The organism is Aeromonas sp. CU5 (assembly GCF_002586745.1).
Lineage (GTDB): Bacteria > Pseudomonadota > Gammaproteobacteria > Enterobacterales > Aeromonadaceae > Aeromonas > Aeromonas sobria.
Genome location: NZ_CP023817.1, coordinates 747,950 through 804,324, shown reverse-complemented (window position 1 = coordinate 804,324; position 56,375 = coordinate 747,950). Strand labels below are relative to the sequence as shown.

Genomic DNA, 56,375 nt, shown 5'->3' with positions numbered 1-56,375 from the left:
AGCCATTCGCCACTTCGCAGGCAATGATCAGCGCGCCCACCTGTTGCCGCTCGGCATTCAGGAGTTGCCTGAGCTGCGCGCCTTTGACACCGTCTTCTCCATGGGGGTGCTCTATCACCGTAAATCCCCCATCGAGCACATCGAACAGCTGCGCAACCAACTGAAAGACGATGGTGAACTGGTACTGGAGACGCTGGTGGTTGATGGTGACGTCAATGAAGTATTGGTGCCTACAGATCGCTACGGCAAAATGCGCAATGTCTGGTTTATTCCCTCAAGTAACGCCCTCAAGCTGTGGGTTGAACGTTGCGGTTTCACCGATGTGCGGATAGTAGACGAGAATATGACCAGCACCGACGAACAACGTCGTACCGACTGGATGATTAATGAATCCCTGAGTGATTACCTGGACCCAGACAATCCGGCACTCACGGTAGAAGGACACCCGGCGCCCAAACGTGCCGTCCTGATTGCCCGCAAGGCCAAAGACTAGCCGCTGGCGATTCAGAAAGTTACACTGACCCAATTCCAGGAAGCACAGTTAAATGAATGACATGAAAAGCAAATTAAAAGGAATGACCCTGCTCTCCCTGCTTAGTCTCGGCGGGTGTGTCAATATGGAAAAAACGCCTCAGGTTCCTGTACTGACCCTGGCCGAGCTCCGTAGCGAACTCGACCAGAGCGAGCAGCGCCTGCAAACCTCCATGGAACAGCAACAAAAGCACTATGTGCAGCAACAGCACCTGCTGGTTCAGCTCAATACTGATGTCACCAATATGAAAGAGTCAGTCAAAAAACTCGATACCAAGCTCACCGCGATTCCTGCTGAGCCGCCCAAACCCATGGCCCTCCCAGCTGAGCAATGCCCGGCCCCCACTCAGGGCCACACCATAGATGGCAAACTGATGGTCGGTGAAGCGGAGTGGATCTGGGTTGACGCCGCCAACGACGCCTTCCAGGCGCGCGTGGACACCGGTGCCACCACCTCCTCCATCAGCGCCCAGGAGATCACCATTTTCGAGCGCAACGGCAAGAACTGGGTGCGCTTCTTCCTGAGTCATCAGGATGTTGATGACAAGATCCAGATCGAAGCCCCGCTGGTGCGCCATGTGCGGGTACGTCAGGCCTCTGCTGATGATCTCGACCGCCGTCCGGTGGTGCGTCTGGCGGTACGGATCGGTGACATGACCGAGAAAGCCGAATTTACCCTGAAAGACCGTAGCGACATGACCTTCCCTGTGCTGCTGGGTCGTGAATTTTTGAAAGACATCGCTGTGGTTGATGTGGCCCGCGAATATATCCAACCCAAACCCAAGCTCAAGGATGTGAAATAATCCATGGTTTCCCGTAAGCCGTTCTATTTGCTGGTAGCCCTGCTGTACATTGTCGGCCTGGGGATGACGATCTACCACCATATCGCGTTGGATGTGCCACTCACCCCCGGTGAAAAGCGCCAGATCTGGTCCATCGAAGCCAAGCTGGAGTTCGAGGCGACCGGTGATCCGGTGATCGCCTCCCTGGCCATTCCGGGCACCCAGCCCGGTTTCACCCTGATGAACGAGAACGCCGCCAGCCCGGGCTACGGCCTCTCCTTTGTCGAGAAAGATGGTGATGCCCGCGCCGAGTGGTCTATTCGCACCGCTTCCGGTCGCCAAGAGCTCTACTACCGCGTCGACATGATGGCGGATGCCCATGCCAAACCGGCTGCCAATCCGCAGCCGCCCGCCATCGAAAAACAGATCGAGAGTGAGCCCTACGCCACTGCGATGAAACAGATCGTGGAGCGGGCGCAAGAGCGCTCAGCGGATGGCTACACCCTGACTCGCGAGATCATCAAGGAGATCGAGAAGCAGGAGCAAAATGCCGAGCTGCTCAAAAAGAACAAGAGCCGTGCCAACCTGATCGCCGAGCTGCTCAACAATGCCGATGTACCGACCCGGGTGGTGCATGCACTGAACCTGGAAGATGGCCGCCGTCGTCAGGAGCTGGTGGATTACCTGCAGGTGTTCAACAGCCCGACCGACTACAAACTGTTCAACCCGCAAACCGGTGAACAGGGCCGTCCTGCCAACCTGCTACTGTGGGAATACAACTCAGGCGCGCTGCTGGATGTCACCGGTGGTCACAACTCCCGTGTCAGCTTCTCGATGATCGAGCAAGAGCAACCGGTCAACGTGGCCCTGGCCCAGAAGTTCGAAAAATCCGAGATGATGAACTTCTCCATTCATAGCCTGCCGCTGGAAGAACAGACCCTGTTCAAGGGCTTGCTGCTGATCCCGATCGGCGTGCTGATGGTGGTGTTCCTGCGGGTACTGGTGGGGATCAAAACCTCCGGCACCTTCATGCCGGTGCTGATCGCGGTCGCCTTTATCCAGACTTCGCTGGTCACCGGTCTCATCGGTTTCCTGCTGATTGTCGGCACCGGTCTCATCATCCGCTCCTACCTGTCGCGGCTTAACCTGCTGCTGGTTGCCCGAATATCGGCCATCATCATCATGGTGATTTCGATGATCGGTATCTTCTCGGCATTCGCCTTCAAGCTGGGGCTGACCGATGGCATGAAGATCACCTTCTTCCCGATGATCATCCTCTCCTGGACTATCGAGCGTATGTCGATCCTGTGGGAAGAAGAGGGTCCGAAAGAGGTGGTGCGCCAAGGCGGCGGTTCACTGCTGGTCGCCGTTATTGCCTATCTGGCCATGGATAACGAGCTGATCCGTCACCTTACCTTCAACTTCCTCGGTCTGCAGCTGGTGCTGATGGCAACCGTGCTGTTGATGGGTAACTACACCGGCTACAAGCTGAGCGAACTGAAGCGCTTCAAGCCGCTGGTGGACGAGATGAAGTCAGGCGCCACCCCGGGTAAGGACAAGTAACAGATGTGGTTCTGGGAAAAATACACCACCCCGTGGAGCCTGTCCCAATCAGGCATCCTCGGTATGAACAAGCGTAACCACTCCTACATCAGCCGCTACAATCCGCGCAGCCTCTACCCGCTGGTGGATGACAAGCTGCAGACCAAGCGCATCGCGCTGGATGCCGGTGTTACCGTACCTGAGCTGATCGGCACTATCCGTGCCCAGCACGATGTGGTGCGGATCACCAAGCTGGTCAAGGATTGGCCAGGGTTTTGTATCAAACCGGCCCGCGGCTCTGGTGGCAAGGGGATCCTGGTGATCTTGCGTCAGGAAGATGGTCTCTTCTACAAGCCCAATGGCAGTGCCTCCAACGGTCAGGATCTGGAGCGTCATGTCTCCAACATTCTGGCAGGGCTCTATTCGCTCGGCGGCAAGCCCGACGTGGCGCTGGTCGAAGGCCTCATCAACTTTGATGATGTGTTCGATGGCTACTCCTTCGAAGGGGTGCCCGATGCCCGGGTGATCATCTTCAAGGGCTTTCCGGTGATGGCGATGATGCGCCTCTCCACCGCCGCCTCGGACGGCAAGGCGAACCTGCACCAAGGCGCCGTGGGGGTAGGCCTGTGCCTGCGTACCGGTCGTGCCCTGCGGGCAGTGCAGTTTGGCAATCCACTGCGCCACCACCCGGATACCGGCCTTGACCTCTATGATCTCAAGGTGCCCCACTGGGATACCCTGCTGACCTTGGCAGCATCCTGCTACGAAATGTCGGGTCTGGGCTATATCGGCACCGACATGGTGCTGGACAAGTTCCGTGGCCCCATGCTGCTGGAGCTCAACGCCCGTCCCGGTCTTGCCATCCAGATCGCCAACGGCCGCGGCCTGGTGCCCAATCTCAAGACCATCGAGAAGCTGGGCCAAGTGAAGATGAACGTGGAGCAGCGGGTCAATTTCGCCAAGGATCACTTCGGGATCTTTGACGAGTAGCCACAAGCAGATAGCAAAACGCGCCAACTGGCGCGTTTTTTTATGCCTAACCTAGCTACCCCACTCTGATTGAGCCGCCATCACTTGGTTCTGCTGATCACAAACATAAAAAAACCGGCGCCTTGGCGCCGGTTCTTCAAACAGAGTGCGACCCCATTACAGGGAATCGGCATTCTCGGACAGGTACTTGGCCACACCATCCGGTGAAGCTGTCATGCCTTTTTTGCCTTTTTCCCACTGAGCCGGGCACACTTCGCCGTGCTCTTCGTGGAATTGCAGGGCATCGACCATGCGAAGCATCTCGTCGATGTTGCGGCCCAGTGGCAGATCGTTGACCACCTGATGACGAACAACACCGTTCTTGTCGATCAGGAAGGAGCCACGGAACGCCACACCGGCTTCCGGGTGCTCAACGTCATAGGCTTTGCAGATTTCGTGTTTCACGTCGGCGATCAGCGGGTACTTGACCTGACCAATACCACCATCTTCCACTTTGGTATTGCGCCATGCGTTGTGGGAGAACTGGGAATCGATGGAAACACCGATCACTTCCACGCCACGCTTCTGGAACTCTTCATAGCGGTGATCGAAGGCAATCAGCTCGGACGGGCAGACGAAGGTGAAATCGAGCGGATAGAAGAAGACAACGGCAGCTTTGCCTTTGATGTGGGATGACAGGTTGAATGAATCAACGATCTCGCCATTGCCCAGAACAGCTGCGGCGGTAAAATCGGGTGCGGGACGGCCTACCAATACCATATTCAATTCCTCTTTATGTGAAGTGAACAATCCGGTGAGGATTGGGCTACCTAGAGCCAAGTCCATCTAATTCAAGCGACAAACTATAGACCCGATGGTAGATTAGTAAATCAAATTAAATAGATAGCATTAATCGGGTTTTTCTATGCAACGTTGGCCCAGCCTCAAACAGCTGCAATATCTGGTTGCTCTCGACGAGCACAAGAACTTCAATCGCGCCGCCAAGGCCTGCCATGTCAGCCAGTCGACCCTGAGTACCGGGATCCAGACGCTGGAGGACATGATGAGCCTGCAACTGGTGGAACGGGACCACAAGAGCTTCATTATGACCCCGGTCGGCATGGAAATCGTCGAGCGAGCTCGCAATTTACTCTCCGATGCGCGGGATCTGATGGAGCTCGGACAACATCAGGGCGGCGTGATGCAGGGAACCGTGCGTCTTGGCTGTATTCCCACTATTGCCCCCTTCCTGCTCAGCAAACTACTGAAAGTGTGCAGCAAGACCTATCCTGAGCTGGAATTGTTGCTGCGTGAAGACACCACCAGCAATCTGCTCAAGCAGCTGGAGCAGGGGCAGCTCGATCTGCTGATCCTCGCCCTGCCCATCGAGATCGGCGGTTTTCACTGCAAGACCGTTGGTCAGGATCCGTTCCATATGGTGATGCCCGCCAGCATGGCGGCCGGTCTGCATACCCCGTTCGACTATAAAGAGCTGCCGAATCAAAGCATCTTTCTGCTGGAGCGGGAACACTGCCTCACCGAGCACGCGGTGAGCGCCTGCCGCCTGCGGGACAAGAGCAAGATCAACCCGTTCGCCGCCACCAGCCTGCACACCCTGGTGCAGATGGTGGAAGCGGGTCTTGGCACCACCTTCCTGCCACAAATGGCCATAGACGCAGGCATTCTCGCCAACTCCGATCTGGTGGCCATCCCGCTGCCGGGGGAGACCCCCTATCGCGAGATCGGGCTGGTATGGCGCCCCAGTACCACCCGGGTGCAGACCTTCTACAAGCTGGCGGAACTGCTCAAACCGTTGATAACCCCTGCCTCATAACGCAGACGCCAGCCCTCGGGCTGGCTTTTTTTGAGCCCCCGCCGCATTTTTCCGCTCCGCTGCTAGGTATGGAGCCAGATCCCTGTTTATGATGGAAAAGTTGTCGCATCACCACCTCCGGCCCTACAACCAGGTGGTAGAACACAGCTGTAGATGTACTTTTCTATTGGTTAAACATGTCTGTGAAGAGAGCCCCGATGTATCGCAAGCTGTCGCTATTCCTGCTGACCCTGCTGCTGGCCGCCTGCTCCAGCACGCCGGAGCCGCCTCCGCCCCCCCGGCAGAGCAGTGCCTTTGATGGCTTCTACCAACAGTGGCGCGGTGTCCCTTACCGGATGGGCGGCGCCAGCCGCGCCGGGCTCGACTGCTCCGCCTTCACCCAGCTCGCCTACAACCAGGTACTCGGCTTCAACCTGCCAAGAACCACCGAGTCCCAGGCCAGCATAGGTAAGCCGGTGGATCGCTACCGCCTGCAGCACGGGGACTTGGTCTTTTTCAAGACCGGCTGGCAGCAATACCATGTGGGGGTCTATACCGGTGCAGGGGAGTTTATCCACGCCTCCACCAGCAAAGGCGTTATCCGCTCCCGCCTCGACAACGTCTACTGGAACAGCCGCTACTGGCAAGCCCGCCGGGTGACCCAGTAACGGGTCACCTAGCTCCTATCCCCCTTCTCACTGGTTCCTCCAGCACAGGTCGTGGCTATAGCCCCCTGCGCTTATAACTCAATTGGCCCCAAAACCTGCAATTCACACCATTTCGTGATAAGGTGGTAGCCAATTTTTAACACCTTCGCAATTTTTTCATACGCCAGTTATCAGAATTGACAGTAAGTGTGGCGATAGAAACAACCGATCACCATCAGGCGTGGCGAAAGTGGCTGTGGTAACGCGCTCCGGGAAGGACCACCCACAGCAGCAATTTCAAAGGTTAAATGGATAAGGAGATCGTGCAATGAAACAGTATCAAAGCTGGCTGGGGCAATACCTGATGAGTCGCCGTGACGGTGACCACGCCATGGCATGCGAGATGGCGAGTTCCATCTGCGAGTTCTGGCAGCAGCAGGGGGATGAAAACGAACTGGACAAGTGGCAGCAGATTTACCAAAACCACCTGGAAAAGACCACTTAACTCCACTTGCCACCTTGCTGCCAGCCATCTGGTGTCGGCAGCAAGGCCACTCGCTGCCATCCGCTGACCCCTCTCCCCCTATTTTCCCGCTACGTTAAACCGCAACCTTCGTTAGCTCGCGCGTTACCGACTTCATGTTGCTCTCTTGCGCACCAACCTCTGCTCATTTCATCTCGGCAGCCATCCCCTGCGCCCAGTCGATAAAGGCCTGGATCTTGGGACACGCCCGGTTGGGCAGGGTCGCCATGTAATAACGCTGCTCGCACTTGACCTCCAGCCCGGGGAAAGGGGCCACCAGCTCGTTGCGCGCCAGCCGCTTGCTCACCAGATTCTTGCGCCCCATGGCAATACCGGCGTGATTCATGGCGGCGATGATGGCGAGATCCGAGCGATCAAAACCCATGCTCAGCTGGCATGACTCGAGGCTGACCCCGGCATGGCGAGCCCAGCAACTCCACTCGTCGGTATCCGAGTCAAATCCCCACGCCTGCCGATCATGGAGCAGACGGCACAAGGACAAGTTGGCGGGACTGCCGATAAGCCCGTGCTGCTCGGCATATTCCGGGCTGCAGACCGGCAGCATGAACTCATCCATCAGCGGGTGGATGGCAAGCCGATCCGGGCTCTTCTCATCGAAATAGAGGGTCAAATCAATGCCATAACCGTGCAGGTTGATGTTCTCGTTGCCGGTGATGATATTGAGCTCGATCTGCGGATGCAGGCGGGAGAAGTCCGCCAGCCTTGGCACCAGCCAGCACTGGGCGATGGAAGGGCGCGAATAGATGGTCAAAGTGCCGGAGAGCTCCTGATTCTTGATCTCCAGGATCTCCTGATTGATGAACTCCAGCGAGGATTTGAGCGCCCAGAACACCCGCTGCCCCTCCGCCGTCAGTACCACCTTGCGGTGAAAACGCTCAAAGAGCTTAAACCCCAACTCCTCTTCCAACGCACTGATCCGGTGGCTCACGGCACTGGGGCTCAGCGACAGCTCATCGGCCGCCATGGCAAACGATCCGTGGCGGGCGGCCGCCTCGAAGGTATGCAACTTGGCCAGCTGGTAGCCGCTCAGCAGCTTGTTGCGCGATATGTAATTATCCCCGTTATACATTCATCCCCCTCTCTGTAATGGCCGCCGATGATACACCCGCAGGCCACCTTCAGGATGAAGCAAAAAGACCCAAAGGATGTCATTTCGATAAAACGTGACCAATATGGCGCTTTTGCATCAACTCATCTCATCTAAGAGGCCAATTTCATCATTTGTCAGCACCGCCTCATTTTCATTCAATAAGCGCATAAATTTTCACTCATTACCCCCTAGAGGCGCAGTATGAATTCTGAAGTGTGGGTCGTCGGTACCTTGCTGACTAGCATCATCCTGATTGTCGTCACAATCGTGAAGGGCAAAGTGCATCCTTTCCTCGCCCTGCTGCTGGCAAGCTTCTATGTCGGCACCATGATGGGGATGAACCCTCTCAAGATGGTCAGCGCCATGGAAGAGGGCATTGGTGGCACCCTGGGCTTTCTCGCTGCCGTCATCGGCCTTGGCACCATACTCGGCAAAATGATGGAAGTATCTGGCGCGGCAGAGCGCATCGGTCTCGCCCTGCAGCAATGCCGCTGGCTTTCGCCCCAGGTCATCATGGTGCTGGTGGGTCTGGTGTGCGGCATCACCCTGTTTGTCGAAGTGGGGGTGGTGCTGCTCATTCCGCTCGCCTTCTCCATCGCCCGCAAAACCAGAACCTCATTGCTGACCCTGGCCATTCCGCTCTGCACCGCCCTGATGGCAGTGCACTGCATCGTGCCGCCTCACCCGGCCGCCCTCTATGTCACCAATCAGCTGGGTGCCGATATCGGTTCCGTCATCGTCTATGGTCTGGCGGTCGGGCTGTTTGCCTCGCTGGTGGGCGGCCCGCTGTTCCTGAAACTGCTGGGCAAACGGGTACCGTTCAAAGAGGTGCCCGCCGCCTTTGCCGACATCAAGGCCCGCGATGAGGCAAGCCTCCCGACCCTGGGAGCCTCGCTCTTCACTGTGCTGCTGCCCATCCTGCTGATGCTGGCCAAGACAGTCGCCGAGCTCAACATGGATCACGCAAGCCACCTCTATGTTGTGCTGGAGTTTATCGGCAACCCCATCACCGCCATGTTTATCGCCGCCTTCACCGCCTACTACGTGCTGGGGATCCGCCAGCAGATGAAGATGGAAGGGCTGCTCAACAAGACCGAGGAGTGCTTCTCCTCCATCGCCAATATCCTGCTCATCATCGGGGCGGGTGGCGCCTTCAACGGGGTACTCAAGGCAAGCGGCCTGGGCGATAGCCTGGCCACCATCCTCTCCCAGCTGGATATGCACCCCATTCTGCTGGCCTGGCTGGTTGCCATCGTGCTGCACGCCGCCGTGGGCTCGGCCACCGTGGCCATGATGGGCGCCACTGCCATCGTCTCCCCCATCATGGTGCACTACCCGAACATCAGCCCGGAGATCATGACCCTGGCCATCGGCTCCGGCGCCATTGGCTGCACCATGGTGACCGACTCCCTGTTCTGGCTGGTCAAGCAGTATTGCGGCGCCACCCTGAACGAAACGCTCAAGTACTACACCACCGCCACCTTTGTCGCCTCCCTGATGGCGCTGGCCGGTACCTTCCTGCTCTCCTGTATCGTGTAACAAGACCGAGAACCCCATGAAAAACATCGACGTACAACAACTCGCGACTCAATTTCCACTGGTGCAATCCCTGATCGCGCTCGAGCCGGTCAGCTGGTTCAACCCCAACGCCACCCCCCTGGCAGTCGGTCTGCCCTATGTCGGGCTCGATAGCCGCAATGTGGCGGATGCCTCAGCCCGGCTCGCCCGCTTTGCCCCCTACATGTGCGAAGCTTTCCCCGAGACCCGCGCCAGCAACGGCATTCTGGAGTCAGAGATCGCCGCCATTCCGGCGATGCAACGTACCCTCAATGAGCGTTACGGGGTCGAAGTGACCGGCAAACTGCTGCTGAAAAAAGATAGCCACCTGCCCATCTCCGGCTCCATCAAGGCCCGTGGCGGTATCTACGAGGTGCTGACCCACGCCGAACAGTTGGCGATCAAGGCCGATCTGCTGCGCGAAGAAGATGACTACCGCAGACTGTTCAGCGACGAGTTTCGCCAGTTCTTCAGCCAGTACAGCATCGCGGTGGGCTCCACCGGCAACCTCGGCATGTCTATCGGCATCATGAGCGCCAAGCTCGGCTTTACCGTCACCGTCCACATGTCGGCCGATGCGCGGGAGTGGAAGAAGCGCAAGCTGCGCGAGCATGGGGTGATCGTGGTCGAATATGCCGAAGATTACGGAGTAGCAGTGGAGCAGGGGCGCAAAGAGGCCGAGCGCGATCCCAACTGCTTCTTTATCGATGACGAGAACTCCCGCACCCTGTTCCTCGGCTACTCGGTGGCGGGCGAGCGGGTGAAAAAGCAGTTCGACGAGATGGGCATCAAGGTGGATGCCGACCACCCGCTGTTCGTCTACCTCCCCTGCGGCGTAGGCGGCGGCCCGGGCGGGGTGGCCTTTGGCCTCAAGCTCGCCTTCGGTGACCACGTTCACTGTCTGTTTGCCGAGCCAACTCACTCCCCCTGCATGCTGCTGGGGGTCCACACCGGATTGCACGATGCTATTGCGGTGCAGGATCTGGGCATCGACAACCTCACCGCCGCCGACGGCCTCGCGGTGGGGCGCGCCTCTGGTTTCGTCGGCCGCGCCATGGAGCGGCTGCTGGCGGGCTTCTACACCTTGAGCGATCAGGAGATGTATGACCTGCTGGGACTGCTGGCGCGCGATGAGCAGATCAAGCTGGAACCCTCGGCGCTGGCCGGTATGGCTGGCCCTTGGCGCGTAGCGGCCGATCCGGCATGGCAAACCTCGCAGGGACTGGACGCGGCAACCATGGCCCGCGCCACCCATCTGGTGTGGGCCACTGGCGGCGGCATGGTGCCCGCCGAAGAGATGGCAAAGTACCTAGCCAGCGCCCGGATCTAGGTAATATACCTGCATTTAGCAACAAACAAACCCGCCATCACGGCGGGTTTTCTGTGTTGGGAACAAGGGTATGGAGCTGATCCGTCGCAATCCGTGGCGACAATTCCCCCAAGTTGGTCATTTTGCGCCAAAATAGCGCTCATTTTTTGACATTTAGCGTCACGTTCACCGACAGATTACCCATCTGGCTCTCTGCTAGGGTCGTGATTTTGTACCATCATGCCTGATGATGTTACCCCCAATGTGAGCCGACATGCTCCCGTCAAGGTAGGCACCATCAAGGGCACATGAGATAAGGAGATCGTGCAATGAAACTGTATCAAAGCTGGCTGGGGCAATACCTGATGAGTCGCCGTGACGGTGACCACGCCATGGCATGCGAGATGGCGAGTTCCATCTGCGAGTTCTGGCAGCAACAGGGGGATGAAAACGAACTGGACAAGTGGCAGCAGATTTACCAAAACCACCTGGAAAAGACCACTTAACTCCACTTGCCACCTTGCTGCCACCCATCCGGTGTGGCAGCAGGGCCATAGCTCCCGTCGCGCCTTCTACCGCACACTCCCACTGCCTTAGCCCTGTTGCCAAGGGCTGTCGTCCAATGACAGAGCACTGAAGTCTTACCTCAGGATTGGCGCTGGTTGTCGAGCCAGTGCTGGATCAGAAACTCTTCATCCAGTGGCGAGAGATCAAAACGCAGGCTGGCCTCTTCAATGGCGGCGATATCGTGCAGGTGGTGTTCACTGAGCCAGCGCACCGCACGACGCAAATCTTCACCATGGGGGAGCAGCAGATGGTCGCTCATGGGATACCTCCGGTAGACAGCAAGGCGGCCAGCGAAGGTGGCCACCTGTTTCAAGTCTAGTCGGTCAATCCCCATCACCCGCGTCTCTTCACCCTCCCCCATCTATCACTGCGATCAGCGACCGAAAGCGCGCTGCCAATCCTGATCAAACTTCGCCAGCGCCGCATCCACCGCAGGCACATTCAGCAACTGCTCCGCCACATCAAGCGGCAATGTGATGGATTGGCAACCGGCCAGCAGGCAGTCGAGAGCCTGACGGGGAGTGCGGAATGACGCCGCCAGCACCTTGCTGTTCGGTGCGTGCAGCTCAAGCAGCTGTTGCAGCTCCTGCACGGTGGCGATGCCATCGCCCCCCTGAGCGTCTAGCCGGTTAACGTAGGGAGCGACATATTCCGCCCCCGCCACCGCCGCCAGCCAGCCTTGCAGCGGGGTATAGACAGCCGTACCCAGGGTCGGCACGCCGTTGGCGGTCAGGCTCTTGATAGCCGCCAGCCCCTCTGCGCATACCGGGATCTTGATCACCAGATCCGGGTCCAGCTCACGCAGGGCAAATGCCTCGCGCACCATCTCGGTTTCGGTTTTGGCCATCACCTGGGCAAACAAGCGCGCCTTGGGCCCCAGTACGTCGCGCAGGGCGGGCAGCAGCTCGCTCAGCGGCAATCCCCCGGCGGCAGTAATGGAAGGATTGGTGGTGACACCGGCCAACGGCAGGATCCGTGACCAGCGACGCACTGCCGCCACATCGGCGGTATCGAGATATAGCTCCATCTCTAACTCCTTAACGGGATGTTTAATATGTCGCCATTCTAGCGATAAAACATCTGCGAAATACTTGATCGAAATCAAATCAACTTTCGAATGAAAGCAAATAGAATGAAAAAACAAAAGGAGGCGGTATGATTTTCGACCTGCAACGATATTCAACTCACGATGGCCCCGGCATTCGCACCCTGGTGTTTCTCAAGGGGTGCTCGCTAGCTTGCCTGTGGTGTCAAAACCCGGAAAGCCGCGCTCTCAAGCCGGACATACTACTCGACCGGCGCCAATGCATCGAGGGATGCCAGCTCTGCAGCCAGACCTGTCCGGCAATCTTGCGTGACAGCGAAGGCATCCAGCTCACCCGTTCAGCCCTCAAGGCCGAAGATATGGAACGGCTGCGCGGCCTCTGCCCCAGCGAAGCGCTGCAGGTGTGCGGCCGGGATGAAACCCTGGACACCCTGATGGACACCATCTTGCGGGATCGCCCCTTCTTCGAACGGAGCGGCGGTGGCGTCACCCTCTCCGGTGGCGAGCCTTTTATGCAGCCCGACTTTGCCGCGTCCCTGCTGGCCCGCTGCAAAGCCGAAGGGCTGCACACCGCGGTCGAGAGCTGCCTCCATGTGCCCTGGCACCAGATTGAGCCAAGCCTCCCCTCACTGGATCTGGTGCTGGCGGATCTCAAACACGTGGACAAGGAACGTTTCTTCAACTGGACCCGCGGCAAGGTGGAGTTGCCCATCGCGAACCTCAAACGCCTCGTCGAATACGGCGTGCCGATGCAGATCCGGGTGCCGCTCATTCCCGGCTTCAATGCCGACCGCGAATCAATCACCGCCATCACCGACACCGCCGCCAGTCTCGGCACGGTGCAGGAGATCCACTTCCTCCCCTACCACACGCTGGGGATGGGCAAATATGCCCTGCTGGATCTGCCCTATCAGGCGCCGGAGACACCACTCGACGACCCCGATTTACTCAGCTTTGCCCACGCATACGCCCAACGTCAGGGGCTGACCCCTGTGACCAGAGGATAAGATCATGACCCAGCTCGACCTCAATACCCTCAGCCCGCGGATCCGCGCCCACAAAGAGAGCCTGATCCACATCGTTCAGCCACCGGTCTGCACCGAGCGTGCCCGCCACTACACCGAAGCCTATCAAGCTCATCTCGCCCGACCGCTGCCGGTGCGCCGCGCTCTGGCGCTGGCACATCACCTCAAGGAACGCTCCATCTGGATCAAGCACGAGGAGCTGATCGTCGGCAACCAGGCCAGTCAGGTGCGTGCGGCGCCGCTGTTTCCCGAATACACGGTGAGCTGGATTGAGAAGGAGATCGACGAGCTGGCAGACCGCCCCGGTGCCGGTTTTGCGGTCAGCGAAACCGACAAGGAGATCATCCACGCCCTCACCCCCTTCTGGCGCGGCCAGACGGTGCAGGATCGCTGCTTCGGCCTCTTTACCGACGAGCAGAAAGCGCTGCTGGAGAGCGGCATCATCAAGGCCGAGGGCAACATGACCTCGGGAGATGCCCACCTCGCGGTCAACTATGAGGAGCTGCTCACGCTGGGGCTCGATGGCTTCAAGGCCAAGGTGGCCGAGCGGCGCAGTCGGCTGGACCTGGCGGATTGGGCCGACCTGCAGCGCGAGCAGTTCCTGCACGCCGTCGCCATCACCCTGGAGGCGGTCAGCGATCATATCGGGCGCTACGCCATCCTGGCTGGCGAAATGGCCCAGCAGGAATCACGACAAGATCGTCAAGCCGAGCTGCAGACCATTTCGCTCAACTGCGCCCACATCGCCCACCAGCCCCCCGAGACCTTCTGGCAGGCGCTGCAACTCTGCTACTTTATCCAGCTCATTCTGCAGATCGAATCCAACGGCCACTCGGTGTCGTTTGGCCGGATGGATCAGTACCTCTACCCCTGGTATCGCCGCGAAGTAGAGCTGTCGGAATCCCTGCCGCGTGAGCGCGCCATCGAACTGCTGCAAGGGTGCTGGCTCAAGTTGCTGGAGGTGAACAAGATCCGCTCCGGCACCCACTCCAAGGCCTCCGCCGGCAGCCCGCTCTATCAGAACGTCACTATTGGCGGCCAGAACTGGCGGGATGGCAGTGCCCATGACGCGGTCAACGGCCTCTCCTACGCGATTCTGGAGTCCTGCGGCCAGCTGCGATCCACCCAGCCCAACCTCTCGGTGCGCTACCACGCAGGAATGAGCGAGGATTTCCTCGACGCCTGCATTCAGGTGATCCGCTGCGGCTTTGGCATGCCCGCCTTCAACAACGACGAGGTGGTGATCCCCGAATTCATCAAGCTCGGAGTGAGCGTGGAGGATGCCCACCACTACGCCGCCATCGGCTGCATCGAGACCGCCGTGCCCGGCAAGTGGGGCTACCGCTGCACCGGCATGAGCTTTATCAACTTCGCCCGCATCCTGCTGGCCTCCCTCGATGGTGGCCGCGATGCCACCACCGGCAAGGTATTCCTGCCCCAGCCCCAGTCGCTGCGGGAAGGGAGCTTTGGCAACTTTGACGAGGTGATGGCACGCTGGGACGAGCAGGTGCGCTACTTCACCCGCAAATCCATCGAGATCGACTGCGTGGTCGACAGCGTGCTGGAGGCTCAAGCCCATGACATCCTCTGCAGCACTTTGGTAGATGACTGCATCGAGCGCGGCAAAACCATCAAGGAGGGGGGCGCCGTCTATGACTGGGTCTCCGGTCTGCAGGTGGGGATCGCCAACCTCGGCAACAGTCTGGCAGCCCTGAAAAAACTGGTGTTCGAGCAGGGCGTGGTGGATCAGCACGAGCTGGCTGCCGCGCTGGAGCAGGACTTTGCCGGGCTGGCGGGCGAGCAGTTGCGCCAGCGCCTCACCAATGCAGCCCCCAAATATGGTAACGATCTGGACGAGGTAGACCTGCTGCTGGTGCAGGCTTACCAGAGCTACATCGACGAGCTCAAGGGGCTGCACAACACCCGCTTCGGCCGCGGCCCCATCGGCGGTACCTACTACGCCGGTACCTCCTCCATCTCCGCCAACGTACCGTTCGGTGCCGCCACCCTGGCCACCCCGGATGGCCGCCATGCCCGCACGCCGCTGGCGGAAGGGGCCAGTCCTTCCTCGGGCTCGGATCGTCTCGGCCCGACGGCGGTGTTCAACTCCATCGGCAAGCTGCCCACGGCAGCTATCCTCGGCGGGGTGCTGCTCAACCAGAAGCTGAGTCCAGCCAGCCTTGAGAACGAGCGGGACAAAGCCAAGCTGATGAGCCTGCTGCGCACCTTCTTCGAGGTGCACAAGGGGTGGCACGTGCAGTACAACATCGTCTCGCGGGAGACCCTGCTGGCGGCCAAGGCCAATCCGGATCAGTACCGGGATCTGGTGGTGCGGGTGGCGGGCTATTCGGCCTTCTTCACCGCCTTATCCCCGGATGCGCAAGATGATATCATCGCCCGTACCGAGCACAGTCTCTGACGGGGCGCACCCCATGGCGCCTGTGACGTCATATGATTGGCAAGCCACCCTCGGGTGGCTTGCCGCTATCTACCACCTTGCATGCGAGCGCACCATGAATCCACGCCACCAACTGATCCTCACTCTGGTCCATCAGGCTCGCAAGATGAGCGTGAGTGAGCTCTCCCAACACACCGGCGTGTCGGAGGTGACGGTGCGTAACGACCTCACCGCGCTGGAGAAACAGGGACTGCTCAGACGGGTACACGGCTCTGCCATGGCGCTGGAGACCGATGACCCGGATGCCCGGATGAACATCAACTACCTGCTCAAGGAGCGCCTCGCCGAGCGGGCCGCCCAGCTGGTGGAAGATGGCGAGACTGTCTTTATCGAAGGGGGCAGCGCCAACGCCATGCTGGCGCGCCATCTGGCCCTGCACAAACGGGTCACCATCATCACCATCAGCAGCTATATCGCCCATCTGCTCAAAGACACCCCGGCTCAGGTGGTGCTGCTTGGCGGGCTGTTCCAGCATCAGAGTGAAAGCGTGGTGGGGCCTCTGACTCGCCTCTGTATCGAGCAGGTGCACTTCTCCAAGGCCTTTATCGGGGTCGACGGTTTTCACCCAGAGGTGGGTTTTACCGGCCGCGACATGATGCGGGCCGACGTGGTCAACAGCGTGCTGGCCAAGGGAATGACCAATGTGGTGATCACCGACAGCAGCAAATTTGGCGCCATCCACCCGAGCCAGCTTGGCGCGCCGGGCCAGATCAAGGTGCTGGTCACCGACGATGCCCTGCCCGCCCCCATGCGGGCTGCCATCGCGGCCAAGGGGATCACTCTGCACTGCGTTGCCGCCTGATCTCCCCTGACCTTACCACCTGACCCCGCCACCGGCCCCTCAACCAGGAACGTCCAAACGGGTCTTTCTCCTTGACACTCACCACCTGCACAAGGGTATGCTCCCCCTCTTGCCGATCGCGCCGAGCTGTGTAAACCCACCCGCTCGCCGCACTGCTGATGACAGGGATTTCAACCATGCAAACCAAGGACAAGTGTCTGGCCGCGCTGGTCATCCTCTGCTGGGGGCTCAACTTCGTCGCCATCAAGTGGGGGCTGGAGGGCATTCCCCCCCTGCTGCTGGGTGCACTGCGCTTTATCGGCGTGGTATTCCCCGCAATCTTGCTGGTGCCCAAACCCGCCATGCCCTGGCGCTGGCTGCTGGCCTATGGCAGCGCCATCAGTCTGGGCCAGTTCGCATTTCTGTTCAGTGCCATGAAGTTCGGCATGCCGGCAGGCATGGCCTCACTGGTGCTGCAATCCCAGGTGGTGTTCACCCTGCTGTTTGCCATGATCTGGCTGGGGGAGCGCTGGCAACCCCACCACTGGGTGGCGTTGCCCTTGGCGGGGTTCGGCCTCTATCTCATCGCCACTCACGGTGAAGGCAACCTGACCTTGCTCGGGTTTCTCCTGACGCTGTGCGCGGCAGCCTGTTGGGGCCTTGGCAACGTCATCAATCGCCAGATTGGTCTGCGCTATCACACCTCCCTGCCCAGCCTGATCGCCTGGGGTGGGCTGGTGCCGATAGTGCCGTTTTTCGCCCTCTCCTGGCTGTTCGAAGGGCCGGAGCTGATAGCCAGCAGCCTGCTCAACTTCAGCTGGCAGGGATTGCTGTGCGTACTTTATCTCTCGTATGTCGCGACCTGGCTGGGTTACGGCCTGTGGGGACGACTGCTGATGCGCTATCCGGTGGCGCAGGTGGCGCCGCTCTCCCTGCTGATCCCCTGTGTCGGCATGGTGGCGGCCGCCCTGCTGCTCGATGAACATCCGACCGCCTTGCAGTGGCTGGGCTCAGCTCTGGTGCTGCTCGGCTTTGTGGTGCATCTGCTAGGTAGCCGACTGCGCTGGTTCAAACCACAGAGTACGACATGATGAGCGCCTGCCAATTTGCGCTATTTCATTGACCTGACAGGATAAAATTTTCATGATGAGCCAGTCCCCATCGGGACTGACATCACCAGAGCGTGATCTGCAGGAAGCAGACTTTCAGGAGAGCAAGGACATGCCATCGACCATCACCGCCGGGGGGCGCAGCCTCCCCCCTATCATTCGCGCCACCGCCATCACCCTGACCCTGTGCTGGAGCCCGTTTGGCTGGAGTGCCACGCTGCCCGCTGACTTGAAGTGGGAGAGCAACAACACGGATCCTCTCTATGCCGATCCGGCCGCCAAGCGCGGCGGCACCTTTCGCACCTTTATGACCAGCTTCCCCCTGACCTTGCGCAAATATGGCCCCGACTCCAACGGCGGCTTTGCCGGTTACGTGAGAGAGAGCAACCTGCCACTGCTGAGCACCCACCCCGTCACCGGCAACCCCATGCCGATGCTGGCCAACGAGTGGGCTTTCGGCGCCGACCACAAGACCCTCTATTTTCGCATCAATCCCAAGGCGCGCTGGTCAGACGGCCAACCGGTCACTGCTGATGACTGGCTCTTTACCCTCAAAATGATGCGCAGCAAAGAGATAAACGACCCCTGGTACAACAACTACTACAGCACCCAGATAGCCGACATCACCAAGTTTGATGATCACACCCTGGCCATCACCAGCGGCACCGAAAAGAGCCGCCAGGATCTGCTCGAATCACTGCCCATCAGCCCGGAGCCGAGCCACGCCATCAAGCTCACCGCCAACTGGGTCAAGGAGTACAACTGGAAGGTGTTGCCAGTCACCGGTCCCTATCAGATCGATCAGGTGAAAAAGGGTAAATCGGTCACCTTCAAGCGGATTGAAAACTGGTGGGGGGATGACGAGCGCTACTTCCAGCATCGCTTCAATCCTGCGCGGATCGAGATCAAGGTGCTCAGGGATCTGAACATCGCCTGGCAGCACTTCCTGCGCGGCGATCTCGACAGCTTCCCGCTGGTGATGCCCAACTGGTGGCACGACAAGACCAAAACCGCGGAGTTCGAGAAGGGTTATATCGGGCGTATCTGGTTCTACAACCAGACCCCGCAATCGCCAATGGGGCTCTATCTCAACACCGCCGATCCGCTGCTGAATAATCTAGATGTGCGGCTCGGGGTCCAGCATGCCCTCAACCTCGACAAGATGCTCACCACCCTGCTGCGGGGGGACTACCAGCGCCTCAACAGCTACGGCTCCGGTCAGGGGGAGTTTACCAACAGCGAACTCAAGGCTCGTCCGTTTGATCCCAAACTGGCACGGCAATACTTTGCCAAGGCCGGTTTCAACAAGGCGGGGCCACAGGGAATTTTGCAAAACGACAAGGGGCAGTCACTGACCCTCGCCATCACCTACACCACCGCAGAGCATGCCCAGCGGCTCACTTTGCTGCGGGAAGAGGCCAAGAAGGCGGGTCTTAATCTCGAGCTCAATCTGATGGATGCCTCGGCCGGTTTCAAATCGATGCTGGAGAAAAAACATCAGAGCGCCTGGATGGCCTGGAGCGGCGGCCGCTATCCCGCCTATTGGGAGTTCTTCCACAAGGTCAACGCCAACAAGCCCCAGACCAACAACATCATGAACATCGATGACGAGGCCATCACAACCTTGGTGGAGCAGTACGACAAGGAGTTTGACTTTGCCAAAAAGGCGGCCCTGTCGCGGCAGATCCAGCAGCGGCTCTATGAGCTGGCCAGCTTCGTGCCCGCCTATCAGGTGCCCTACACCCGGGAAGGGGCCTGGCGCTGGATCAAACTACCCAAGGTACCTGCAACCCCCAAGAGCGAGTTGCTCTACTGGCCTCTCGGGGGCGACAACAGCGGTTACAGCTATGGCGGCCTGCTGTGGATTGATGAAGAGTTAAAATCCGAGACCAAGGCGGCGATCAAGAGCGGCAAGCGCTTCCCGGCCGATCCCATTATTGACACCACCTATCGCCAGCCTTGAGTGCATCAGCCCATCGACAGAAGGCCTTAAAACAAAAGACCCCGCTAGATAGCGGGGTCTTTGTTGGCAACCGGTGTTGCGAATGCAGCGGTGATCAGGCGCGCTTGGCCTGCTTCTCGGCGATGGCGTCAGCCACGTCGCCCGGCTCCAGTACGATGCCTTCCTGATCCGGGGTCGGGAACACGGCAACACACAGCTCGTCCTGCTCCATACCGTCAACCCAGCGCTCCAGCCACACCTTGAGGGTGATGGACTGCGGCTTGCACTCAGCCCACTCCCCTTCGGCCCACGCCTGGGCGTACTCAGGGTGCGGCCATACCGGGATGCAATCTTCATCGTCGGTGGTCAGCATCATGACGCCATGTTCGTCGGTCAAAACAAACAGCTCTTCATGCTCGACCAGCTTGCTGATGAAGTGCTCGTAACGGTAGTCAGCATTCAGTTGCAGCGCGGCATTGCGCTCGGTGTCACTCAGTTCATAGCTCATTGGCCAAGTCTCTCTCTCGATAAAGGGCGTCATGTTCACATCTTGTCGGCAGCTTGTCCAGCTTGCACCCACGCCAGGATGGCGGGATCGCACTACGAATATGCGCGAGTAATGCACTCACTTTGCGCGGCTGCCGCCCATAAGGATAGAGCAATCCCACATGCCAAGGCGCGGCCTGCCACCCGGGCAAGCAAGACACCAGGCTGTCCGGATGAGCCTGGTTCAACGCCCGGACACGAATATCTGGCACAATGCCGATACCGCGTCCACGGCACATGGCGCTCATCCTCATGCCGACATCATCAAACAGCAAACGGGCAGAGGTTGGCTGGCACAGATACTCTCCTTGCTGCCGATGCCGTAGTAGCACCCCCTCGCTGACACACAGCTCCCCACCGATCCAGTCATGGGTGATCAGATCTCCGGGATGCAGCAACGGCGGTTGCTGTGCCAGATATTCGGGACTGGCATAGAGTGACGCAGGCAGTTGCACCAACGACTCATATCGCAGGTCACTTTCGGGATCGGCACCAAACCAGCACCAGATAGCACCCTGGCTGGCACCATTGACGGGAAGCTTATCCTCGGTTTTGAGGGTGATCCGCGCCCCCGGGTAGCGATCCAGAAATGACTCCAGCGCGGCCACAAACCATGGCTCGGCACAGACGGGATGACAGCGCACCTGCAGCTCCCCGCTCACCTCTTCCCGCAGATCCTCTATCACCTGCAATCCTTGCTGCGAGAGTCGCAACATTTGCCGGGCATAGGATTCAAATAACCGACCGGCTTCGGTTAACTGCAGCCGATTGCTTTGACGACGTAATAACGGCTGGCCAACCCGCCGCTCCAGTTGGGTAAGGCGCCGACTCATGGTCGATTTCGGCATGCCAAGGGTATCGGCGGCAGCCGTCAGCCCACCGCTATCGACCACGGCACAAAATATTTTTATCTCGATCAGATCCAGCATTCAGATACCGTGCTCAATCTGCAGATGGGGCAAGCTGGTGACTCAACGCCTGCTGGTTTTGCGCCAGCCAGACCTCGATCGATTGCCCCCCCATCCGTAGCAAGGGATCTGGTTGCCACATCCGACGCGCCTCCCCCTTGGCGGGACGGCTGGTCAACACCAGATCGGCATCCTGTTCAGCCACCAGTGGCAAACCGAGCGCCAGCGCCAATGGCATCAAACGCTCATCAGCCACCGCCAGACTGGCCACATTGTGTTCGAGCAACAGGTTATCGATGGCCATGGCACTGCCCTGCACCGCCCGCAGCAGTCGCTGGCGGTTGCGTTCAATCTGCGCGCTCTGGGCTGGCCACACCCGCGCCAGATCCCGCGCGGCCACATTGCCCATCAGGGTCAGGTTGCCAAAATCGAGCCAGAAGTAATCTCCCTCCCCGTCCGGTCGCAGGGTCACTTTGGCACCTGCTGGCGCCAACTCCTGGGCCACATCGATCGGTACAATGCGGATCTGACGCTGGCGCAACAGGGGATAAATCGCCAGCTCGGGTTGCAATGACTCCATGGTCAGCAGGGCATCCGCCTGTCCCAGGGTGGCCACATCCACCTTGTTCAGCCAGCCGGGTATCCGGTTAAGGGGCAATCTGGCGGGTGGCAGGTAACGTGCTTCGATGCCGGTATCGGCCAACAGTGACAGGTTGATCCCGTGCAGCACGGGTATGGCACTGACCACAGTCGGCGCGGCCCAGAGCGGTAACGCCAACACGCCAAGCAGCAGAGGGATAAGAAACTTCATTCAATGGTTCTCCAGCGACGATAGCCGAGGGCAAGCACAAAAAAGAGTGAGGCAAACATCACGATGGCCGCCCCGGAAGGGAGTGGCAGGGCGCCAGCCATCGGTATCAAAATGCCCAATAAACAGCTGAGGGTAGAAAACAGCACCGATAGCCAGAAAAACTGGGCACCACTGCGGCTCACCAGTCGGGCTGCGGTCGCGGGGATAAGCAGCAGCGCCCCCACCAGAATGGCGCCAATTACCTTGACCGAGGCAACCGTCATCAACGCAATCAACAGTACAAACAGATAGTCATACAGACGCACCGACACCCCGCGACTGCGGGCCAGTTCAGGGGCCAGACTTGCCAGCAGGGCGGTATTGGTGCCTCGCAACAACATCAGCAGTGCCGGGATGGCAATGACCAGCAACACCAGCAGATCGAGATCCTTGACCGTCAGAATCGAGCCAAACAGCACGTTCTCCAGAATGTGTACGTTGACCCGTTTAGCCACATAGAGCAGCAAGGCCGCCCCCAGGGCGATGGCAAACGAGAGAAACACCCCCACCAAAGCATCATAGGGGATCTGGGTGCGGCTCTTGACCCAGTGCAACAGCAAGGCAAACAGGGTGCAAAAACAAAACAGCGCCACCAGCGGCGCCGTGGCGGGCTCCCCCAGCAAGATCCCTAACGCGACCCCAGTCAGGGCGCCATGTCCGACCGCTTCGGAGAAAAACGCCAGTCGTTTGACCACCACCAAGGGGCCCAGCGCCCCGAGCAAGGGTCCCATCAACAAGGCCGCCACCAGGGCATTGGTCAGAAAGGCATACTGGAACATCTCGGGCAAATAGCCGCTTTCAAAGAGGGAAAATACCCATTGACGCAAACCCTCCATCACGCGACCTCCTGCGGGGAGTGAGCAAATATCTCATCCGACGTGCCGACCGCAACCAGACCACCATCGATGAGCCACACCCGATCGGCATAGCGCCTCACCCAGGCCATATCATGGTGAACCACCAGCATGGTGACCCCCTGTTCACGCAGTTGTAGCAGCAAGCGGTTAACCATCGCTTGTCCTTCTTGATCGAGCCCGGTCATGGGTTCATCCAGACACCAGAGTTGGCTCTGCTGATCCAGCCCCTGCGCCAACAGCAACCGCTGGCGTTCACCCCCAGAGAGTTGACCGAGGCGCAAGTGCCCCTTGCCGCTGAGCCCGACGTGCGCCAACAGGCATTCGATCCGGCTTTTTGCCGCTGTGCTCATCGGCAACCAGAGCGGACGGCGAGAGAAGGTGGCGAGCAGAAATTCGTTGATGGTAATGGGCAGGGATGGCTCAAACTGGCTCTGCTGAGGCACGTAGGCCACCGGCCCCGGCGCCCCCGGCCACTCTCTGAATACCTCGCCGAGATGAGGTCTCAGGCCGAGCACGCTCTTGAGCAAAGAGGATTTTCCCGCCCCATTGGGACCGACGATGGCATGCAGTTTTCCCGCCGCGAAGGTGCCATCGATCGGCTTGAGAATAGATACCCGATTGAGTGACAAGGCCAGCCCTTGCAAGATGATTGAGGGCCCCATCAGCTCGCCTGCGCCGCCAGTGACAGCGCCTTGACCAGGGTCTTGAGGTTGTGCTCCATCTCCCGGCTCACCAGGGCCGGGTCATAGTCACCAAAGGTCATGTGGGAGAAGTGGTAAATCCGGATCCCGGTGGCGTCCTGGATCAGTTCTACGTAGCGGTTATCCATATCGAGTTCGGTAAACAGCACCTGAATATTGGCCGCTTTGATCCGCGCTATGGTCTGTTGTAACTGGGTTGCATTCGGCTCAACCCCATGGGCAGGTTCAATGACGGTGTCGATGCCGATGCCAAACTCTTGCAGCAGGTAGCCGTAGGCATTATGGGTACTGGCAATACGCACACTGGCCAGATCCAGCGCCAGCAACTCGGCCCGGTAACGATTCTTGATGGCACGCAAACTGCGGGCATAGGTCAGGGCATTTTGCTGAAAGTAATCCCGATTTTCCGGGTCGAGCCGTCCCAATTCGCGGGCAATGGTATAGACCTGACGCACCGCCGCATCAATGGAGACAAAGGTATGGGGGTTGTAACTCCCTTTGCCGGTGGCGAGCAGCGGCAAATCGGCATTGGCATAAATGCGGGTCAGGTTGGGCAACGCCAGACCATCCAGGGCATGCACCGCAAACTCATCATGGCCGATACCATTGAGTACCAGCGCATCCATGGTGGCCAGTCGCTTGAGGTCGCTCGGTTGCAGCTCATAACTGTGGGGATTGAAGCCACTCTCGATAAGCGGAATGACCTTGGCCCGATCACCGACAATATGGTGCACATAACTGTAATAAGGGTGCAGGGTGATCCCCACGGTCAGCGGTTTGCTCCACACCGTAAGGCTGGTCAGCAGCAAGGTCAGGCTCAGAAAGAAACGCATCATGGTGTCATCGAAATCCAGTGGATAGGTGTAGTGCAATCAGGGGTACCGGATACCCCCTCGCCAGCCATAAAAATGGCGTTGGCAGGCAGCGACAATAGCCAGCGCCCATCAGCATGACCAGGGAGAGGCCCCAGCCAGCAGCCATTGGCGAGCTCCTGCCAACCACCCTCGTGAAAAGGCGGGATCTGTGCTTGCGCCATGGCGGCCAGCGCAGGCCAGCGCCCGTCACTGGCCATAAAGCGGGCTTCATCAAAGGCGATGGTGAGCTCGGTGAGTTGCTGGCGCGCGGACGGGGTCAGCTGCAGAGTCTGCACCACTGGCGTGGCAGGCTCCTGGCGCAGCCAGATCCCCACCACGCCACACAACAAGAGGGCGATGGTGAAGATCGCCACCCAGCGGTTCTCGTTACGACCATCATCCGGCGCCACCCGCTCCCGGTAACCGGTCATGTCAGAGCAACTCGGCATAATCAAATTCAGCTGGATCTTCATGTCCGGCATCGAAGCGGATGTAAAACTCCCCTTTCGGCTCGGTGAAACGTGCTTGGGAGTGACCATTGGCCTTGACGGTAGCCAGTACTTCATCGTCATAGCTATACATGACGACCTCGGCACCGGTCGCGAACGTGCCATCGCTATAGCCCACCTTGCAGACCAGCTCAGCCCCCTCACGACCACAATCCATCACCGGATAGTGGGCTTGGGCGGCCAGCGGCGTCAGTAACGTCAAAGCGATCGCCAACTTGCTAAGCAGGGTCATTGCGGCAGCACCTCGAAGGTCAGCAGGTAGTTGATCTCCACCTTGTCAGCCAGTGGCGAACGGCTGACCTGCTCAATGTTGGCAGACAGCAGGTGTGGGCCCCGCTGGGCAGGGGTGAATGCCACCACACCATCCTGATCGCTCACCAGACCCTGCTGCTGGCGCCCATCACGCCACTGAGTGCCATGCCCCACTACTTCTACTTTGCGCTCAGCCAGCGGTTGACCATCGAAAGTCAGGCGGAAACGGGCGGCCTCACCCACCACCACATCGCTGGGATGGGTCAATGGTTGCAGCTCGAGCCCCTGGCCGCTGCTTTTGAGCACGGTATCGCTTGGCGTGTTGCGGGTGACATAGAAGGCGCTGATGTTTTGCATGGCATAGGTGGTCACCCCCTGCGCCTTGGTTGGCACCTGAGCGGCAGCCTCCTGCTTGTTGGCCATGATCCGCCGTTCAGTATTGCGCTTGCCAATGGTGTAGGTAGTGACATAACGAGGCGGATTACGCAGCTCGACCTTGTAGGTGCCCACCTCGCTCAATGCCAGATCAAACACACTGCGGCGTTGCCCTTTGTAATAGGGGCCGATCCTGGCGGGGTTGCCTGCGGGATCATAGACAGTGACATTGTCCAGCCCTATCGGCTTGTCAAAACTGAATACCCCGTGGGACGCCGTGCCATCCACTGTCACCCAATGGGCGGTATCACTCGACACATTGAACTCACTTGGCAGCATCCAGACCGGATGCGCGGAAGCGGAGGTGGCAACCAGGGCCAGCAGGCCCCAGCCAAAGGAACGGTTAATCATGATTTAACTCCGGTGTGGATGGTGATCGCGCCCAGTTCAGCGACGGGTTCGAGGTGGTAACTGGTTGTTTGTCCAAGTTCTATCGCCTGGCTGACCAAAGATCGGCTGCCATGCTCGCGAGCGGCTTCGATATGCAGGGTGTAACGCCCCGGCGGCAGGGCATTGCCCTGCTGGTCACGGCCATCCCACTGCAATTGGTAAACCCCGGGTTTACGGGTCGCTCCGGAGACACCATCCGGCTGGCCATTCTCATAGCGGCCACTCTTGCGCCACCAGCGCCGCATATCCTTGAGCCAGTCCGCCTCTTTGCGCCAGACGGCGAGCGTGGCCACCGCCTGTTGCTGGGGATTTTCTACCCAGACAGCTACATAAGGGCGGTATTGACTACCTTCATGACGCGGTAATTCCAGTGACAAGGTCACCTCAGCGGCAGCTGGCACACTCACCAGCACGAGTGCCAGCGTGGTGGATTTGAACATCCAGGACTCCGTTTAGTAGTAGAGGATAATGAGGTAGAACATGCCCATCAGGGTCGTGCCCGCCAGACTGAGACCAAACAGGCCAATCCGACGCTTGCGCTGGGACAACACCAACCAGAAACCGCTCAAGGTAAACAGCAACATGACCAACGCTGACAGGTCGATGAACCATCGCCATAGCTCGCCACTGTAGCGCCCCATATGAAGATCGTTGAGCTGGGCCAGCCAACCCGCTGGCTGAGTCTCGATCCTCACTTCTGCCAGCGCGGGTTCAATTTCTACCAGGCTGTAGCCACCGGGGCGCTTGATGTCGAGGGTGAGCAGCTGCTCATCGGCATTCCACTCCATGACCGCTTCCCCACCCGCCAGCACATCTTGCTGACGGAGCCAGTGCAGCAGCTGCGCCCCCGCCAACAGAGGGTCCTGTTGCCATAACCCGGTTTCCACCCACTGGGCGGGCAATACCAATCGTTGATGTACCAAAGGGGACGCTGCGGGTAGCCACTGACGATTGTTCAGCGTCAATCCGGTCACAGTGAAAAAGAGCATGATCACCAGCATCAGCATGGAGCTGTATGTATGCAGAGGGCGAACCCAGCGAGGCACATGATAGGGACGGGCAGACTTGCTCGACATGGTAAAGAAAAGCTCCCGCAGGTAGTCATCATAAACCGCGGCAAAGTATTGCAAATGCAAATCATTGTCAATACCGTTTAATTCATTGAGTTGACAATAAAAGCTTTTGCTATGGCGGGCCTCTCTTCGCCCTTATCTGCAGAAAAAACAGTAACTAACTGATTTAACTTAAATTAAGTCTCGATTAATTAATTGCATCCCAGACGAGAACCAACCTCACCCCGCCAGTTCCATTTTTTGGAACAACAGGTTCCATAAACATGACTCTCTGCTCGACCCGAGTTTGCATAGAATGCTGCCGCCACAGGGTGATAATGATTATCAATAGCAGGATTGACTCGTCAGCCGCATTCCAATAACAACAGGAGAGTTCACATGCCCATACCTCAACCATCCCGACTTGGTTACGCCATTGCGATGGCTCTGCTGCCTGCCGGCGCAGTCTCGGCCCAGGCAGTCAATGAAACCATGGTGATCACGGCATCCGGATTTGAGCAGAAGGTAACCGATGCGCCCGCCAGCATCACTGTTATCACTCGCGAAGATCTGGAACAAAAACGCGTGGCGAGCATCGCTGATGCACTCAGCGATGTGGAAGGAGTGGATGTGGGAGGCAGCGTCGGCAAGACGGGTGGCCTGAATATCAGCATGCGGGGTATGCCCAGCGACTACACCCTGATCCTGATCGATGGTCGCCGTCAGAACAATGTGGGGAACGTGACCCCCAACGGCTTCGGTGAAACCGCCAACAGCTTTATGCCGCCAGTCGCGGCGATTGAGCGTATCGAAGTGATCCGTGGCCCCATGTCCACCCTCTATGGTTCAGATGCAATGGGTGGGGTCGTCAACATTATTACCCGCAAACCGGCCAAAGAGTGGATGGGCGCCCTTACCCTGGAAAATACCCAACAGCAGCACCGGGAATTTGGCAACAGTGCAGCGGTCAGTTTCTATACCAGCGGCGCCCTGATCGAAGACAAATTGGGGCTGACCCTGCGCGGCAGTGTATTTGACCGTAGTGCCTCTGATATTCGCTATCAGGACGCCAATGGCCTGGAAAAAACACCGATCATGGGGGCAAACCCCGTAAAATCTGACATTCAGAATTTGGGCGGAAGAGTGACGTTCACCCCCACCAGCAATCAAGATATCTGGCTGGATATTGATCGTGGCAATCAGGAATATGACAACAGCGAGGGCCAGCTTGGCACCCTGGATACACCGACCAAGATCGGCGGTTATGAGAAACAACAACGCTACACCCGCGATCAATATGTGCTGGCCCACGATGGCCGTTTCAGTTTTGGTAACCTCTCCAGCAGCATTACCCGCAGTGAAACCGATACCGCAGGACGGACCCTGCCCAAAGGTGTTCCGGGAAAAACGGCAGGAGCTCCCCGTACCCTTGAGCTGGAAAACACCATAGTCGACAGCAAGCTAGTCACAGTGCTGGGTGACAATACCCTCTCGGTCGGCGGCCAGTGGTGGAAAGCTGAGATGATCGACGGGGTTGCTACAGCACCGTTCGAGCATAAGCAACTGGCACTGTTTGCTGAAGATGAGTGGCGCTTCCTGGCTGATTGGGCGCTCACCCTTGGTGCTCGTTATGATGACCACAGTGTGTTTGGTAGCCAGCTCAGTCCACGTGGTTATCTGGTGTGGAATGCCAGCAGCAACTGGACCTTCAAGGGGGGTGTCAGCCAGGGTTACAAGACCCCTCGCCTGGATCAACTGACCAGCGGCATCGTCGGATTCGGCCGCCAAGGGGCCCTGCCGCTCATCGGCACCCCCAGCCTGACACCCGAGACCACCACCAGTTCTGAGCTGGCAGCCTACTATCAGGCCGATAATGGCTTTAACGCCAACCTCACCCTGTTCCAGAATAACTTCAACGACAAGATTGCCAGCGGCACGCCGGTAGCTAACTGCCACTACAGCAAGGCGCCCAATCAGCCGGGCTGTGTCGATATAGGAACCAGCTGGAACGATATCAAAGAGTTTGGTCAGACAGTCAATATCGACGAGGCCATTACCCGGGGGGTCGAGGTAGGATCTTACATTCCGCTGGCAGAGTATTGGGATCTCAAAGCCAACTACACCTTCACCGATAGCGAGCAAAAATCGGGCTCGCAAGCGGGCCAGCCGCTGACCGATACCCCCAAACACATGGTCAACATGAAGCTGAACTGGCAGACCACTGCCCAGCTGAATACCTGGCTGCAGGGTGAGTATCGCAGCAAGCGTTGGCGCGGGGTCGGTGCCGAGCAAGAGGCGTTTGGTGATTACAACGCATTTACCCTGTTCCACCTGGGCGCGTCATACCGGATCAGCGAAAATGTCACCGTCAATGGCACCATCTACAACTTGCTGGATGAAGACTTTTTGCAGTATCACGCCTATAACGACGCTGGCAAAACCGCGTATGCCAACGAATACAACAATAATCAGGAAGGCCGCCGCTTCTGGATCTCGACCAATATCACCTTCTGATCCTCTGATCTGTACTTAACAAAGATGGCCCGTCACGGGCCATCTTTCTCGACATTAGCGGACGTCATCAGGTCATGGTGACACTCGTCTCCCGACCCCATCGCCTCAATTCTCCTGCATCATTGGCTACGATTGCCAACAACAGTCCCACCATCCTTGCCATCAGGCAATTGAGGGCGAGCAAAGCGTGATATCGGTTTGTTCACTGAGCTTCTGGCGCAACCAGTAAGCCGATTCAACCTCGACAAAACAGAGTAGATCACCGCCGTTGGCCGCCATCGCCATCAGCTGTTCAAAACGCAGTTGCTGCTGTTGCTCCCACGCGGCAGCGAGTTTAGCCCCATGGGCCTCATCGACTACCTCACGGCGCAGCTCGAACAGGTTATCGGTGATCGGACTGTTGATCTTGGCCGCGCTGTACCAATACATCAGCAGGTTGTCCATCATCTCGGTGTCGTAGTTGGCCAGCGCATCCAGCTCGGGTGTATCACCGCTGTCACTAGCGGCAAAATCACACCAGCCGGAATTGAGTAACGCCAGCTCATGCGCCACCGCCCCTTTGACATGCTTGCGTAGCACCGCGATATCGGCTCCCTTGCGCGCAGGCAACCACACCTCACCCTGATGAGCATCCAGCAGTGACGTCAATAAAGACGTGGGGTAAACCGGAAAGCGGGGACCAAGTGAATGCAGCAGGGATACCAGAGTGATCTTGACCATGAGCGATACCTTGAACTAAGCGCACAGCCGCCAACGGGCCGCACTATGTAAAAAAGTGCCTTATCCTATCACGTTTACAGTGGTTAGACCCTTGGTGAAGCCAGTTGGCCAAGCATTTGATTCCGCCGAAAAAAACAGCATTTGAAACGCACCATCCAGCCAAAGATCAATAATTTGAACCAGCGCCCACTAAAGTGGATTCGGGGATGCTAGTTTGCATACATCTTTAGCGTAAGGAGTGAATCCATGATTGGGATCGACCAGGTTTCTAACGAATTTGTCAACGATTTGAAAATACTGGCATGCTTTGATCCGGCCAACATGAGTTTGGGGATTAAATTACGCAGCGATATGTCTGACGACCTGTGCAAGGCAGCTGCCCGTCTGCATCAGCAGGGGCTCATCAGCGCAGTAGATGGCGGCTATCTCACCCCGTTCGGCATGACCATGGTGGAACACCTGCAGCACCTGCTGGTCGCACTCAAGCCCCTTTAATCGGCTGTGGTGCCCAGAGCGAAAAGTTAAGTAGCTCCCAACGCTCGCCTTGATGAAGATGGCAAGCAAACAGCAAAGGACCTTCGGGTCCTTTCACTTTGCCATCCACCAGCCACTCCCTCTCTCTTTTTGGTACCAGTCGCGCCTTTATTTCTTCGGGCTGTAACGCTTGCCCAAGACGGACCTGCACAAATTGCTGACAAACCAACTGTGCATCCAACGTAGATTGAGCCGGTACCGGCGTATCGGAGATCGGGGTAAGAAGGGAGATAAGCAGCAACGATAGCGACATGATGAAAGAGTTTATGAATCAGTGCAGGGGCCAGATAAACAAAAAGCCGTGGCACCAGAGGTACCACGGCTTTCTTAAATTCTGTAAGAATTACAGAGCAGTTACGTTCTCAGCCTGCGGGCCTTTCTGACCAGTGGTCACGGAGAACTGTACGCGCTGACCTTCAGCCAGGGTGCGGAAGCCGGCACCTTGAATTGCGCTGAAGTGAACGAAAACGTCCGGGCCGTTTTCTTGCTGGATGAAGCCAAAACCTTTGGTTTCGTTGAAAAACTTAACGGTACCGGTGATCATGTTAGACATATCTTTAAACCTGTATTCAAAATAATTACTTATGCTTTTCAGCGGATAAAGCTTAAAAAACGGGATGACTATGAACAACAGGACAGGATGTAAAACATCGTATTCATTGACATAACTATCGCCCTTTCAAGCTGGAGTGAATTATACGCAGCTTTGTCGATTACGCAAACAAATTTGTGCCCTGCCAATGGCAGGGCACAACTGTCTATAACGTGGCGGCTTCCAGTGCATTCACCAACACCTTGAGAAAACGAGCCGCCTCACCGCCAGTACACGCCCTGTGGTCAAATGTCATCGACAGTGGCAAGGTTCTGACTGGGCGCGCTTCACCATGAATGAACACCACTTTTTCAAACAACTTGCCCGCCCCTATGATGGCCACTTGCGGCGGCGTGACGATGGGGCTGGCGTAGCGGCCTGCGATGGCGCCGAAGTTGGTGAGCGTAATGGTCGCCCCCTGCAACATCTCGCGGGGCACTGCACGCGCCTTCACATCGGCGATCATCCGATCCAGCCCCTGCCGGATATCAGCCCCCTCCCGCTCGGCCACATTCTCCATCACCGGCACATAGAGACCATGTTTGGAATCCACCGCAATGGCCACATTGACCTCTTTGAACAGCCGCCTTGACAGGGTTTCCCCATCAAACCAGGCGTTCATCGAGGGTTCGGCGCGGCACGCCACGCCAATGGCCTTGATAAGGCGCACCGTCACATCTTCATCGGGGCGCCAATGACGCAAATCCACCTCGTCGGTGATGCTGACCGGCACCACCGTCTGATGAGAGAGCTCCATCGCCTTGGCCATGGCCCGCCGTGACCCTTTCAGGAACTCGTTGCCACTGCTCTGCTGGGCCTCGAATGCCTGCTGCACATCCAGTTCGGTCACCATGCCGCCGCTGCCACTCCCCTTGAGCCGGTCGATATCCAGACCCAGTTTTTGTGCCAGCAGCCGCACGGCTGGCATGGCTTGCACCAGCGCGCCACCCGGGGCAATGGCCCCCACCACGAAGTGATCCTCAATATGTTGCTGATGAGCGCTGACCTTGCCCACCACGGTGCCATCATCCTCGCCGCCCTCAAACTCCACCAGCGGCGCACCGATATGGAGGATATCCCCCTCGGCGCCACAGAGACGGGCGATCACCCCGGTCACCGGAGAGGGCACATCCACCAGCGCCTTGGCGGTTTCCACCGACAACAGCACCTGATCGACCGCAACGGTATCACCGGCACTCACCTTCCACTCGACGATCTCGGCTTCAGCCAACCCTTCACCCAGATCCGGTAATTTGAAAAATTTCATAGCCACTGGTTCTCCATCAGCTGATGAGCGGCATCGGCGATATCCTGCTCGGTGATGAGGTAATACGCTTCGTTGCGATAGTAAGGGACGGCGGCATCCACGCCGGTCAGCCGTTTGGGTGGCGCCTTGAGGCAGGGAAGTGCCTGCTCGGTCACCCGCGCCACAATTTCGGCCCCGACACCGAAGCTACCGCACGCCTCGTGCACCACCAGCAGCCGGCCGGTCTTGCGCACCGAGGTGAGCATGGTCTCTATATCCAACGGCTTGATGGTAGCCAGATCCAGCACTTCACACTGGATATCCTGCTCGGCCAGCAGGTTCGCTGCCCGCATCACCTCCTGAATGCAGGCTCCCCAGGCCACTACCGTAATATCGCGGCCCGGGCGCAGGGTGAAACAGACATCCAGCGGCAGGCCGACACCGTCATCGACTACCTCTGATTTCATCGAGCGATAGATGCGATCGGGTTCGAAAAACATCACCGGATCCGGGTCGCGGATTGCCGAGAGCAGCAAACCATAAGCACGTCTCGGGCTGGAGGGGATCACCACCCGCAGCCCGGGAATATGGGCAAACAGCGCCTCGACGCTCTCGCTGTGATGTTCAGGCGAATGAATGCCCGCGCCATACGGGGAGCGATAGACGAGGGGACAGGAGAGGCGGCCACGGGTGCGGTTTCGCATCCGCGCCGCCTGACAGATGATCTGCTCCATCCCGGGGAAGATGAAGCCCTGAAACTGGAACTCAGCCACCGGCTTGAGCCCCTGGGTGGCCATGCCGACCGCCACCCCGGCGATCAGCCCCTCGGCCAGCGGCGTGTCGATCACCCGCTTGAAACCGAACTTGTCGCGCAGGCCCACGGTGGCGCGAAACACCCCGCCGTTGACCCCCACATCCTCGCCCAGTACCACCACATCCGGGTCGTGTTCCATCTCGTAGTGAAGGGCCATGTTGACCGCTTCCAGCAAACTGATCTCACTCATGGCCAACCTCCTGCTTCATCCCCTTGGCAATCACTCGCTCGCGCTGGGGCAAGAGTTCGGCGGGCAGGCTGGCGTAGTGATAATCGAGCATCGCCTCCGGCGGCTGGGGCGCCATCGCCTCATAGCGGGCGACCGCCTGCTCTACCTCCCGGGTGGCTTCCGCCAGCAGGCTCTGCTCCTGCTCTTCATCCCACCAGCCTTTGCTATGCATAAACTGGCGCAGCCGCTTGACCGGCTCTTTCGCCCAAGCGGCCTCGACCTCGGCCCCATCTCGATAGCGAGTGGCATCGTCGGCCGTGGTGTGATCGCCGAGACGATAACTGACCGCTTCTATCAGGGTCGGCCCCTTGCCGCTGCGGGCCCGTTCGACGGCACTGCGGGCAGCATCGTAGACCGCGACCACATCGTTGCCATCCACTTGCAGGCTGCGCACCCCGGCGCCAATCCCCTTCTGGGCCAGCGTAGGAGCGCTCGATTGCAGCTTGCGTGGCACCGAGATGGCCCACTGGTTGTTGTTGACGATGATGACCATCGGCAGGTGCCAGACACCGGCGCAGTTGAGCCCCTCCAGAAAATCCCCCTTGGAGGTGCCGCCATCGCCGATAGTGACTACGGCGACACGCGGTTGATTACGCAGTTTGAAGGCAGACGCAATGCCGCAGGCGTGAGTGATCTGGGTGGCGATGGGGACGCAGATGGGGAGATCTTCAGAGGGAGTCCCATCGGGTTTGAGAGAATAACTCCCCCGCTCGTCACCGCCCCAATATTGCAGGTTCTTCTCCATCGGTACGCCCCGCACATAGAGGGTGGGCATGTCCCGATAGTAGGGAACGTAGACATCCTGCGGCTGCATGGCGAGACCAATGCCAATCCCCACGGCTTCTGCGCCGAGATGGGAGGGAAAAGTACCGAGTTTGCCGGTTCGTTGCAGCGCAATCGCTTTTTTGTCATAGCTGCGCACCATCACCATATTGCGGTAGAAGGTGTGCAGTATCGCCTTGTCCAGCCAGGTCGGTAAGGTGGCGACCGGGCACCCTTCCGCATCGAGATAACGAAGGAAAGGGATGTCGACATGGGTCATAACTGGCTCCTTGCCGTTGTGAGCGTCACCGATGCTGGCGACACCTAGATGTAAATACCTTGTTAAATAAAAAGCAAAGGAATTTACTCAGGTAAGACCAGTAGAAACTTCTCTAAAGTAACGAAGGAGCTGAATTTTCGGCGAGTTTAGAGATTTAACGCCGTAAAATGTTCACATTTGATTGGAGAAATTCAGTGTGGAATGTCCGTATAACAAGGATCTGCGCCCCCTTTACTGCCCGAGCAAATTGCAGATTTATAAGCGCTGGCAGAAACAAGCGTGGCCCCACCGGGGCCACGTTGTTGTTCGCAGTTAGACGCTCGTCAGGCGACTGACTCACGCTCGACCAGTTGTGCTTCGAACTTGAGCGTCAAGCCATCGACCGGCTTGTGGGCGAGCAGGCGCAGCGCCAGCTCTGCGGCGCAACTGCCCATCTCCTCGATGGGGTAGCGCACCGTGGTGAGCTTGGGATAGATGTAACGGGCATAGGGAATATCGTCAAACCCGACCACAGAAATCTGCTGCGGGATCTTGTAACCGCGCTCCAGCAGGCAAGAGATAGCGCCGGCCACCATGCCATCGTTAAACCCGAGCACAGCGGTGAACTCAACCCCGCGGGCCAGCACTTCACTCATCGCCACATAGCCACCGTTCTCATCGGCAAAAGCACGACTGATCAGGGTTGGGTCAACAGCGATGCCTGCGTTGGCCAAGGTCTGGGTATAACCGGCCATCCGCTGCTGACCATCGACAAACGCCTCGTCATCAGAAGTAATAAAGGCGATCTTGCGATGCCCGGCATCCAGCAAGTGCTGACAGGCGGTGGTGATACCGGCCTGGTTATCGAGCCAGACACAGCGCTCTTCAAAACCGGGGACCTGGCGGTTGATAAAGACGATGGGGGTTGAACCTGCGGCCAACTCGCGCAGCTCCTCGTCCGGAAGCGCCTTGCTATGCAGGATCAAGGCATCACACTGACGTTGTAACAGTGCCTGAATGGCATGACGCTCACGGGCGATATCGTGGTTACCGGACATCACTATGGTGAACTTGTTGGCCTTGTCGACCATGGTTTCAATACCACGCATCATCTGGGCAAAGAAAGGGCCGCCACAGAGATCGCCAACCAGCACGCCAATGCAGTTAGAGCGCTTGCTCACCAGCGCCTGGGCAAAACTGTTGGGCCGAAAATTCAGTTCCTTCATGGCCGCCAATACGGCCTCACGCTTGTCTGGTGCTACCTGCGCCGTGCTGTTAATCACACGCGACACGGTGGAGATAGACACATTTGCCAGCTGAGAAACGTCTTTAATCGTTGCCACTATCCATTCCTTTATTGTGGGGGAACCTGTCGGTACCGACGCCCGAGTATACCCTGAGCCCTGGCACAATTACCTGCGCCAGGTCACTAGAGATGTTTCACTTGGTAACGCAATATTACCCCGAGGTCCCAGACATCAGCCTGATGAAAACAACAGGGGCCATTGAGGACTACCCGGCTCAATAGGCGTGATTGAGCTCCCGCTCAGACATAAAGCGCAGCGGTTGCTGCAACTTGTGCTGATAGATGAGATCGAACGACAACACGTTCTGAACGTAGTTACGGGTCTCCTTGTAGGGGATACTCTCGACCCACACATCCATCGGCTTGTTGTCACTCTGGTCACGCCAGCGTTTTACTCTGCCCGGCCCGGCATTGTAGGCGGCGGCAGCGAGGATCCGGTTGCCATCGTAGACATCCAGCAACCGCTTGAGATAGGCGCTGCCAAGACGCACATTGAGCTCGGGATCAAACAGTTGCTGCTCATTGCGGTAAGGTACCCCCAGCTTACCTGCGGTCTCCTTTGCCGTTGCGGGCATCAGCTGCATCAGACCACGGGCCCCCACCGGCGATTGTGCCAGGGGATAAAGCGCACTCTCCTGACGGGAAATGGCGTATAACAAGCTCATATTCACCGATCGCTCCCGCGCTATCTGGCTGAAGGTCTGTCGGTAGGGTTTGGGAAAGCGCAGCTCGAGGGCATCCCACGCCTCGGCACGAATGCTGGAGAGAATCGCCAGTTCATGCCAACCCTGATTGAGGGCGATATGGCCAAATTCGATGCGCTGGGCCACCGGATTGCGATCCATATTGTGGATCCACTCCGAGCGTGCCGCCGTAATCTCGTTCATCGACAACAGCTCGCGTACCCGCAGCAAAAAGGGCCAACGCTGGCTGGCGCTGCGCCAATCAGGCACTTGCTTGGCGCTCTGGTTTTTCATGCGATAGGGTATACCGGTACGCTGCGCCGCCATAAAACCATAGAAACCACGCAGGTTGGCAGTTTCGAGATAAAGATCATGGGCCGGTTTTTTCTGCCCTTGCTCCTCCAGCGAGCGAGCAGCCCAATAACGCCAGCGATCCTCTTTCTGGCGGGCCATCGGCATCAATTTCACCCAACCGGACAGGCTACGCCAGTCTTGCTCCCAGATAGCCAACCGGGCACGCAACTCGGTGATATCGGGATCCGCCAGCTTTTTCACCGTACTGTCGACCCAGCTGCGCTGGACAATGGCGCGATCCAGCAGCAGACGACGAGCAATGGCACGCTCGATGGGCTTCTGCTCACTCTGGCTCAAGCCAAACTGGCTACGATACAAGGCCAATTGCCGCAACACCGATTCCGGCTGCTGATTGGCATAACGGGCCAAGCCCAGTGACAGCAACTTTTTAGAGTAAGGGTTGGTGCTGAAGTAAGCAGGGTTCATCACCTTGGCGGGCTGTGCAAAGAGGGTCACCATCTGATCGCCATAGGGCTGCAATCCGCTCCCCAAGGTCGCGCCAAGGTGACTGATCAAATTAGGATTTTCTGCCTCGAACGCCAGCGTCATCCGTTGCCAGATCTTCTCCTGAGTACGCAGCCCTGCCCCTTGCCATAGCTGGAACAACGGGGAACAGGCATCGGGACGTGACTGACCACTCATCCACAACTCACCCGCCCCCCGTAATGCCTCTTGTTTCTTGCCGGTGTAATAACCGGCTTGATAGTGCATGCAGAGCAGGTCAGTGGAGCTCGGTTTGGCCGGATAGAAGCGCAAGAACTGCGACCACTGCTGGCTCTGGGCCAGATAGGTCAAATAGCTGCGCTCCAGCCGGTTCGATTGCGGTGTATCGCCGTGCTGACGAATAAAGCGGGTCACGTCGCTGTAATCGGCAGCCCCCGGGCGAAAGGCAAGCTGATAGTAATCGAGATAGGGTAACAGGGGATAATGGGTCAAACGGGCACGAATTTGCTGAAAGCGGACCTGATCATTGGCCCGTACAGCCTCATGGGCCTGACGGTACAGCGTCTGGTCTGCAGTTTGTGCCATAAGATTCGGCACAAACAGTGCCGCTAACATAATTCCCCATACAGCTTTCACTGAGCATCTCCATTGAGGGCAATACACCGCCTATCGGCGGTGGTTCTACTGCCTCTCATTCTACCCGTTGCCGGGCGGCGCTACAGCGGGGAGAAGGGACTATTTTTCTGCATCGCTCAGCTGTATTTCGCGCAATTGCTCCGGTCTGGTCAGCCGCTGTACATATTTCTCCAGATAGGGCACCGGCAACGGCTTGGAGGCGAGATAGCCCTGATAGAAATGACACCCTTGTGCCTTGAGAAACTCCAGCTGCTGGCGCGACTCGACCCCTTCCGCCGTGACGTTGAAGCCCATATGGCGGGCCATGGCGATCACAGCCTCGACAATTGCCATGTTGTCGCCATCTTTCGGGATGTCCTGAATAAAGGAGCGATCGATCTTGAGCTCGTCGGCGGGCAACCGCTTGAGGTAGCTCAGGGAGGAGTAACCGGCGCCAAAATCGTCGATGGCAAAGCTGATGCCTAACCCCTTGAGCTCAGTCATTTTGCTAATCGTATCTTCGGCGTGGCCGAGCACCACAGATTCGGTGATCTCCAGATTGAGGCACGCGGGATCCATGCCGGTTTGCGCCAGCACATCGTGGATCCGCTCGACAAAATCGGTGGCGTGGAACTGCTTGGCACTGACATTGACCGAGATCTGCGGAATGTGGATGCCGTTTTCTTCCCACAGCACGTATTGGGCACACGCCTCGTGCAGCACCCAGTTACCGATGTCGACGATCAGATCCGTCTCCTCGGCAATGGGGATAAACTCGGCTGGCGAGACCAGCGCGCGTCCGGCTGGCTGCCAGCGGATCAACGCCTCGACGCCAATGATGTCGCCCCCCTCAACCATATGCTGCGGTTGATAGTAAAGCGTCAGCTCCTGCTGACTGAGGGCATTGCGCAGCTCGTTGTGAATAAGCAAGCGACGATCCGCCTGCTGCTGCATCGACGCATCGAAGAAACGGCGGGTCTTGCGGCCAGCAGATTTGGCCTGATACATGGCGGTATCCGCCTGCTTGAGCAGATCATCAACCCCCTGCTCCCGATCAGGAAACAGGGTAATGCCAACGCTGGCGCCAATATGCAGTACCTGCCCCACGTAGGTATAGGGGGCCGCAATTTCACTGATCAGCCGCTCGGCAATGATATCGGCCTGCATCTCGGCTTGCGGTGGGCTGGCCGACAGGGACGGTAGCAGCAGCACAAACTCGTCTCCGCCGAGGCGCGCCAGACAATCCCCTTGTCGCACCAGTCGTTTGAGGCGAGTGGCCACCTCTTTGAGCAGCCAGTCGCCAGTGGCGTGACCGAGGGAGTCGTTGATGGTCTTGAAGTGATCCAGATCGATAAAAAGCAGCGCCCCGACCAGGCCATTGCGAGTCGCCTCATTGAAGGTCTGCAACAGAGTTTCGTGCAGCTGGCGGCGATTGGGCAGGCCGGTCAGCTCATCGTAATAGGCAAGATCCTGGATCCGTTTCTCGGCCGCCTTGCGCTCGGAAATATCCTCAAAACAGATGACAAAGTGGCTGATCACCCCTTTTTCATCCTGCACCGGGGTCACTATCTCCCACTGGGGATAGGTGTGGCCATCGACGTGGCGACGCTGGGTCTCCCCCTGCCAGCGGTTGAGTGTGTTGAGCTCGTAACCCAGCCCCCCGAGATTGGGCCAGAGATCCTCTTCCAGCTGCAGGCCCAGCACCGCCTGGCTGTCAAAGCCGGTGATCTGGCTAAAAGCATTGTTGACCCGCAGGATCTTGAACCCGGGATCGGTGATGATGATCCCTTCGTGAGTTTCAAAAGCCACGGCAGAAAGTCGCATTTGGGCATCAGATTGCAACCGTTCCAGCTCGGCCACCATCCGTACCGAGAAGGTATTGAGCACCGAGGTGAGGTTGCTGGTATCTGCCGGCGCCGAATAGAGCAGCGCCAGATGACCGAGCAACTGGCCTCTGGCATCAAACAGCGGCTGACCATAATAAGTCTGCCCAGCCGCCAGCCAGGGCTGATAGTCGTGCGACTCGTCGATCACCTCGAAACAGATGGCCCCTTGTTTGTAGAGCTCCTGACAGGGGGAGCCCGCCAAGGGGTACTCCTTGAGCGCCAGTCCGTCGGCGGCCAGCACTCTGACCCGGTCGGCACCGCACAGCTCCCCCACCCAGACCGCATCCACCTTGAGGATATGGGCCAGTTGACTCACCAAGGTGCTGAAAAAATCGAGCCCGGTGCGGGCAGAGAGCGCCTGGGCAAGCTGGGTCAGCAGAGTGGTTTGCAGTAACGGCAGGGAGATATTGAGCGAACTCGCCACGTTGTTGACTGAATCGAGGGGTGCCAACCAACCACAACACACCTGCTGATGGGGCACAAACTGGGCGCTCCAGAGCACATGATTGATAACACCCTTGCCATCGTTCAGATGGCCGATAAATTGTTCCGGCAGATGTGACTCATGGAGCCGGGCGAGAAAGTCGGCAAAGCCAGCTTCATCTTCCGGTTGCAGGCGATCGGACCAGGGATGCTTCCCTTCCCCTTGCCACTGTTGGTAGGAACCCTGATCAGAAAGACTCCACTGATCCTGTTCCCGATTGAAAAACCACATGACCTGCGTGGCTTGCTGCTTCATTTACCACTCCAACCAGACAACCAACCACGTTTGATGTCCAGACAAGCGGGCACCGCAACTTCCCCAAAAGCCATCATCAGACCAACGGTGAGCGGGGAAGAGTACAAACATGCGATATCAAGCAGTGGAAACCGGACATGAGGTCGACACGAAGTGCTGCCAAGAAGGGACAGAAACGATCCTATTCCCGTCATACTGCCTGCCAGTTTCATGCAGCTCAAGCTGTTTTTGGCACGAAACCGAGAAAGATCACAATTTATAAGTTACTGAATAGCAAAGGCAAAGCTTCGTGACGCAGATCACATTTTCATCTTTACCAATGAGTAATCTGAAGGTGAAGACACAAGCAAGACGACCCGAAGGGGGCCAATATGAAAATCGAAATCACCAGCAAAATCATCGACATTACCCCGGCTATCCGCGAGCGCATTGAATCACGTTTTGAAAAGCTCGAACGTCTTCAGGTACCTCTCATCACTCCCCATGTGATTGTTTCCAAAGAGCGCCTGATGTTCACTGTCGAAGCCAGTGCTGGCATCCCCAACGGCAAACTGTTTGCCCAGGCAGAGCATGAGGATCTCTACGCCGCCATCAATGAACTGGGACAAAAACTGGAGCGCCAGCTCAACCGTCATACCGCCAAACCGATTGCCCGTCGTGCCAACGCCGGACTGAAGGATCAGCCGCAAACGGATGAAGCTGACGCGTAACAAGAAGGTGGCACTCAAGAACAAAGGACAGCGTGCAAAAAGGCGGGATATCCCGCCTTTTTTGTTGCCTGTGATTGACCGGATCTGTGGCGCCCACTGCAACCATCAACCGAGCCAGTGCAGACGGGTATCTACCCCCTGTTGCAAGCGCTCAAGGATCGGTAGCATGACCAGCGGATCCTCTTGACGCGGCACCACCGCCAGAGCGCCTTGCAGCCGCTCCCGCGCCAGCGGCGACAAGTTGTCATAGACTGCCTCATCAAATAACGGCGGTTTCGTAATCAGGGCTGGTCTTTGCAGCGCTAGCCAGAGCCGCACATCGATCATGCTCCCCCCCTGCTGTAGCCGCTCATTGATGGCGCTGCAATCGCCCTCCTGACCATCAGCAACCAGCACAGCACTCGGCCTCAGCTCAAAGTGTGCGCGCCAGTCACGGTCATCGGCACTGGCTGTCGGCTTGGTATCGAACCAGGGTTGCTCCTCCACCGCGTCGGTCAGCAGGGCCAGATGCAGCCGAAAATCCGCCCGGTCGCCATGTTGCAGGTCACGGTTAAGCCGTTGCCCCAACTGCCCCTCATCGACGAGTAAGTGATCACGAATTGAACTGGGCAGCATGAGATAACTCTCAAAAATGACGATTTCATTGGTTATCGGCCATAAATCCAATTCTTTTAATAGAAAAATTTTGCTTGGGGGTTCCCAAAAGCGGAAGATCTGTTAGTATGCGCCTCGCACTTGTGGAGGGGTTCCCGAGTGGCCAAAGGGATCAGACTGTAAATCTGACGGCTCTGCCTTCGAAGGTTCGAATCCTTCTCCCTCCACCATTTCAAGTGCGACAATATGTAAGTAATACCCCGTGGAGGGGTTCCCGAGCGGCCAAAGGGATCAGACTGTAAATCTGACGGCTCTGCCTTCGAAGGTTCGAATCCTTCTCCCTCCACCATCATTTAGAAAACCCGGCCTAGTGCCGGGTTTTCGCATTTCTGGCACCCTCAATCCGCCATCCCTCTACACTGCCAACCTTTATCGCCGTTTGCCTGCTGCCGAGCGCGCAATAAAAAACGGGAGGCATGCGCCTCCCGTTTACTCTCATCTCACCCCTGTTACAGGGCAAAGCGTTACAGGGTAAAGCGATAGAAGATATCGACCGCCTGGGCTACCCCGCTCATCGCCTGCAGATAGAGCCGTGGCAATACCTCGTAGCGCAGTTTGAATTCGGCGATAGGGCTGAATACCCCGACCCCGTACTGGAACTGCAAGCCCGGCAGCAGATAAGCCGACAGGGTTACCTGGGTGTTGTCGCCACTGCCCGCCGTATCGAGGGAGACATCGCTCATCCCCAGCGACTCGCCAATGCTCGACACCACGCCGTTGGCCTGACTCACCGCACCGGCCACCAGCAGGCCGTTGAAACCGCCATCCTCACCGCCGGTCTGTAACCCTTTGCCGCGCAGCAGATAGGAGAGTTGTTCCGACTGCGCCATCTGCGGCTCGGAATAGACATTGATCTCCGGCTTGCTGGCAGGGCCGGTCACCCGCACCCCGACCGTTACCTGACCCTCGATGGTGGCTGGGTCACGGTTGGCTTCGATGTTGAGGAACGGCCGATCCAGCGGACCGGAGAAGAGGATCCGCCCCTCCTTGATGATGAGGTTCTGACCGTAGGCCTTGAAGCGACCGTTGGTCAGCACCAGCTGGCCATTGCCTGCCAGTGGCTTCTCAGGATCCTGCCGAAGATTGATCCCGCCAGAGACATCGGTCTTCAGCCCCATGGCATCGATCTTCACATCACTGCCCAACCGGATCGCCACCTTCATCGCCAGCGGTAAACTGGCCTGCTGGGGTGCAGGGGGCAGATCATCATAGACCACAGTCACATCGTCGGAGACCGCCACCGCCGAATCCGGCAGGCTCTTGACCAGAATGCGCGCCCAGGGAATATCCACCTGACCGGTAATGCGGGTCTCCTCTCCCAGCGACACTGCAATATCGGGCGAGACTCTGACCCGACCCATGCCCGGATATTGCGCTTCCAGATCCTTGCCCTGAATGGTGAGGCTGCCGCTGACCGGCATCTTGGCCCAGCTGAGCCAGCCGCCCAACGCCAGCGGTCCCTTGCCCACCAGCATGGAGCCATCAAGCTCAGCGCGGTTGCCCTCGATCTTGAGACGAGTCACCAGCTTGGTCAGGGTCACCATGTCGGAGTGGGTCTGCACTTCACCGTCACGCAGGTTGAGCTGACCAAACAGCAGGGGGGCCGCCAGCGTGCCGTCGAAACGGGCATCGGCGGAGATGATCCCTTGCAAGGAGCGCACCTCAGGGATCAGTGGCGCAAAGGTATTGAGCTTGAGATCGTCAAACTTGAGCTGACCGCCGAGAAGACCACGACCGGCAGGCTCCTTGATCAGCAGATCGGTATCGATATTGCCTATCTGCTTGGAGGCAAAATCGAGGCGAATAGCCGCCTGCTGCCGCTCGAAATCAAGAGCCAGAGCCAGCTGCTGATAATCAGTCTTGAGGCCATCGGCGACAAAGGTGCCCGGCGTGGTGCGCACCACCGCATGCAAGGTCGGCTGATTGCCACGCCAGCTGGCGCGGCCGTCGGCTGAGAGCATCGCCTGCCAACGGAAGTTGTCCGGCAACCAGGGGCGCAGCCGCTTGAGATCAAATTCGCTCAGGGCAAACTCCAGAGTGCCTTGCGCAGCGGAAACCTGACTCCCCTTGACGCAGAGGCTGGCCCCCTGGGAGCCGAGGCAGAGATCCCCCATCGCCAGCCGCTGACGCGGCAGATCGAGATCCAGCGCCCAGGGGGAGCTCAAGTCCCAACGCCGCAACGGGGTTTTCAGCTGTAACTCGGAGAGCGCCCCGCGCCAGTGATCCCCGCGCACACCGCCACCCAGTTTGAGGTTGGCCGCAACAGGGTCACCCTTCATGGTCAGGGTCAACAGATGCTGACTGATATCGCCGCTGAGGTTCAGGGCCAGTTGACTGAGCTTGGTCTCACCCTGTTTCAGCTGCGCCACCAACAGCGAGAGCTCACCGGCCGGTTTGGCACCGATCGCCGCATTGCCCTTGAGGCTGATCCCCTTCAGGTCGGTACCGGCATAGTAGAGCCGCTCGGAGGCGAGATCTGCATCGACTTTAGGTGTCTGCTGATTGCCACTGACCTTAACCTGCCCCTTGATATCCCCTTTCAGGCCGGGATAGATGCCCCCCAGCTGGGGAGCCTGCAGGTTGGCATCAAGCTGCCACTGGGCGCTGCTGATACTGCCCTTGGCCTGCAGTTGGTTGGGGCCACTTTGCAGCGAAAGCGCCGGGATCTGCCACTCCATCTTGTCGTTGCCGCTGAGCTCCCCTTTTAGAGCCAGCGGGTACTGATTGAGCTTGCCATCCACCTTGAGCTTGGGCAGTTTCAGCTCCCAGTGACCCGCCTCGTTCATCACGAAACGGCTCTCCAGCTCGCCGGCCAGCGTCCCTTTCAGCTCAGGCACCAGCTCGGCCGGATTGATCCCCTTGAACAGGGTGGTCCCCTGCCACTCGATCCCCTTGTTCCAGGCCAGCTTGCCATCGAGCTTCAACTCCCCCTTGAGAGCGTTGAGCTGCAAGGCGATCTTGCTGAGCCGTTCCAGATCCCCCTTGCCGTCCAGCGCAAGCTTGAAGGGGGGCACATCGGTCCCCTTGCCGGAGGTATTGAGGGCAAACTGGTAGCCGGAGAGCTTGCCCTTGGCGGTCAGGCTACCTTTATCCAACCGATAGCTTGCCTCTTCCTTGGCAGGCTTATGCAATGGCCAGCCGAGGCTCTTCCAGTCGAGGGCCAGATCGAAAGGCAGATCCGGATCAAGGGCGGCCAGAGAGCCCTTGAGATTGGCGGCGACCGGCCCCCTGCCCGACAACACCAACCCCAGCTTGCCGATCGAACCGCTCAGCGTCAGCTTGGCCTGCTGCCCTTGCAGCTCACCATCCAGCAGCCCCTTGCGGGCCTTGGCATCCAGCGTCACCGCCAGCGGGTAGTCGTCACTGAGCTGGATATGGCCCTTGAGCGCCAGATCGGCCATGGCGTGGCGCAGCGAGAGCTCGCGCACCTCGATGCGATCGTCAGCGGCGGTGGCAGAGAGCAGCAGCTTGTCGATCCCTTCAATCAGCTCGCCCTGCTTATATTGCACCCGATTCGCGCTGACCCCTTCCAGCTGGATGGGGAAAGGAAGGTGAATGGCGGGCAGGACAATGGGGGCTGCCTTTGCAGTTTTTGCAGTTGGCGCCCCTTTACCCTGTTTGGCAGTCTCGGCGCTGACCTTGTCGGTGCGAGCCACCGCAGCACCGGCTTGTTTCTCATTCGCGGCCTTCCCGCTAACAGTCTGCTCGTTAACTGGCTTGGCGTTCGCTGTGGCTGGCTGCTTGGCGGATTTGGCTGTGTTGGCGGGTGCCGCGTCGTCCAGCGTCACCTTCAGGTTATCGAGCACGGGGCCGCGTACAATCAGCCCCTTGCGGTTGAGGGTGGCGCCGATATCGAGGGACCCCAGCGTCACAGCCACACCGGGCACCGCCAGATCGAGATCGGCCACCTTGAGGCTGTCGACCTGAATTTTGAGCGGCAACGGGCGCCAGACAAAGGGTTCGGAGGGCTCTTCCGGTACCGGCTCGGAGTCAGCTACCTTGACCACCGGATGGGTCACCGTCAGGGATTTGATCCAGAGCTTGCCCTGCAGCAATTTGCCCAGATCCCAGTCGAGCACGGCGCGATCCACCGTCACATCCACCAGCTCATCCTGCCAACCGACCCCTTCCAGGGTCCAGCCATAGCCAAGCTGACCGGCCACCAGCTCCCCCTTGAGGGAGGGCAGCGCCCCCTTGGCCTGTTGCCACAACCACTTGTTGCCCTGATGGGTAAAGCCCAGCAAGCTGACGCCGATGAGCAGCAGGAACACCAGCCCCATCAGCCAGAGAAAAATGCGTTTTAGCCAGATCACAATGCAGACCCCCGCGCAAGATAGAGCCGCAGCGGCCAAAGAAAAAAGCGTTTAGACAACATCATAATTCAGGCCCCAATGCGAAATGCAGCCGCAAGGGCTTGTCCTCCTCCGATACCCCGACCGCCAGATCCAGCCTGACCTGACCGATGGGGGTGACCCAGCGCACACCGACCCCGGTACCAATTTTCCAGGGCTCGCTGTAGTCAATGGTCGAGGTACCCCCATCCACAAACATGGCCCCCAACCACTTCTCGCTGAAACGATAGTTATATTCCAGACTGGCCACGCTGGTGTAGCGACCACCGGTCAGCTTGCCATCCGGCCCGGTGGGGGAGATGGTCTCGTAATCAAAGCCGCGCACCGTCTGATCGCCACCGGTAAAGAAACGCAATGACGGCGGCACCAGCGAGAAGCTGTCACCTATGATGGCTCCCTGCTCGGCCCGCATCAGGAATCTGTGATTATCGCCGAGGGTGCGCAGCCACTTGCTGCGCCCCCACACCCGCATAAAGCTGATGTCGGAGCCCCATCTCGGGTCGGAAAACTCCAGCGTCACCTGCTGGCGATCCCCCCAATCGGGCACCAACCCGCCGCGCACCCGCAGCCGGGACCAGGAGATCCCCGGGATCAACAGCAAGCTGTTCCCCTCATCGGCGCCCTGGGTATAGATTTCGTTCTCCAGCCGGATAAACACATCCCGATCCCAGCTCTCCGGTCGCCGCGTCCAGCGGTGGACACCGACGGTGGTGAGATCGGAGCGGGTATCGTTGTTGTCTTTGTACTGATAACCGGCCTGCACCGAGTAATAGTCCCGCAGCGGATTACCTACCGGGATCTGGTAATCGAAACTGAGTTCGGACTCCGGTGCCGAAACCTTGGCAGTGGCAAACAGACGGTGGCCATAACGGTTGACCCAGGGCTTTTCCCAGGTAGCGCTCATTCGCGGCCCCACATCAGTGGCGTAACCCACACCCGCTTCAATCTCGTGATCGACCCGGTTGTCCAGGGTCACTGCGATGGGCACCCGGTAGTTGCTCGCGTCACTGAGCACCGGTTTGATATCGACCTGACGGAATAGCTTGGTGGAAGAGACATCCTGCGACATCTCGGCCAAGCGGATGGCGAGATAGGGATCACCGCTCTGAATATAGATGAGTGGCCGGATCAGGTGCAGCGCTTCCGGGGTGGCGTCATAGCGGATCTCACCGAAACGGTAGCGATGGCCCGACTCGAACAGAATGAAGATCTCCGCTGTGCCCTTGTCCGGAAACACCTTGACCTGACTCTTGCTTAACTTGCCATCAAAGTAACCCCGGGCCAGCCCGAGGCTACCCAGATCAGCCTTGATCGATTCATATTTGGCGTGATTGAGAGGATCGCCCTCCTTGAGGGGCAACTTGTCCAGCAGTTCGCTATATCGCTCATCACTACCGGCATCCCCTTCGAGCAACACATCCAGTCGGGAGACGATAACTGGCTCCCCTTTATCCACCTCAATCACCACTTTGGACGGGGTCTTCTTGTCGCGGCTCAGGGTGATTTTCGGCTGGTAGTAGCCATACACCTGCAGCGCTTTTTGCACACTCTCGGTGATCTTGGCGCGGGCCGGGCGGTATTGCCGCTCCTGATAGACGGGCAAGGCGTTGAGGTAGGCTTCGACGTTATCCTTGTTGTCCCCTTTCAACCCCTTGATCTGATAGGTGAGCTTGGCGGCCAACACCGGCGCAGCCACCAGCGACAACAATAAACCAAACCCCAGCACCCGCAGACCACGGCGTAACGCAGGGCCGAACAGTGAACGCCCTGCCAGCAGGGATGAGAAGCATCCTGTCAAAGGTCAATATTCCTGAATCTGTGGTGAAGAAAACCAACGCCCTTTCGAGTTCCACCCGAAAGCGGCACAACAGGCCATGCAACATAGCCGTGGCCCAACAATCCGTGCCAATAATCCGCGCCAACAATGCACGCCAACAACATGGCGGACCTTATCCTAACATAGGCATCGGCCAGCAACAGCGCGCCACCATTGGCAAATTCACCATATCTTTTAGGAGGTTGGCTACAAATCACACATTTTGGTAACCATGGTGTGGCCCAGTCCTCTGCCACAGGCCACCCTGACTGCCTTAAGGGGAGCAGTCCGCAGTGTCAGCCCTGCACGCGCCTTGCGGCCCAAGACTTCGCAGCAACCTCTCGCCCCACGACAAGGCTTGACGGCATCGATGCCGTGGTGATCTCGAACGTATCCCACTTGCCGGCCCACTGCCGCTTGACGATTCAAAATATGGATTAAGAATTGCTCGTTCAGCGCAATCGAATTATCCCGCTGCCTTTGCAAGCGCCCCTCCCTCACACTTGAACCATCAACTGAAGGAGACACATCATGCATGCACGTAGCGAACAGATGGCTGACTATATTGCCGATCGTCTCGAGTTCATCACCTTTCTCGCCTGTTGCAGCGCCCTGCTGGCCCTGCTGACCGGCATGAGTGGCCAACAGGCGCTGGCCTTTACCGCCCTGAACCTGCCGTTTGGCCTCGGTATTCTGCTGGCGATGGCAATGCTGGCCCCCCTGCCCGCCCACTGGCGACTGCCGGGGATCACCTTGCTGCTGGCAGGTTGCGCCCTGATGACCCTGCAACTGGGGGGTGAGTGGCTCAATCCGCTGGCCATCTGGAGCCTCTATGCCCTGCTCGGGCTGGAGATCATCTGGCAAGCTCGCCCCCGCGCCGTGCTGGCCACCCGTGCTCGCCAATAATAGGGCCGACGAGCGCCGATAAATGGCGGGCTGTGATGGCTGACGCCGGTGGCAAATTGGGGTACTCTTGCGCCCCGATTTGCCACTACCCCTGGCGTTAACAACCTTCGCCATCACCCCCAGGAGCGCCCCGATGAAAAAAGCCTGTGCCCAGCACATTCTGGTCAAGACCGAAAAGCAGTGTCTGGAGATCAAGGAGAAGATCGAGAAGGGAGCCGACTTTGGCCAGATGGCCAAGCGCTTCTCCACCTGCGCTTCTGCAAAACGCAGCGGCGATCTGGGGGAGTTCAATAAAGGGGATATGGTCAAGCCCTTTGACGATGCGGTATTCAAGGGCGAACTGCTCAAGGTGCTGGGGCCGGTGCGCACCAAGTTCGGCTTTCATCTGATCAAAGTGCTCTATCGCAATTAAATATCGCCATCAACGCGAGCCACGTCATCGCAACTGACCATTGTCTCGGTGAAGCTCCCATCTGGCGGGCTTCACCTCGCTCTGCAACCCCCTCGCAAACCTGGCTGAAATCACACCAAGCTCGCATCAATTTACTAACGTTATCAGGCCATTAAGTTTATCCTTCTCGGCATTGCCCACTCTCGACGATGGATCCTGTGCTATGCCCCGCTCTTGCTTGTGGCCTCTGCTGGCCTGGTTACTCCCGCTCGCTGGCGCCCTCGGCAGCCGCTTTCATCTCTGGCCCTGGTGGATGGGTTTTACGATCTGTCTCATCGGAGCCCTGGTCTCACTTATCTTGCTAGTGCGCCTGCCCTGGAGCCGCAACCGCTACGCCAGCAGTCTGGGCGCCTTGCCACTGCTGCTGCCGCTGCTCTTTGTGCTGCAGGCTCTACGCATGCCGCTGATCAACGATGTGAGCACTGATCCCTATAATCCCCCCCTGCTGCACTGGGCGGCCGAGCTGAGATCAGCGCAGGATCTGCCAATAAATAGCGCCCCGCTGAAAGCGTTTGAGACAAAACCCGGTCCTCTCTTTACCAAGGCCTCTCCTGTCGAAGTGGTGATTGAAGCCAACGAACTGATGCAGGAGCTGGGCTGGCAGGTGCGACCGAGCCCGGATGGTCTTGATGCGGTGGTCACCACCGGCTGGTTCGGCTTTCAGGATGATGTGGCGCTGCGGGTCTTTGCTGGCCCCAAAGAGACCCGCATTGATATGCGATCGGCCTCCCGTCAGGGGAAAAGCGATCTGGGCACCAACCGGGCACGGATCGAGGATTTCCTGACCCGCCTCAACGAGCGGCTGGGTCAGGCCTACAAACCCAATTTGAAACTGTAAGTGTGAAACGACAAGAAGGTAACTGATGCGCGTTGAGGTCAAACCCGACCGGGAATATGCCTGGTTTATCCGCCCCTTTTTCTGGCTGCAAAAGCGCAACTATGGTCAGGTGCTTATTCCGGGCAAGTGCTGGGGCCGCTCGCCGCGCCTCTTTGCCGCTGTCGCCACCCTCTACGGGGTCATCAACCGCAAACGCTCTCCCATCGACCCCGTGCTGCGCTCTCTGGTGACGGTGCGTGTCTCCCAGCTCAACTGGTGCCGTTTTTGCGTCGACATCAACGCCATGACCCTGATCAAACGGGCGGGCTCCAGCGAGAAGGTGGAGGCGCTGGCCAACTGGCGCGAAAGCCCCTTGTTCGACGAGCGGGAAAAAGCGGTGCTCGACTACACCGAAGCGATGACTGGCCTCGATGGGGTGAGTGATGAACAGGCGGCCCGCCTCAAGCCCTGGTTTGACGACGATGCCATGGTAGAGCTCACCGGCCTTATCGCCTTCCAGAACATGTCGGCCAAGTTCAATGCCGCCCTCGATATCGCGCCGCAAGGCTTCTGCCAACTGCCGGTGCAACCGGAACGTCCCGCCCAGCCAGACAGCAAGGACGCCTGATGAACCGGACCCGCCTGCTGCTTCTGCTGGTGATGGGGAGCCTTATCGGCACCTTTTTTGCCCTCGATCTTGGCAGCTATCTCAGTCTGGGCGCCTTGCAGGCCCAGCAGGCGGCAGTGGCGCAATGGGTCGACAGCCACTTTGTCACGGCCAGCCTGCTGTTCGTGCTCATCTATGTGCTGAGCACCGCCCTCTCCCTGCCCGGCGCCAGCCTGCTCACCCTGGGTGGCAGCGCGGTGTTCGGCGTCGCCTGGGGGCTGCTGCTGGTCTCCTTTGCCAGCAGCATCGGCGCGACCCTGGCCTTTCTCAGCGCCCGCTTTCTGCTGCGCGACTGGGTCACCGCACGCTTTGGCGACAAGCTGGCCACCTTTCACTCCGGCATGGCGAAGGAGGGGGCCTTCTATCTGTTGAGCCTGCGCCTCATCCCCATCTTCCCCTTCTTTCTGGTCAATCTGCTGATGGGGCTTACCCCCATCAGAGTCAGCACCTACTACTGGGTCAGCCAGCTTGGCATGCTGCCCGGCACCTTCGTCTATGTGCTGGCGGGCAGCGAGCTTGGCCAGTTAACCAGCACCGGCAATATCCTCTCCCCCGGTCTGATGGTGGCGTTGACCCTGCTCGGGCTGATGCCCTGGCTGGTCAAGAAATTGACCGCGCACCTCGCGCTGCGCCGCCAGATCGCCCCCTACCGCAAACCCGCTCGCTATGACTACAACCTGCTGGTGATCGGTGCGGGCGCCGGTGGGCTGGTCACCAGCTATATCGCAGCGGCGGTGAAGGCCAAGGTGGCGCTCATCGAGAAACACAAGATGGGGGGCGATTGCCTCAATAGCGGCTGCGTCCCCTCCAAGGCATTGATCCGCAGTGCCCGTTTTGCCGCAGAGCAGCGCAAGGCCGACGAGCTGGGCTTTAGTCCAAGCCACTCCCGTGCCGATTTTGCTGCGGTGATGGAGCGGGTGGCTGAGATTATCAAGGAGGTCGAGCCCCACGATTCCATCGAGCGCTATCAGGGGCTTGGGGTGGAGTGCATCGAAGGAGAAGCGCGGCTGGTCTCCCCCTGGGAGGTAGACGTGAACGGCCAGCGCCTTGCCAGCCGTCATATCGTCATCGCCACCGGCGCCCGGCCGCTGGTGCCCAACCTGCCGGGGCTGGATCAGGTGCCTTACCTCACCTCTGATAGCCTCTGGCAACTGCGCACCCCGCCGCGCCGCCTGCTGGTGCTGGGCGGTGGCCCCATTGGCTGCGAGCTGGCCCAAAGCTTCGCCCTGCTCGGCATTCCCGTTACCCTGATAGAGCTCTCCGAGCAACTGCTGCCCCGCGAAGATCGAGCGGTCGCCGATGCGCTGGCTGGGCAGATGAACCGAGATGGCGTGCAGCTACTCACCGGCTGGCGCGCCGAGCGAGCCGACTATCGGCCTGCGGTCGAGGGGGATCTACCCATCCGGCTGCAGTTGCGCCGGGGCGATGAGACGCAGGTGGTGGAAGGGGATCAGCTGCTGCTGGCACTGGGTCGGGTCGCCAATGTGAGCGGCTTCGGGCTCGAAGAGTTGGGGGTGGAGCTTGCCCCCCGCGGCACCATAGCGGTCGATGGCTTCCTTGCCACCAACTTCCCCAGCATATTGGCGGTGGGGGATGTTGCGGGCCCTTACCAGTTCACCCACTTCGCCGCCCATCAGGCCTGGTATGCAGCGGTCAATGCCCTGTTTGGCCAGTTCAAGCGCTTTCGGGCCGACTATCGGGTCATTCCGGCGGCCACCTACACCACACCGGAGATTGCCCGGGTCGGCCTCAATCGCAAGGAGGCCGAGGTGCAAGGGGTTCCCTTCGAGGTGACCCGCTTTGAGCTGGCCGAGCTGGATCGCGCCATCGCCGATGGCGAGCGCCACGGTTTTGTCGAGGTGCTGACCGTGCCGGGCAAGGATACTATCCTTGGCGCCACCATAGTGGGCACTCACGCCGGTGAGCGGATTGCCGAATTTGTGCTCGCCATGCGTCACCGCCTCGGCCTTGGCAAGATCCTCGGCACCATTCACACCTATCCCACCCTGATGGAGGGGAACAAATATGTGGCAGGTGAATGGAAACGGGCCCACCAGCCCACCCGGGTGCTGACCCTGCTGGCCCGTTATCACCGCTGGCGCCGTGGCGCCTGACAACCAGGGAAACGTTTATGCTCAAGCCATTCTCACAGATCAGCTCACGCCTGAACTCTCAACTCAAGCAGCGGCTAAACGCCCTGCTGTGCGCCCTGCCACTGCTGGCCAGCGGCCCCCTGCTGGCGGCCACCCCAGACGGCAACTGGCAACAGACCCTTGAGGAGGCGAAAGGAGAGACCGTCTACTTCAACGCCTGGGGCGGCAGCCCGGAGATCAACGCCTATCTGGTGTGGGCCGGGCAGGAGCTGGCGCGCGACTATCAGGTCAAGCTGGTGCAGGTGAAGGTGGATGACATCGCCCAGAGCGTCAGCCAACTGCTGGCCAACAAGCAGGCGGACAAGCAAGCTGGCGGCCCCATCGATCTGCTCTGGGTCAACGGCGAGAACTTCAAGGCGCTCAAGGAGCAGGGGCTGCTTGGCGCTCCCTTTACCGCTGAGCTACCCAACATGGCGCTGGTAGACAGCAGCCTGCCGGTGAGTGAGGACTTCACCCTGCCGGTGGAAGGGCTGGAAGCCCCCTGGGGCATCGGCCAGCTCAATCTGATGGTCGATACCGAAGAGGTCACCAGCCCGCCCACCTCGGCAGCGGCCCTGCTCGGCTGGGCCAAGGCCCATCCCGGTCGCTTCACCTATCCCAAGCTGCCCCAGTTCCATGGCTCCAGTTTTCTCAAGCAGATCCTGCTGGAGTTGACCCCGGATCCCGCCCCCCTCTATCGGGAGGCGACCGAGAGCGACTTTGTCAAGCTCACAGCCCCGCTCTGGGCCTGGCTCGATGAGCTGCACCCGGCGCTCTGGCGCAAGGGCAAGCTGTTCCCCACCAGCGCCGCCGAAACCCGCCAGCTGCTCGATGATGGCGAGCTGGCCATGGCCATCAGCTTCAACCCGCAGGAGGCGCAAAGCGCCACCCAGATTGGCGCCCTGCCCCCCAGCGTGGCGGCGGTCGCCATGAGCAAAGGCGCGCTCACCAACAGCCATTTTCTCGCCATCCCCTTCAACGCCAGTGCCCGTGCGGGGGCCAAGGTGGTAGCCAACTTCCTGCTAAGCCCGGCGGCGCAGGCGCGCAAGGCCAATCCGGCGTTTTGGGGTGATCCCAGCGTGCTGCGGGCCGATGCGCTGCCTGACTCAGCCAAGGGACAACCGGCATTGCGCTTCAAGGCCGTCGCTGAGCCCCACCCCAGCTGGCAGCTGAAGCTGGAAGCGGCCTGGGCCGAGCGCTACGGCCACTGATGAGTGCCGCTGGTCACCCGCTTTCCCGCTCCACCCCGTGGCGCCGCTTGACACGCCACCCCAGTATGAATATGGGGATGGCGGTCATTTATCTGGCGCTCTTCGTCATCCCTCTGCTGGCGGGGCTGTGGCAACTGCTGGCGGAGGGGATGACCGCCTCTCATCTCGCCTTGCTGCTGGCCCAGCCAGGCCTTTGGCACTCCGCTGCACTGAGCCTGTGGATTGGCGCCGCCTCGACCCTCGGCACTCTGCTGTTGACCGCCCTGCTGCTGGCCCACAGTGGCAGCCGGGTATTCGGGCTGCTCCATCGCCTGCTCTCGCCCATGCTGGCCATGCCCCACGTCGCCTTTGCCATCGGCTTTGCCTTTCTGCTCGCCCCCTCCGGCTGGCTGCTGCGGCTCATCTCGCCAGCTCTGACCGGATTTGAACTGCCCCCCGACTGGCAGACCATTCGCGACCCTTGGGGGCTCGGGCTGATTGCACTGCTCGTTTTCAAAGAGACCCCCTTTTTGTTGCTGATGGCGATGGCCGCACAGCAACCCATCCAGCTGGCACGCCAGCAGTGGCTGGGAGCGAGCCTCGGTTTCTGCGCCCCCCAGATCTGGTGGCGCCTGCTGCTGCCGGCGCTCTGGCCAGCCCTGCGCCTGCCCATCTATGCGGTGGCGGCCTACGGTGTGGCGGTGGTGGATCTGGCCCAACTGCTCGGGCCCGACGACCCCGCCCCGCTGGCGGTGCGGTTGTGGCTCTGGTATCAAGACCCTGATCTGCTCTGGCGCGGCGCCACCGCCAGCGGCGCCCTGCTGCTGCTCGCCATCACGGCGCTGCTAATCGCCCTGCTCAGATTACTGGAGTGGCTTCATCAAGAGGTGGGCAAAGGTTGCTGGCTCGATGGCAAACGGGCCGCGCCCCACTCCTTTGCCAATCGGCTCGCAGCAGGCTTTGCATTGACCCTGATCACCCTCAATCTGGCGGTGCTGGCGGCCCTGCTGCTCTGGTCGCTGGCGCGCCGCTGGCCCTTTCCCGCCCTCTGGCCCAGCCAGTGGAGCGGCCACTACTGGCTGGATCTGCTGCCAACCCTACTGCCGCTGCTGGCAACCAGCGCGCTGTTGGCACTGGCGAGCGGCTTGCTGGCGCTGGTGATGGCGGTGCTGAGTCTGGAGGCGCAGGCCGGGCGCCGCCCCTGGCCGCTCTGGCTTATCTGCCTGCCGCTGTTGCTGCCGCAGGCGAGCCTGCTGTTTGGCATCCGGCTCGGGTTGGACTGGCTTGCACATGACTCGATAAGTAGCGGTATTGGCTGGGGCTGGGTGCTCTGGAGCCAATTGCTGTTTGTCTTTCCCTATGTCTATTTGTGCCTGCACGGCCCCTATCGCCAGTTTGATCCGCGGATCACTCAGAGCGCCCTGCTGCTGGGGGCTACGCCATGGCGAGCCTGGTGGCAGGTCAAAGCGCCGCTGCTGGCGCGCCCGCTGCTGTTTGCCTTTGCGGTAGGGGCCGCTGTAAGCCTCACCCAATACCTGCCGACCCTGTTGTTTGGCGCAGGCAGGGTGGTCACCATCACCACCGAAGCGGTGGCCATCGGCAGCGGCCTCAACCGGCGGCTGGCGGGGCTCTACGGCCTGCTGCAACTGCTGCTGCCGCTCGTTATCTATCTGCTGGCGCTCTGGCTGCCAGCGCGGATCAATCCGGCGCTCAAGGGGGGCGGCTCACGATGAACTCTCATGATGGAAAAAACCATATGCTGAGCACCACGCCTCTTCGACTTTACCTTGATGAAAATCTGCTGCTCTCGCTGCCCGCCCTGCAGGTGGCGCCCGGCGAGGTGTTGACCCTGATGGGGCCAAGCGGCTGTGGTAAAAGCTCCCTGCTGGCGGGGCTGGCTGGGGTACTGCCCGGCGCA

At 59.0% G+C, this 56,375-nt stretch carries 53 protein-coding genes and 2 tRNA genes (2 of these 55 running past the window's edge); 28 read left to right on the top strand and 27 right to left on the bottom strand.

Going from position 1 to position 56,375, the window contains the following annotated elements:
• The 4 genes in view from cmoB to CK911_RS03715 are tightly spaced (at most 52 nt apart) and all read left to right on the top strand, a layout consistent with a single transcriptional unit that may run on beyond the window.
• A protein-coding gene (gene cmoB / locus CK911_RS03730) for a tRNA 5-methoxyuridine(34)/uridine 5-oxyacetic acid(34) synthase CmoB (protein ID WP_098969033.1) crosses the window boundary here: on the top strand, positions 1 to 493 show its 3' portion. The gene continues 485 nt to the left of window position 1, outside the view; the window shows 493 of its 978 coding nt (coding positions 486–978); the start codon falls outside the window, past its left edge; its stop codon occupies positions 491 to 493.
• Between the two features lie 52 nt (positions 494 to 545).
• Positions 546 to 1,334: an ATP-dependent zinc protease gene (locus tag CK911_RS03725; RefSeq protein WP_042021316.1), complete on the top strand. Its 789-nt coding sequence runs from the start codon at positions 546 to 548 to the stop codon at positions 1,332 to 1,334.
• 3 nt (positions 1,335 to 1,337) lie between these two features.
• Complete coding sequence (locus tag CK911_RS03720) at positions 1,338 to 2,876, top strand: inactive transglutaminase family protein (protein ID WP_042021314.1); 1,539 nt, start codon at positions 1,338 to 1,340, stop codon at positions 2,874 to 2,876.
• Between the two features lie 3 nt (positions 2,877 to 2,879).
• A complete protein-coding gene (locus CK911_RS03715; RefSeq protein WP_042021312.1) occupies positions 2,880 to 3,845 on the top strand; it encodes an alpha-L-glutamate ligase-like protein in 966 nt (321 codons plus the stop codon).
• A gap of 156 nt (positions 3,846 to 4,001) precedes the next feature.
• Here the strand turns inward: CK911_RS03715 and CK911_RS03710 are convergent, their stop codons facing one another.
• A complete protein-coding gene (locus tag CK911_RS03710) occupies positions 4,002 to 4,604 on the bottom strand; it encodes a peroxiredoxin C (protein WP_068977246.1) in 603 nt (200 codons plus the stop codon).
• A 145-nt stretch (positions 4,605 to 4,749) separates the two neighbouring features.
• On the opposite strand from CK911_RS03710, the gene CK911_RS03705 reads away from it, so the two are divergent.
• The 3 genes from CK911_RS03705 (at position 4,750) to CK911_RS03695 (ending at position 6,789) form a co-directional block, all read left to right on the top strand.
• The gene (locus CK911_RS03705) at positions 4,750 to 5,658 is read left to right on the top strand and encodes a hydrogen peroxide-inducible genes activator (RefSeq protein ID WP_098969032.1); all 909 of its coding nucleotides are present in this window, start codon (positions 4,750 to 4,752) and stop codon (positions 5,656 to 5,658) included.
• Positions 5,659 to 5,855: 197 nt separating this feature from the next.
• Positions 5,856 to 6,305 (top strand): C40 family peptidase, encoded by a 450-nt coding sequence (locus CK911_RS03700; protein ID WP_098969031.1) that lies wholly within the window; start codon positions 5,856 to 5,858, stop codon positions 6,303 to 6,305.
• A gap of 307 nt (positions 6,306 to 6,612) precedes the next feature.
• Positions 6,613 to 6,789 carry a hypothetical protein gene (locus CK911_RS03695; RefSeq protein ID WP_005337704.1) on the top strand — a complete coding sequence of 59 codons (177 nt, stop codon included), beginning with the start codon at positions 6,613 to 6,615 and terminating at the stop codon, positions 6,787 to 6,789.
• Between the two features lie 163 nt (positions 6,790 to 6,952).
• On the opposite strand, the gene dsdC is transcribed toward CK911_RS03695, so the two are convergent.
• Positions 6,953 to 7,897 carry a DNA-binding transcriptional regulator DsdC gene (gene dsdC, locus CK911_RS03690; protein WP_098969030.1) on the bottom strand — a complete coding sequence of 315 codons (945 nt, stop codon included), beginning with the start codon at positions 7,895 to 7,897 and terminating at the stop codon, positions 6,953 to 6,955.
• Between the two features lie 222 nt (positions 7,898 to 8,119).
• Here dsdC and dsdX point away from each other — a divergent pair, with 222 nt between their 5' ends.
• The 3 genes from dsdX (at position 8,120) to CK911_RS03675 (ending at position 11,290) form a co-directional block, all read left to right on the top strand.
• The gene (dsdX, locus tag CK911_RS03685) at positions 8,120 to 9,457 is read left to right on the top strand and encodes a D-serine transporter DsdX (protein ID WP_098969029.1); all 1,338 of its coding nucleotides are present in this window, start codon (positions 8,120 to 8,122) and stop codon (positions 9,455 to 9,457) included.
• Positions 9,458 to 9,473: 16 nt separating this feature from the next.
• Entirely contained in the window at positions 9,474 to 10,805 is a 1,332-nt protein-coding gene (locus tag CK911_RS03680) for a D-serine ammonia-lyase (protein ID WP_098969028.1), read from the top strand.
• Between the two features lie 308 nt (positions 10,806 to 11,113).
• Entirely contained in the window at positions 11,114 to 11,290 is a 177-nt protein-coding gene (locus tag CK911_RS03675; protein WP_098969027.1) for a hypothetical protein, read from the top strand.
• 140 nt (positions 11,291 to 11,430) lie between these two features.
• Here the strand turns inward: CK911_RS03675 and CK911_RS03670 are convergent, their stop codons facing one another.
• Complete coding sequence (locus tag CK911_RS03670; protein ID WP_042021305.1) at positions 11,431 to 11,610, bottom strand: hypothetical protein; 180 nt, start codon at positions 11,608 to 11,610, stop codon at positions 11,431 to 11,433.
• A gap of 114 nt (positions 11,611 to 11,724) precedes the next feature.
• Positions 11,725 to 12,378, bottom strand: a complete 654-nt coding sequence (fsa, locus tag CK911_RS03665) for a fructose-6-phosphate aldolase (protein ID WP_068977251.1) — start codon at positions 12,376 to 12,378, stop codon at positions 11,725 to 11,727.
• A gap of 128 nt (positions 12,379 to 12,506) precedes the next feature.
• Between fsa and CK911_RS03660 the strand changes: the two genes are divergently transcribed.
• The 5 genes from CK911_RS03660 (at position 12,507) to CK911_RS03640 (ending at position 19,732) form a co-directional block, all read left to right on the top strand.
• Positions 12,507 to 13,403 carry a glycyl-radical enzyme activating protein gene (locus tag CK911_RS03660; RefSeq protein WP_098969026.1) on the top strand — a complete coding sequence of 299 codons (897 nt, stop codon included), beginning with the start codon at positions 12,507 to 12,509 and terminating at the stop codon, positions 13,401 to 13,403.
• A gap of 4 nt (positions 13,404 to 13,407) precedes the next feature.
• Positions 13,408 to 15,840 (top strand): formate C-acetyltransferase/glycerol dehydratase family glycyl radical enzyme, encoded by a 2,433-nt coding sequence (locus tag CK911_RS03655; RefSeq protein WP_098969025.1) that lies wholly within the window; start codon positions 13,408 to 13,410, stop codon positions 15,838 to 15,840.
• Between the two features lie 94 nt (positions 15,841 to 15,934).
• Positions 15,935 to 16,681: a DNA-binding transcriptional regulator YciT gene (locus CK911_RS03650; RefSeq protein ID WP_098969024.1), complete on the top strand. Its 747-nt coding sequence runs from the start codon at positions 15,935 to 15,937 to the stop codon at positions 16,679 to 16,681.
• Between the two features lie 176 nt (positions 16,682 to 16,857).
• Entirely contained in the window at positions 16,858 to 17,751 is an 894-nt protein-coding gene (locus CK911_RS03645; RefSeq protein WP_098969023.1) for an EamA family transporter, read from the top strand.
• Positions 17,752 to 17,881: 130 nt separating this feature from the next.
• Complete coding sequence (locus CK911_RS03640; RefSeq protein ID WP_098972429.1) at positions 17,882 to 19,732, top strand: extracellular solute-binding protein; 1,851 nt, start codon at positions 17,882 to 17,884, stop codon at positions 19,730 to 19,732.
• Between the two features lie 94 nt (positions 19,733 to 19,826).
• On the opposite strand, the gene CK911_RS03635 is transcribed toward CK911_RS03640, so the two are convergent.
• Genes CK911_RS03635 through CK911_RS03585 form a run of 11 tightly spaced genes read right to left on the bottom strand, consistent with a single transcriptional unit; the run spans position 19,827 to position 27,143 of the window.
• On the bottom strand, positions 19,827 to 20,219 hold the full coding sequence (locus tag CK911_RS03635) for a DUF2750 domain-containing protein (protein ID WP_042021294.1): 393 nt from the start codon (positions 20,217 to 20,219) through the stop codon (positions 19,827 to 19,829).
• Positions 20,209 to 21,186 (bottom strand): LysR family transcriptional regulator, encoded by a 978-nt coding sequence (locus CK911_RS03630; RefSeq protein WP_098969022.1) that lies wholly within the window; start codon positions 21,184 to 21,186, stop codon positions 20,209 to 20,211. Before CK911_RS03630 ends, CK911_RS03635 begins: the two co-directional genes overlap by 11 nt.
• Positions 21,187 to 21,199: 13 nt before the next feature.
• Positions 21,200 to 21,976 carry a hypothetical protein gene (locus CK911_RS03625; protein WP_098969021.1) on the bottom strand — a complete coding sequence of 259 codons (777 nt, stop codon included), beginning with the start codon at positions 21,974 to 21,976 and terminating at the stop codon, positions 21,200 to 21,202.
• On the bottom strand, positions 21,973 to 22,851 hold the full coding sequence (locus tag CK911_RS03620; protein WP_098969020.1) for a metal ABC transporter permease: 879 nt from the start codon (positions 22,849 to 22,851) through the stop codon (positions 21,973 to 21,975). Before CK911_RS03620 ends, CK911_RS03625 begins: the two co-directional genes overlap by 4 nt.
• Positions 22,851 to 23,534: a metal ABC transporter ATP-binding protein gene (locus CK911_RS03615; protein ID WP_098969019.1), complete on the bottom strand. Its 684-nt coding sequence runs from the start codon at positions 23,532 to 23,534 to the stop codon at positions 22,851 to 22,853. The genes CK911_RS03620 and CK911_RS03615 overlap by 1 nt, the downstream gene beginning before the upstream one ends.
• A complete protein-coding gene (locus tag CK911_RS03610) occupies positions 23,534 to 24,409 on the bottom strand; it encodes a zinc ABC transporter substrate-binding protein (protein WP_098969018.1) in 876 nt (291 codons plus the stop codon). The genes CK911_RS03615 and CK911_RS03610 overlap by 1 nt, the downstream gene beginning before the upstream one ends.
• Positions 24,406 to 24,876 (bottom strand): hypothetical protein, encoded by a 471-nt coding sequence (locus tag CK911_RS03605; protein WP_157774524.1) that lies wholly within the window; start codon positions 24,874 to 24,876, stop codon positions 24,406 to 24,408. Before CK911_RS03605 ends, CK911_RS03610 begins: the two co-directional genes overlap by 4 nt.
• On the bottom strand, positions 24,860 to 25,168 hold the full coding sequence (locus CK911_RS03600; RefSeq protein ID WP_098969016.1) for a hypothetical protein: 309 nt from the start codon (positions 25,166 to 25,168) through the stop codon (positions 24,860 to 24,862). The genes CK911_RS03605 and CK911_RS03600 overlap by 17 nt, the downstream gene beginning before the upstream one ends.
• Complete coding sequence (locus CK911_RS03595) at positions 25,165 to 25,974, bottom strand: DUF4198 domain-containing protein (protein WP_098969015.1); 810 nt, start codon at positions 25,972 to 25,974, stop codon at positions 25,165 to 25,167. Before CK911_RS03595 ends, CK911_RS03600 begins: the two co-directional genes overlap by 4 nt.
• On the bottom strand, positions 25,971 to 26,453 hold the full coding sequence (locus CK911_RS03590) for a DUF2271 domain-containing protein (protein WP_042021281.1): 483 nt from the start codon (positions 26,451 to 26,453) through the stop codon (positions 25,971 to 25,973). Before CK911_RS03590 ends, CK911_RS03595 begins: the two co-directional genes overlap by 4 nt.
• 12 nt (positions 26,454 to 26,465) lie before the next feature.
• The gene (locus CK911_RS03585; RefSeq protein ID WP_068977264.1) at positions 26,466 to 27,143 is read right to left on the bottom strand and encodes a PepSY-associated TM helix domain-containing protein; all 678 of its coding nucleotides are present in this window, start codon (positions 27,141 to 27,143) and stop codon (positions 26,466 to 26,468) included.
• 321 nt (positions 27,144 to 27,464) lie between these two features.
• Here CK911_RS03585 and CK911_RS03580 point away from each other — a divergent pair, with 321 nt between their 5' ends.
• On the top strand, positions 27,465 to 29,579 hold the full coding sequence (locus tag CK911_RS03580; protein ID WP_098969014.1) for a TonB-dependent receptor: 2,115 nt from the start codon (positions 27,465 to 27,467) through the stop codon (positions 29,577 to 29,579).
• A 162-nt stretch (positions 29,580 to 29,741) separates the two neighbouring features.
• Here CK911_RS03580 and CK911_RS03575 read toward each other — a convergent pair whose 3' ends face one another.
• On the bottom strand, positions 29,742 to 30,299 hold the full coding sequence (locus CK911_RS03575; RefSeq protein WP_098969013.1) for a hypothetical protein: 558 nt from the start codon (positions 30,297 to 30,299) through the stop codon (positions 29,742 to 29,744).
• A gap of 246 nt (positions 30,300 to 30,545) precedes the next feature.
• On the opposite strand from CK911_RS03575, the gene CK911_RS03570 reads away from it, so the two are divergent.
• Positions 30,546 to 30,794 (top strand): TIGR02647 family protein, encoded by a 249-nt coding sequence (locus tag CK911_RS03570; protein WP_098969012.1) that lies wholly within the window; start codon positions 30,546 to 30,548, stop codon positions 30,792 to 30,794.
• On the opposite strand, the gene CK911_RS21475 is transcribed toward CK911_RS03570, so the two are convergent.
• The 8 genes from CK911_RS21475 to CK911_RS03530 all read right to left on the bottom strand — a co-directional run bounded on the left by CK911_RS21475 (position 30,781) and on the right by CK911_RS03530 (position 40,762).
• Positions 30,781 to 31,086 (bottom strand): hypothetical protein, encoded by a 306-nt coding sequence (locus CK911_RS21475; protein WP_098969011.1) that lies wholly within the window; start codon positions 31,084 to 31,086, stop codon positions 30,781 to 30,783. The genes CK911_RS03570 and CK911_RS21475 overlap by 14 nt on opposite strands.
• A 90-nt stretch (positions 31,087 to 31,176) precedes the next feature.
• On the bottom strand, positions 31,177 to 31,386 hold the full coding sequence (locus CK911_RS03560; RefSeq protein ID WP_082186781.1) for a cold-shock protein: 210 nt from the start codon (positions 31,384 to 31,386) through the stop codon (positions 31,177 to 31,179).
• Positions 31,387 to 31,591: 205 nt separating this feature from the next.
• Complete coding sequence (locus CK911_RS03555) at positions 31,592 to 32,692, bottom strand: dihydrolipoamide acetyltransferase family protein (RefSeq protein WP_098969010.1); 1,101 nt, start codon at positions 32,690 to 32,692, stop codon at positions 31,592 to 31,594.
• Positions 32,689 to 33,675 (bottom strand): alpha-ketoacid dehydrogenase subunit beta, encoded by a 987-nt coding sequence (locus CK911_RS03550; RefSeq protein ID WP_098969009.1) that lies wholly within the window; start codon positions 33,673 to 33,675, stop codon positions 32,689 to 32,691. Before CK911_RS03550 ends, CK911_RS03555 begins: the two co-directional genes overlap by 4 nt.
• Complete coding sequence (pdhA, locus tag CK911_RS03545) at positions 33,668 to 34,756, bottom strand: pyruvate dehydrogenase (acetyl-transferring) E1 component subunit alpha (protein WP_098969008.1); 1,089 nt, start codon at positions 34,754 to 34,756, stop codon at positions 33,668 to 33,670. The genes CK911_RS03550 and pdhA overlap by 8 nt, the downstream gene beginning before the upstream one ends.
• A 323-nt stretch (positions 34,757 to 35,079) precedes the next feature.
• Entirely contained in the window at positions 35,080 to 36,078 is a 999-nt protein-coding gene (locus CK911_RS03540) for a LacI family DNA-binding transcriptional regulator (RefSeq protein ID WP_098969007.1), read from the bottom strand.
• 178 nt (positions 36,079 to 36,256) lie between these two features.
• On the bottom strand, positions 36,257 to 38,158 hold the full coding sequence (locus tag CK911_RS03535) for a transglycosylase SLT domain-containing protein (RefSeq protein ID WP_098969006.1): 1,902 nt from the start codon (positions 38,156 to 38,158) through the stop codon (positions 36,257 to 36,259).
• A 99-nt stretch (positions 38,159 to 38,257) separates the two neighbouring features.
• Positions 38,258 to 40,762, bottom strand: coding sequence for a bifunctional diguanylate cyclase/phosphodiesterase (locus CK911_RS03530; RefSeq protein WP_098969005.1), 2,505 nt, complete (start codon positions 40,760 to 40,762; stop codon positions 38,258 to 38,260).
• A 371-nt stretch (positions 40,763 to 41,133) separates the two neighbouring features.
• On the opposite strand from CK911_RS03530, the gene raiA reads away from it, so the two are divergent.
• Positions 41,134 to 41,472 carry a ribosome-associated translation inhibitor RaiA gene (raiA, locus tag CK911_RS03525; RefSeq protein ID WP_042021257.1) on the top strand — a complete coding sequence of 113 codons (339 nt, stop codon included), beginning with the start codon at positions 41,134 to 41,136 and terminating at the stop codon, positions 41,470 to 41,472.
• 105 nt (positions 41,473 to 41,577) lie between these two features.
• Here the strand turns inward: raiA and CK911_RS03520 are convergent, their stop codons facing one another.
• The gene (locus CK911_RS03520) at positions 41,578 to 42,087 is read right to left on the bottom strand and encodes a VC2046/SO_2500 family protein (protein WP_098969004.1); all 510 of its coding nucleotides are present in this window, start codon (positions 42,085 to 42,087) and stop codon (positions 41,578 to 41,580) included.
• A 124-nt stretch (positions 42,088 to 42,211) separates the two neighbouring features.
• Here CK911_RS03520 and CK911_RS03515 point away from each other — a divergent pair.
• A tRNA-Tyr gene (locus CK911_RS03515) sits at positions 42,212 to 42,296 on the top strand.
• A gap of 34 nt (positions 42,297 to 42,330) precedes the next feature.
• Positions 42,331 to 42,415, top strand: a tRNA-Tyr gene (locus CK911_RS03510).
• Positions 42,416 to 42,590: 175 nt separating this feature from the next.
• Here the strand turns inward: CK911_RS03510 and CK911_RS03505 are convergent.
• A complete protein-coding gene (locus CK911_RS03505; RefSeq protein WP_098969003.1) occupies positions 42,591 to 46,439 on the bottom strand; it encodes a translocation/assembly module TamB domain-containing protein in 3,849 nt (1,282 codons plus the stop codon).
• A 61-nt stretch (positions 46,440 to 46,500) separates the two neighbouring features.
• On the bottom strand, positions 46,501 to 48,276 hold the full coding sequence (locus tag CK911_RS03500; RefSeq protein ID WP_098969002.1) for an autotransporter assembly complex family protein: 1,776 nt from the start codon (positions 48,274 to 48,276) through the stop codon (positions 46,501 to 46,503).
• Positions 48,277 to 48,825: 549 nt separating this feature from the next.
• Between CK911_RS03500 and CK911_RS03495 the strand changes: the two genes are divergently transcribed.
• The 8 genes from CK911_RS03495 to CK911_RS03460 form a co-directional block, all read left to right on the top strand.
• Entirely contained in the window at positions 48,826 to 49,200 is a 375-nt protein-coding gene (locus CK911_RS03495) for a hypothetical protein (RefSeq protein WP_033136756.1), read from the top strand.
• A 133-nt stretch (positions 49,201 to 49,333) separates the two neighbouring features.
• Positions 49,334 to 49,612, top strand: coding sequence for a peptidylprolyl isomerase (locus CK911_RS03490; protein ID WP_005334269.1), 279 nt, complete (start codon positions 49,334 to 49,336; stop codon positions 49,610 to 49,612).
• 202 nt (positions 49,613 to 49,814) lie between these two features.
• Positions 49,815 to 50,489 (top strand): DUF1499 domain-containing protein, encoded by a 675-nt coding sequence (locus CK911_RS03485; RefSeq protein ID WP_098969001.1) that lies wholly within the window; start codon positions 49,815 to 49,817, stop codon positions 50,487 to 50,489.
• Between the two features lie 25 nt (positions 50,490 to 50,514).
• Positions 50,515 to 51,096, top strand: coding sequence for a carboxymuconolactone decarboxylase family protein (locus CK911_RS03480; protein ID WP_033136753.1), 582 nt, complete (start codon positions 50,515 to 50,517; stop codon positions 51,094 to 51,096).
• Entirely contained in the window at positions 51,096 to 53,249 is a 2,154-nt protein-coding gene (locus CK911_RS03475) for an FAD-dependent oxidoreductase (protein ID WP_098969000.1), read from the top strand. The genes CK911_RS03480 and CK911_RS03475 overlap by 1 nt, the downstream gene beginning before the upstream one ends.
• A 17-nt stretch (positions 53,250 to 53,266) precedes the next feature.
• On the top strand, positions 53,267 to 54,478 hold the full coding sequence (locus CK911_RS03470; protein ID WP_172953946.1) for an ABC transporter substrate-binding protein: 1,212 nt from the start codon (positions 53,267 to 53,269) through the stop codon (positions 54,476 to 54,478).
• 77 nt (positions 54,479 to 54,555) lie between these two features.
• A complete protein-coding gene (locus CK911_RS03465; RefSeq protein WP_098968998.1) occupies positions 54,556 to 56,190 on the top strand; it encodes an ABC transporter permease in 1,635 nt (544 codons plus the stop codon).
• A gap of 23 nt (positions 56,191 to 56,213) precedes the next feature.
• Positions 56,214 to 56,375, top strand: the start of a protein-coding gene (locus CK911_RS03460; protein ID WP_098968997.1) for an ATP-binding cassette domain-containing protein. Its footprint extends 489 nt past the window's final position; 162 of the gene's 651 nt are visible here — the first part of the coding sequence; it begins with the start codon at positions 56,214 to 56,216; its stop codon lies beyond the right edge, outside the window.

What these genes read in the sequence shown, in the direction of transcription:
- CK911_RS03560 (WP_082186781.1), bottom strand. Translation starts at nt 31,386, where the DNA reads ATGTCTAACATGATCACCGGTACCGTTAAGTTTTTCAACGAAACCAAA.
- CK911_RS03630 (WP_098969022.1), bottom strand. Translation starts at nt 21,186, where the DNA reads ATGCTGGATCTGATCGAGATAAAAATATTTTGTGCCGTGGTCGATAGC.
- CK911_RS03675 (WP_098969027.1), top strand. Translation starts at nt 11,114, where the DNA reads ATGAAACTGTATCAAAGCTGGCTGGGGCAATACCTGATGAGTCGCCGT.
- CK911_RS03625 (WP_098969021.1), bottom strand. Translation starts at nt 21,976, where the DNA reads ATGAAGTTTCTTATCCCTCTGCTGCTTGGCGTGTTGGCGTTACCGCTC.
- CK911_RS03520 (WP_098969004.1), bottom strand. Translation starts at nt 42,087, where the DNA reads ATGCTGCCCAGTTCAATTCGTGATCACTTACTCGTCGATGAGGGGCAG.
- CK911_RS03645 (WP_098969023.1), top strand. Translation starts at nt 16,858, where the DNA reads ATGCAAACCAAGGACAAGTGTCTGGCCGCGCTGGTCATCCTCTGCTGG.
- CK911_RS03480 (WP_033136753.1), top strand. Translation starts at nt 50,515, where the DNA reads ATGCGCGTTGAGGTCAAACCCGACCGGGAATATGCCTGGTTTATCCGC.
- CK911_RS03605 (WP_157774524.1), bottom strand. Translation starts at nt 24,876, where the DNA reads ATGCCGAGTTGCTCTGACATGACCGGTTACCGGGAGCGGGTGGCGCCG.
- fsa (WP_068977251.1), bottom strand. Translation starts at nt 12,378, where the DNA reads ATGGAGCTATATCTCGATACCGCCGATGTGGCGGCAGTGCGTCGCTGG.
- CK911_RS03610 (WP_098969018.1), bottom strand. Translation starts at nt 24,409, where the DNA reads ATGATGCGTTTCTTTCTGAGCCTGACCTTGCTGCTGACCAGCCTTACG.
- CK911_RS03600 (WP_098969016.1), bottom strand. Translation starts at nt 25,168, where the DNA reads ATGACCCTGCTTAGCAAGTTGGCGATCGCTTTGACGTTACTGACGCCG.
- CK911_RS03715 (WP_042021312.1), top strand. Translation starts at nt 2,880, where the DNA reads ATGTGGTTCTGGGAAAAATACACCACCCCGTGGAGCCTGTCCCAATCA.
- CK911_RS03530 (WP_098969005.1), bottom strand. Translation starts at nt 40,762, where the DNA reads ATGAAGCAGCAAGCCACGCAGGTCATGTGGTTTTTCAATCGGGAACAG.
- CK911_RS03710 (WP_068977246.1), bottom strand. Translation starts at nt 4,604, where the DNA reads ATGGTATTGGTAGGCCGTCCCGCACCCGATTTTACCGCCGCAGCTGTT.
- CK911_RS03595 (WP_098969015.1), bottom strand. Translation starts at nt 25,974, where the DNA reads ATGATTAACCGTTCCTTTGGCTGGGGCCTGCTGGCCCTGGTTGCCACC.
- raiA (WP_042021257.1), top strand. Translation starts at nt 41,134, where the DNA reads ATGAAAATCGAAATCACCAGCAAAATCATCGACATTACCCCGGCTATC.
- CK911_RS03495 (WP_033136756.1), top strand. Translation starts at nt 48,826, where the DNA reads ATGCATGCACGTAGCGAACAGATGGCTGACTATATTGCCGATCGTCTC.
- CK911_RS03490 (WP_005334269.1), top strand. Translation starts at nt 49,334, where the DNA reads ATGAAAAAAGCCTGTGCCCAGCACATTCTGGTCAAGACCGAAAAGCAG.
- CK911_RS03705 (WP_098969032.1), top strand. Translation starts at nt 4,750, where the DNA reads ATGCAACGTTGGCCCAGCCTCAAACAGCTGCAATATCTGGTTGCTCTC.
- CK911_RS03485 (WP_098969001.1), top strand. Translation starts at nt 49,815, where the DNA reads ATGCCCCGCTCTTGCTTGTGGCCTCTGCTGGCCTGGTTACTCCCGCTC.
- CK911_RS03680 (WP_098969028.1), top strand. Translation starts at nt 9,474, where the DNA reads ATGAAAAACATCGACGTACAACAACTCGCGACTCAATTTCCACTGGTG.
- CK911_RS03615 (WP_098969019.1), bottom strand. Translation starts at nt 23,534, where the DNA reads ATGGGGCCCTCAATCATCTTGCAAGGGCTGGCCTTGTCACTCAATCGG.
- CK911_RS03555 (WP_098969010.1), bottom strand. Translation starts at nt 32,692, where the DNA reads ATGAAATTTTTCAAATTACCGGATCTGGGTGAAGGGTTGGCTGAAGCC.
- CK911_RS03475 (WP_098969000.1), top strand. Translation starts at nt 51,096, where the DNA reads ATGAACCGGACCCGCCTGCTGCTTCTGCTGGTGATGGGGAGCCTTATC.
- CK911_RS03620 (WP_098969020.1), bottom strand. Translation starts at nt 22,851, where the DNA reads ATGGAGGGTTTGCGTCAATGGGTATTTTCCCTCTTTGAAAGCGGCTAT.
- CK911_RS03720 (WP_042021314.1), top strand. Translation starts at nt 1,338, where the DNA reads ATGGTTTCCCGTAAGCCGTTCTATTTGCTGGTAGCCCTGCTGTACATT.
- CK911_RS03700 (WP_098969031.1), top strand. Translation starts at nt 5,856, where the DNA reads ATGTATCGCAAGCTGTCGCTATTCCTGCTGACCCTGCTGCTGGCCGCC.
- CK911_RS03655 (WP_098969025.1), top strand. Translation starts at nt 13,408, where the DNA reads ATGACCCAGCTCGACCTCAATACCCTCAGCCCGCGGATCCGCGCCCAC.
- dsdC (WP_098969030.1), bottom strand. Translation starts at nt 7,897, where the DNA reads ATGTATAACGGGGATAATTACATATCGCGCAACAAGCTGCTGAGCGGC.
- CK911_RS03580 (WP_098969014.1), top strand. Translation starts at nt 27,465, where the DNA reads ATGCCCATACCTCAACCATCCCGACTTGGTTACGCCATTGCGATGGCT.
- CK911_RS03590 (WP_042021281.1), bottom strand. Translation starts at nt 26,453, where the DNA reads ATGTTCAAATCCACCACGCTGGCACTCGTGCTGGTGAGTGTGCCAGCT.
- CK911_RS03635 (WP_042021294.1), bottom strand. Translation starts at nt 20,219, where the DNA reads ATGAGCTATGAACTGAGTGACACCGAGCGCAATGCCGCGCTGCAACTG.
- CK911_RS03640 (WP_098972429.1), top strand. Translation starts at nt 17,882, where the DNA reads ATGCCATCGACCATCACCGCCGGGGGGCGCAGCCTCCCCCCTATCATT.
- CK911_RS03550 (WP_098969009.1), bottom strand. Translation starts at nt 33,675, where the DNA reads ATGAGTGAGATCAGTTTGCTGGAAGCGGTCAACATGGCCCTTCACTAC.
- pdhA (WP_098969008.1), bottom strand. Translation starts at nt 34,756, where the DNA reads ATGACCCATGTCGACATCCCTTTCCTTCGTTATCTCGATGCGGAAGGG.
- CK911_RS03570 (WP_098969012.1), top strand. Translation starts at nt 30,546, where the DNA reads ATGATTGGGATCGACCAGGTTTCTAACGAATTTGTCAACGATTTGAAA.
- CK911_RS03650 (WP_098969024.1), top strand. Translation starts at nt 15,935, where the DNA reads ATGAATCCACGCCACCAACTGATCCTCACTCTGGTCCATCAGGCTCGC.
- CK911_RS03575 (WP_098969013.1), bottom strand. Translation starts at nt 30,299, where the DNA reads ATGGTCAAGATCACTCTGGTATCCCTGCTGCATTCACTTGGTCCCCGC.
- CK911_RS03470 (WP_172953946.1), top strand. Translation starts at nt 53,267, where the DNA reads ATGCTCAAGCCATTCTCACAGATCAGCTCACGCCTGAACTCTCAACTC.
- CK911_RS21475 (WP_098969011.1), bottom strand. Translation starts at nt 31,086, where the DNA reads ATGTCGCTATCGTTGCTGCTTATCTCCCTTCTTACCCCGATCTCCGAT.
- CK911_RS03670 (WP_042021305.1), bottom strand. Translation starts at nt 11,610, where the DNA reads ATGAGCGACCATCTGCTGCTCCCCCATGGTGAAGATTTGCGTCGTGCG.
- CK911_RS03660 (WP_098969026.1), top strand. Translation starts at nt 12,507, where the DNA reads ATGATTTTCGACCTGCAACGATATTCAACTCACGATGGCCCCGGCATT.
- CK911_RS03695 (WP_005337704.1), top strand. Translation starts at nt 6,613, where the DNA reads ATGAAACAGTATCAAAGCTGGCTGGGGCAATACCTGATGAGTCGCCGT.
- dsdX (WP_098969029.1), top strand. Translation starts at nt 8,120, where the DNA reads ATGAATTCTGAAGTGTGGGTCGTCGGTACCTTGCTGACTAGCATCATC.
- CK911_RS03725 (WP_042021316.1), top strand. Translation starts at nt 546, where the DNA reads ATGAATGACATGAAAAGCAAATTAAAAGGAATGACCCTGCTCTCCCTG.
- CK911_RS03465 (WP_098968998.1), top strand. Translation starts at nt 54,556, where the DNA reads ATGGCGGTCATTTATCTGGCGCTCTTCGTCATCCCTCTGCTGGCGGGG.